The sequence below is a fragment of the Salinivibrio proteolyticus genome (assembly GCF_027286365.1).
Taxonomy (GTDB): Bacteria; Pseudomonadota; Gammaproteobacteria; order Enterobacterales; family Vibrionaceae; genus Salinivibrio; species Salinivibrio proteolyticus.
In genome coordinates this window covers 1420759-1478429 of the sequence record NZ_CP114584.1, presented here as the reverse complement: position 1 = coordinate 1478429, position 57671 = coordinate 1420759, and the positions used below count along the sequence as shown (strand labels likewise).

The 57671-nt window shown below is 48.9% G+C and carries 54 protein-coding genes (2 of these 54 only partly in view); 30 read left to right on the top strand and 24 right to left on the bottom strand.

All coding sequences use genetic code 11. The features are described 5' to 3' along the window. Together N7E60_RS07120 and N7E60_RS07115 are read right to left on the bottom strand one after the other, a co-directional pair. Positions 1-951: the start of an ATP-binding protein gene (locus N7E60_RS07120; protein ID WP_269598513.1), read on the bottom strand. The gene continues 1173 nt to the left of window position 1, outside the view; only the first 951 of its 2124 coding nucleotides appear in the window; it begins with the start codon at positions 949-951; its stop codon lies off the left edge, out of view. A 2-nt stretch (positions 952-953) separates the two neighbouring features. After that, entirely contained in the window at positions 954-2144 is a 1191-nt protein-coding gene (locus N7E60_RS07115) for an FIST signal transduction protein (RefSeq protein ID WP_269598512.1), read from the bottom strand. A gap of 147 nt (positions 2145-2291) precedes the next feature. On the opposite strand from N7E60_RS07115, the gene N7E60_RS07110 reads away from it, so the two are divergent. After that, positions 2292-2840: a hypothetical protein gene (locus N7E60_RS07110; RefSeq protein WP_269598511.1), complete on the top strand. Its 549-nt coding sequence runs from the start codon at positions 2292-2294 to the stop codon at positions 2838-2840. 84 nt (positions 2841-2924) lie between these two features. On the opposite strand, the gene N7E60_RS07105 is transcribed toward N7E60_RS07110, so the two are convergent. Next, entirely contained in the window at positions 2925-3347 is a 423-nt protein-coding gene (locus tag N7E60_RS07105; protein WP_269598510.1) for a hypothetical protein, read from the bottom strand. 278 nt (positions 3348-3625) lie between these two features. On the opposite strand from N7E60_RS07105, the gene ccoN reads away from it, so the two are divergent. The 11 genes from ccoN to ttcA all read left to right on the top strand — a co-directional run bounded on the left by ccoN (position 3626) and on the right by ttcA (position 13668). Then, complete coding sequence (gene ccoN, locus N7E60_RS07100) at positions 3626-5053, top strand: cytochrome-c oxidase, cbb3-type subunit I (RefSeq protein ID WP_077456158.1); 1428 nt, start codon at positions 3626-3628, stop codon at positions 5051-5053. 13 nt (positions 5054-5066) lie between these two features. Next, complete coding sequence (gene ccoO / locus N7E60_RS07095; protein ID WP_069587701.1) at positions 5067-5678, top strand: cytochrome-c oxidase, cbb3-type subunit II; 612 nt, start codon at positions 5067-5069, stop codon at positions 5676-5678. A gap of 13 nt (positions 5679-5691) precedes the next feature. Beyond that, positions 5692-5871, top strand: a complete 180-nt coding sequence (locus tag N7E60_RS07090; RefSeq protein ID WP_077456156.1) for a cbb3-type cytochrome oxidase subunit 3 — start codon at positions 5692-5694, stop codon at positions 5869-5871. Continuing rightward, the gene (gene ccoP / locus N7E60_RS07085) at positions 5868-6848 is read left to right on the top strand and encodes a cytochrome-c oxidase, cbb3-type subunit III (protein ID WP_269598509.1); all 981 of its coding nucleotides are present in this window, start codon (positions 5868-5870) and stop codon (positions 6846-6848) included. The genes N7E60_RS07090 and ccoP overlap by 4 nt, the downstream gene beginning before the upstream one ends. A 69-nt stretch (positions 6849-6917) precedes the next feature. Further along, on the top strand, positions 6918-7403 hold the full coding sequence (locus N7E60_RS07080; RefSeq protein ID WP_077456154.1) for a FixH family protein: 486 nt from the start codon (positions 6918-6920) through the stop codon (positions 7401-7403). Between the two features lie 2 nt (positions 7404-7405). Next, positions 7406-9778 (top strand): heavy metal translocating P-type ATPase, encoded by a 2373-nt coding sequence (locus N7E60_RS07075; RefSeq protein WP_269598508.1) that lies wholly within the window; start codon positions 7406-7408, stop codon positions 9776-9778. 9 nt (positions 9779-9787) lie between these two features. Next, positions 9788-9994: a cbb3-type cytochrome oxidase assembly protein CcoS gene (gene ccoS / locus N7E60_RS07070; protein ID WP_069587692.1), complete on the top strand. Its 207-nt coding sequence runs from the start codon at positions 9788-9790 to the stop codon at positions 9992-9994. Between the two features lie 11 nt (positions 9995-10005). Beyond that, on the top strand, positions 10006-10680 hold the full coding sequence (locus tag N7E60_RS07065; protein WP_096628368.1) for a sulfite exporter TauE/SafE family protein: 675 nt from the start codon (positions 10006-10008) through the stop codon (positions 10678-10680). Between the two features lie 81 nt (positions 10681-10761). Continuing rightward, entirely contained in the window at positions 10762-11505 is a 744-nt protein-coding gene (locus N7E60_RS07060; RefSeq protein WP_077640996.1) for an FNR family transcription factor, read from the top strand. 152 nt (positions 11506-11657) lie between these two features. Further along, positions 11658-12605 carry a universal stress protein UspE gene (gene uspE, locus N7E60_RS07055; protein WP_269598507.1) on the top strand — a complete coding sequence of 316 codons (948 nt, stop codon included), beginning with the start codon at positions 11658-11660 and terminating at the stop codon, positions 12603-12605. 133 nt (positions 12606-12738) lie between these two features. Then, positions 12739-13668 (top strand): tRNA 2-thiocytidine(32) synthetase TtcA, encoded by a 930-nt coding sequence (gene ttcA / locus N7E60_RS07050; protein ID WP_069587685.1) that lies wholly within the window; start codon positions 12739-12741, stop codon positions 13666-13668. A gap of 50 nt (positions 13669-13718) precedes the next feature. Here the strand turns inward: ttcA and N7E60_RS07045 are convergent, their stop codons facing one another. Both N7E60_RS07045 and N7E60_RS07040 read right to left on the bottom strand, forming a co-directional pair. After that, positions 13719-14375, bottom strand: coding sequence for a DUF2987 domain-containing protein (locus N7E60_RS07045; protein ID WP_269598506.1), 657 nt, complete (start codon positions 14373-14375; stop codon positions 13719-13721). 29 nt (positions 14376-14404) lie between these two features. Continuing rightward, positions 14405-15223 carry a DUF2189 domain-containing protein gene (locus N7E60_RS07040; RefSeq protein WP_069587681.1) on the bottom strand — a complete coding sequence of 273 codons (819 nt, stop codon included), beginning with the start codon at positions 15221-15223 and terminating at the stop codon, positions 14405-14407. A 275-nt stretch (positions 15224-15498) separates the two neighbouring features. On the opposite strand from N7E60_RS07040, the gene potA reads away from it, so the two are divergent. From potA to N7E60_RS07020, 4 genes are all read left to right on the top strand, one after another. After that, the gene (gene potA, locus N7E60_RS07035; protein WP_069587679.1) at positions 15499-16614 is read left to right on the top strand and encodes a spermidine/putrescine ABC transporter ATP-binding protein PotA; all 1116 of its coding nucleotides are present in this window, start codon (positions 15499-15501) and stop codon (positions 16612-16614) included. After that, the gene (potB, locus tag N7E60_RS07030; protein ID WP_077456146.1) at positions 16601-17455 is read left to right on the top strand and encodes a spermidine/putrescine ABC transporter permease PotB; all 855 of its coding nucleotides are present in this window, start codon (positions 16601-16603) and stop codon (positions 17453-17455) included. The genes potA and potB overlap by 14 nt, the downstream gene beginning before the upstream one ends. Then, positions 17452-18222 (top strand): spermidine/putrescine ABC transporter permease PotC, encoded by a 771-nt coding sequence (potC, locus tag N7E60_RS07025; protein WP_069587677.1) that lies wholly within the window; start codon positions 17452-17454, stop codon positions 18220-18222. Before potB ends, potC begins: the two co-directional genes overlap by 4 nt. Before the next feature lie 70 nt (positions 18223-18292). Then, on the top strand, positions 18293-19336 hold the full coding sequence (locus N7E60_RS07020) for an extracellular solute-binding protein (protein ID WP_269598505.1): 1044 nt from the start codon (positions 18293-18295) through the stop codon (positions 19334-19336). Positions 19337-19367: 31 nt separating this feature from the next. Here the strand turns inward: N7E60_RS07020 and cobB are convergent, their stop codons facing one another. Next, complete coding sequence (cobB, locus tag N7E60_RS07015; RefSeq protein ID WP_269598504.1) at positions 19368-20084, bottom strand: Sir2 family NAD+-dependent deacetylase; 717 nt, start codon at positions 20082-20084, stop codon at positions 19368-19370. A gap of 216 nt (positions 20085-20300) precedes the next feature. On the opposite strand from cobB, the gene N7E60_RS07010 reads away from it, so the two are divergent. Both N7E60_RS07010 and N7E60_RS07005 read left to right on the top strand, forming a co-directional pair. Then, positions 20301-21008, top strand: coding sequence for a DUF3581 family protein (locus N7E60_RS07010; protein ID WP_269598503.1), 708 nt, complete (start codon positions 20301-20303; stop codon positions 21006-21008). Positions 21009-21084: 76 nt separating this feature from the next. Next, positions 21085-21909, top strand: a complete 825-nt coding sequence (locus tag N7E60_RS07005; protein ID WP_077456142.1) for an HDOD domain-containing protein — start codon at positions 21085-21087, stop codon at positions 21907-21909. A gap of 120 nt (positions 21910-22029) precedes the next feature. Here N7E60_RS07005 and N7E60_RS07000 read toward each other — a convergent pair whose 3' ends face one another. Next, on the bottom strand, positions 22030-22932 hold the full coding sequence (locus tag N7E60_RS07000) for a LysR family transcriptional regulator (protein WP_269598502.1): 903 nt from the start codon (positions 22930-22932) through the stop codon (positions 22030-22032). A 195-nt stretch (positions 22933-23127) separates the two neighbouring features. On the opposite strand from N7E60_RS07000, the gene N7E60_RS06995 reads away from it, so the two are divergent. After that, on the top strand, positions 23128-24819 hold the full coding sequence (locus N7E60_RS06995) for an L-lactate permease (RefSeq protein WP_269598500.1): 1692 nt from the start codon (positions 23128-23130) through the stop codon (positions 24817-24819). Positions 24820-24928: 109 nt separating this feature from the next. Next, the gene (gene dld / locus N7E60_RS06990) at positions 24929-26719 is read left to right on the top strand and encodes a D-lactate dehydrogenase (RefSeq protein WP_269598499.1); all 1791 of its coding nucleotides are present in this window, start codon (positions 24929-24931) and stop codon (positions 26717-26719) included. A 39-nt stretch (positions 26720-26758) separates the two neighbouring features. Here the strand turns inward: dld and N7E60_RS06985 are convergent, their stop codons facing one another. The 3 genes from N7E60_RS06985 to hrpA form a co-directional block, all read right to left on the bottom strand. Then, positions 26759-27616: a DNA ligase gene (locus tag N7E60_RS06985; protein ID WP_077641006.1), complete on the bottom strand. Its 858-nt coding sequence runs from the start codon at positions 27614-27616 to the stop codon at positions 26759-26761. Positions 27617-27788: 172 nt separating this feature from the next. Continuing rightward, positions 27789-28424 carry a murein L,D-transpeptidase catalytic domain family protein gene (locus tag N7E60_RS06980; protein ID WP_269598498.1) on the bottom strand — a complete coding sequence of 212 codons (636 nt, stop codon included), beginning with the start codon at positions 28422-28424 and terminating at the stop codon, positions 27789-27791. A 183-nt stretch (positions 28425-28607) separates the two neighbouring features. After that, entirely contained in the window at positions 28608-32444 is a 3837-nt protein-coding gene (gene hrpA, locus N7E60_RS06975; protein ID WP_269598557.1) for an ATP-dependent RNA helicase HrpA, read from the bottom strand. A gap of 282 nt (positions 32445-32726) precedes the next feature. On the opposite strand from hrpA, the gene N7E60_RS06970 reads away from it, so the two are divergent. Beyond that, entirely contained in the window at positions 32727-33179 is a 453-nt protein-coding gene (locus tag N7E60_RS06970; RefSeq protein ID WP_069587658.1) for a tellurite resistance TerB family protein, read from the top strand. Here the strand turns inward: N7E60_RS06970 and btuD are convergent. From btuD to pheS, 6 genes are all read right to left on the bottom strand, one after another. After that, positions 33163-33951: a vitamin B12 ABC transporter ATP-binding protein BtuD gene (gene btuD, locus N7E60_RS06965; RefSeq protein WP_269598497.1), complete on the bottom strand. Its 789-nt coding sequence runs from the start codon at positions 33949-33951 to the stop codon at positions 33163-33165. The two genes, N7E60_RS06970 and btuD, sit on opposite strands and share 17 nt — an antisense overlap. Further along, entirely contained in the window at positions 33951-34934 is a 984-nt protein-coding gene (gene btuC, locus N7E60_RS06960) for a vitamin B12 ABC transporter permease BtuC (RefSeq protein ID WP_269598496.1), read from the bottom strand. The genes btuD and btuC overlap by 1 nt, the downstream gene beginning before the upstream one ends. A 62-nt stretch (positions 34935-34996) precedes the next feature. After that, a complete protein-coding gene (locus tag N7E60_RS06955) occupies positions 34997-36037 on the bottom strand; it encodes a succinylglutamate desuccinylase (protein WP_269598495.1) in 1041 nt (346 codons plus the stop codon). A gap of 174 nt (positions 36038-36211) precedes the next feature. Next, complete coding sequence (ihfA, locus tag N7E60_RS06950; protein ID WP_077456133.1) at positions 36212-36508, bottom strand: integration host factor subunit alpha; 297 nt, start codon at positions 36506-36508, stop codon at positions 36212-36214. Between the two features lie 407 nt (positions 36509-36915). Further along, on the bottom strand, positions 36916-39318 hold the full coding sequence (gene pheT, locus N7E60_RS06945; RefSeq protein ID WP_269598494.1) for a phenylalanine--tRNA ligase subunit beta: 2403 nt from the start codon (positions 39316-39318) through the stop codon (positions 36916-36918). 19 nt (positions 39319-39337) lie between these two features. Then, positions 39338-40321 (bottom strand): phenylalanine--tRNA ligase subunit alpha, encoded by a 984-nt coding sequence (pheS, locus tag N7E60_RS06940; protein WP_269598493.1) that lies wholly within the window; start codon positions 40319-40321, stop codon positions 39338-39340. A 373-nt stretch (positions 40322-40694) separates the two neighbouring features. Here pheS and N7E60_RS06935 point away from each other — a divergent pair, with 373 nt between their 5' ends. Continuing rightward, positions 40695-41723 carry a lipoate--protein ligase gene (locus N7E60_RS06935; protein ID WP_167314371.1) on the top strand — a complete coding sequence of 343 codons (1029 nt, stop codon included), beginning with the start codon at positions 40695-40697 and terminating at the stop codon, positions 41721-41723. Between the two features lie 354 nt (positions 41724-42077). Then, entirely contained in the window at positions 42078-43466 is a 1389-nt protein-coding gene (locus N7E60_RS06930; protein ID WP_069587649.1) for a peptide MFS transporter, read from the top strand. A gap of 111 nt (positions 43467-43577) precedes the next feature. Here the strand turns inward: N7E60_RS06930 and N7E60_RS06925 are convergent, their stop codons facing one another. The 8 genes from N7E60_RS06925 to thrS form a co-directional block, all read right to left on the bottom strand. Next, the gene (locus tag N7E60_RS06925; protein WP_408642343.1) at positions 43578-44381 is read right to left on the bottom strand and encodes a PhzF family phenazine biosynthesis protein; all 804 of its coding nucleotides are present in this window, start codon (positions 44379-44381) and stop codon (positions 43578-43580) included. Beyond that, the gene (locus N7E60_RS06920) at positions 44381-44668 is read right to left on the bottom strand and encodes a hypothetical protein (RefSeq protein WP_269598491.1); all 288 of its coding nucleotides are present in this window, start codon (positions 44666-44668) and stop codon (positions 44381-44383) included. The genes N7E60_RS06925 and N7E60_RS06920 overlap by 1 nt, the downstream gene beginning before the upstream one ends. Further along, positions 44665-45609 carry a phosphotransferase gene (locus N7E60_RS06915; protein ID WP_269598490.1) on the bottom strand — a complete coding sequence of 315 codons (945 nt, stop codon included), beginning with the start codon at positions 45607-45609 and terminating at the stop codon, positions 44665-44667. Before N7E60_RS06915 ends, N7E60_RS06920 begins: the two co-directional genes overlap by 4 nt. A 61-nt stretch (positions 45610-45670) precedes the next feature. Then, a complete protein-coding gene (locus N7E60_RS06910) occupies positions 45671-46081 on the bottom strand; it encodes a hypothetical protein (protein ID WP_269598489.1) in 411 nt (136 codons plus the stop codon). A 255-nt stretch (positions 46082-46336) separates the two neighbouring features. Continuing rightward, positions 46337-46690, bottom strand: coding sequence for a 50S ribosomal protein L20 (rplT, locus tag N7E60_RS06905; RefSeq protein ID WP_069587639.1), 354 nt, complete (start codon positions 46688-46690; stop codon positions 46337-46339). A 38-nt stretch (positions 46691-46728) separates the two neighbouring features. Beyond that, a complete protein-coding gene (rpmI, locus tag N7E60_RS06900) occupies positions 46729-46923 on the bottom strand; it encodes a 50S ribosomal protein L35 (RefSeq protein WP_069587638.1) in 195 nt (64 codons plus the stop codon). 95 nt (positions 46924-47018) lie between these two features. Next, on the bottom strand, positions 47019-47483 hold the full coding sequence (gene infC, locus N7E60_RS06895; RefSeq protein WP_456300287.1) for a translation initiation factor IF-3: 465 nt from the start codon (positions 47481-47483) through the stop codon (positions 47019-47021). Positions 47484-47567: 84 nt separating this feature from the next. After that, a complete protein-coding gene (gene thrS, locus N7E60_RS06890; RefSeq protein WP_069587636.1) occupies positions 47568-49496 on the bottom strand; it encodes a threonine--tRNA ligase in 1929 nt (642 codons plus the stop codon). Between the two features lie 252 nt (positions 49497-49748). Between thrS and hutC the strand changes: the two genes are divergently transcribed. The 7 genes from hutC to hxpB form a co-directional block, all read left to right on the top strand. Then, positions 49749-50453 carry a histidine utilization repressor gene (gene hutC, locus N7E60_RS06885; RefSeq protein WP_269598488.1) on the top strand — a complete coding sequence of 235 codons (705 nt, stop codon included), beginning with the start codon at positions 49749-49751 and terminating at the stop codon, positions 50451-50453. 104 nt (positions 50454-50557) lie between these two features. Then, positions 50558-51781: an imidazolonepropionase gene (hutI, locus tag N7E60_RS06880; protein WP_269598487.1), complete on the top strand. Its 1224-nt coding sequence runs from the start codon at positions 50558-50560 to the stop codon at positions 51779-51781. After that, the gene (gene hutG, locus N7E60_RS06875; protein ID WP_269598486.1) at positions 51778-52794 is read left to right on the top strand and encodes a formimidoylglutamase; all 1017 of its coding nucleotides are present in this window, start codon (positions 51778-51780) and stop codon (positions 52792-52794) included. The genes hutI and hutG overlap by 4 nt, the downstream gene beginning before the upstream one ends. A gap of 2 nt (positions 52795-52796) precedes the next feature. After that, a complete protein-coding gene (gene hutU / locus N7E60_RS06870) occupies positions 52797-54485 on the top strand; it encodes a urocanate hydratase (RefSeq protein WP_269598485.1) in 1689 nt (562 codons plus the stop codon). A gap of 10 nt (positions 54486-54495) precedes the next feature. Further along, positions 54496-56034 carry a histidine ammonia-lyase gene (gene hutH, locus N7E60_RS06865; protein WP_269598484.1) on the top strand — a complete coding sequence of 513 codons (1539 nt, stop codon included), beginning with the start codon at positions 54496-54498 and terminating at the stop codon, positions 56032-56034. Between the two features lie 199 nt (positions 56035-56233). After that, a complete protein-coding gene (locus N7E60_RS06860) occupies positions 56234-57103 on the top strand; it encodes a fructosamine kinase family protein (protein WP_077661907.1) in 870 nt (289 codons plus the stop codon). 35 nt (positions 57104-57138) lie between these two features. Beyond that, positions 57139-57671, top strand: the 5' portion of a protein-coding gene (gene hxpB, locus N7E60_RS06855; RefSeq protein ID WP_269598483.1) for a hexitol phosphatase HxpB. It continues 112 nt past the right edge of the window; only the first 533 of its 645 coding nucleotides appear in the window; its start codon is at positions 57139-57141; its stop codon lies beyond the right edge, outside the window.

The window sequence follows — 57671 nt, the reverse complement described above, 5'->3', positions numbered from 1 at the left end:
GGTGATAGTAATATCCTTGGCCGTGCCACGATACCCCACTAATTCTCCCCGTTTATTATAAAAGGGGCGGCCCGACAAACTTACCCAGTAATCATTTGTACCGGCGCGCATATGCCATTCAATATCACTGAACGCTTTCTCGTGGCGGATGAGTCGTTCTAAGCGTGCTTTCAGCGCCGTATCTGATTTAATTTTATTAAGTAGCGCTTCCGGATCGATATCCGCATCGGTTGACGGCGAAGAAAGGTAAGTAAGATGAAAGCTGTTGTCTAATTCCCAAAACCAATCACTGGCTGTTTGGGCAAAATCTTGAAAACGTTGACGACTTGCATTGAGCTCTTGGGTGCGGATCCCAACCAGCGTATGCAGGCGGTGACGATAATCGATATCCATAATCGTCCGTTGGATTAATGGACGAAATCTGTCTAACACTTGCTGGGCTTCGTCGTTGAATGAATCGCGTCGATGCGACAACAACACCAACATCACTTCACTGTCGTTAACAGTCAGTCCGCTGATCAGTGCTGTTCCATTGATATATCCAGCATACTGGTGCGTCAAACAGTGCAGTTCTTTGACCAATCCTGGCTTATAAATCGCGACTGTCTCACCGCGGACACAACGACGAAACACCTCCCCCGTTTGCCAAGTCACGGTTTCCAAAGAACTGTCTGTTGCTACGAGGCAGCGGAACGCGTCTTCAGTTTCTCGGTTTCGGCTCAAGGCTAAGGCGCTATCAAAGCTGACATAGCGACGGATCACACCTAATAGCGAGGCAAAGATATCCGTTTTAGTCGTCGCTTCTGTCATTGCTGAAATCGCAGATAAGATGGCATCGTTTTCTTCACGCAGACGCTTTTCTCTCGCCTCGACGCGACTGAGTTCGAACAATGTTTCTTGGAGCGATTCTGAGTCTGAGCGAGCAGACGCAGTGAGTCGTTGCGACGCCATGATTAATCCTTGTGAAATAGCACAGCTGAGATCATTAAATTACCGTGAGACAACTCGCCACCTTTGAACAAACCCTGCTCGCCAAAGGTAAACGGACAAACGAAAGGCGCATCGTATAACGCAATATTGATATTGTGAGCGACTTGCTCTAGCTTGTCTTTGACATGCAGCATGCATCCTGCACAGTAAATCGCTAATCCACCTAAGGGTTCAGGCTGTCGCAACGCATGATCATTGGCTGATTCCACTACTCGGCTAGCGCGCGCGACTAATCCTTCGCTGGTCCCAGACATCAAATACACCGATTGACCGACCTCGAGCTGAGAGAATAGCTCTAAATGGCCTTGCTCATTAAATGCCATTGGATGGGCCAATGTGTAATAAGGTAGACCATGAATGGTGCCAGTTTGGGTACCCAACGGATACAATGTGGATTGCGTAAACACTGGTTGTTGTGTATCGAAGGCAATACCGGTTTCCGCCTCGTACCATGCTTTGTAGACCTCTGCCGCGGGCTGGTGATCAAGACTAACCAATTGGCGCCCTCTTACATCCGTCACTGTTGCACTGCGCTGAGTAGCTGCGTAGCCGGAATGAAACGAGTAGCTGACTCTTGCAGACGGATAAAACACACTAATCGCAACCCCTGTATTTGCGGTGCGTTGGCTATCGAAGACACGCCATTGCCCTTGCACACTATCCGCGGCAGCTGAGCCACCGATCACCGGCACTGCAACCCCCAGTTCTTCTCGAATCGCGGCCAATGTATGTTCTTCTTCACCAGGGGTGCTATGAAGTGCAATGAGTTTTGGTAACTCACCACATCGGCCACTGTTTTCGATCGCTTGGTTCAAGGCAATACGCGCAGAGTCAGCGACTTGACGATGGGGTTCGTGCGGCACCAAAGCGGAACCATAGCACCCTTTCTCATCATTGCACGCCCAGACAGCAATGGACGGCCCTTCTATATAGCCACTTTGTGTCATCACACCACAACAGGTTGAGCAGCCGACCATTTGGGCTTCTGGAAACAGTTCAGATAATGTCTCTCTAAGCTGATCGGCATCATATTGCTCTGTAAAATACACCATTAAGAGCTGTGGTGTGGTTAATCGTGCTTTTAGCGAACGAGCAAGGGCGTGTGCCGCTTGGCTCGCATCGCTCAGTCGCGTATGTGCTGTCGCTATTTTCATACAACCCGTATGTTTTAATGACACATTAATGAGTAAGAATAGTCATGATACGCACATTAGGCGTCGAATTCATCGCTTTAGGTGGCTGAAATTGCACCTAATCTCGCGTATCCTTAGTGCAACCTTGTTACGGATAGACAAAAAAACATGGACTGTCGACCTATCGCGCTGCTGGGTGGAGCCTGCAAACTCGGTGCCGTTTTGTCTCATCAACTCGCCGGCAAAGGCTTCATTCCCATCTTGATCGATCACCGAATAACCAACGGCTTGGACATCGTCGCAGACGAGCCTCGTGCTCGCTTTCGTGAAGCGCAACCTTCGGCGAGTGAAACCCTTAGAGTATTGGAAGAATGCTGTCGGCAAATGGGACCTCTTCATGGCGCTGTCGTGCTCCTTGAGCAAGGTCAGACATATTTATCTGCCGTGGGTTGGCATGATTTGATGGCGGCCTGTATTCACGAGCCCGCCTTTGTCATGCTCCAATCACTTAATCCAAATGGCCCCGCACACAAACCCGATACAGAATGTGTGAAACGCTTTAACAGAGTCATTTTCAAGTCGGATCACACAATTAACACGAATGACGAGTCGTTACTAGAAGGTAAAAAGTGCGAAGTTTTGTCATCTCTGACCGGATTCCTAATAAGCGAAGATTCAAAATTCATTGATAATCAGTCATTTGAAATATCACTGTAAAAAAGGATTAGAGAAGTCTTTAGATAAATACCACTCTAGTAAATATACGACACCTATCCCTTAAAAAGTGAATTTACACGCATATCAATTGGGCTTTTTTAGGTAATTAAAGTTGAATTGATACTGATCAATGACAACCACAAACGTGTCTTGACCCTCGGGCCGAGTCTCTGATGTCCACTGCCAAACTCGTTGCACGCCTTCTGGGGTTTCTTCTGACGATGCTGCGACTTTCGGCGCCTGTGCGCCATCTTCCAACCAGTAGGCAGCATGTGGCTTTGTCTTTGATATTAAAGAGAATTTTAAATTACCCCCTTCTTCTCGCCATTGATAATTAAGCAATTTCGGGGAATGTGATGTGCCACAAACTCCTTGGCGACCATCGCAGTCTATACTCGAAAGTCCCGGCGTATAGATAAGGGTGCGCCAAATGAACGCGGAGATTAAAAGTGTAAGCATCACCAATATTTGCGTGAGTCGGCCTTTGGTAAGTTTTTCTGCTGCCATAGTTAGGTTTTTCCGTGTTACAGAGGTCAAAGTTTTATAAGAAAGAGGGGTAAGCCGTACTGAGTGTGTGGGTTAGCCCCTGTTTTTCACCCATTATCTACAGTATGATTCTGGCCGAAAATGCCATTTTTACAAAGAAATAGCAACGGAGCGAGCAAAGCGGTTAAAAACCGTACGCGACGGATGATGTGCTTTGGGATGGTATGTAACAAGACGAAGCGGAGGCTTCGTCCGTATCAAACGTGAGTGTAGTTAACCAAAAAGTGGAAGCATGCAATATGAGCCAAGTTAAGCAGCTTGAACAAGACTACAACTACCGCGTTGTCCGCTTATTTACCCTAACAACTATTTTGTGGGGTATTGTGGGCATGGCAGTAGGTGTACTTATTGCCGCTCAGTTGGTGTGGCCTGCGCTGAACTTTGATATTCCGTATTTGACCTACAGCCGTTTGCGCCCACTGCATACTAACGCAGTGATCTTCGCATTCGGTACCAGTGCGCTGTTTGCAACGTCTTACTACGTTGCGCAACGTACGTGTCAAACACGGTTATTCGGAGGGAAGTTAGCAGAGTTTACCTTCTGGGGCTGGCAAGCCATTATTATCGCCGCAGCAATCTCGCTGCCTATGGGATATACCACCTCGAAAGAGTACGCAGAGCTAGAGTGGCCAATTGACCTCGCTATTGCTGTTGTATGGGTGGCATACGCGATTGTGTTCTTTGGAACACTGATTAAGCGTAAGACCTCTCATATCTATGTTGCGAACTGGTTCTTCGGTGCCTTTATCCTGACCATTGCTGTACTGCATATTGTTAACAGCATGGCGATCCCCGTTTCACCGATGAAGTCCTACTCTATCTACGCCGGCGCCGTCGACGCCATGGTGCAGTGGTGGTATGGACACAACGCGGTAGGTTTCCTACTGACGGCTGGCTTCCTAGGTATGATGTACTACTTTGTGCCTAAGCAAGCAGGTCGTCCAGTGTACTCATATCGCCTGTCTATTGTTCACTTCTGGGCACTTATCTCACTGTATATCTGGGCGGGGCCTCACCACCTCCACTATACAGCACTGCCTGACTGGACCCAGTCGTTGGGTATGGTGATGTCGCTGATCCTGTTTGCTCCATCTTGGGGGGGTATGATCAACGGTATTATGACTCTGTCTGGTGCATGGCATAAACTGCGTTATGACCCAATCTTGCGCTTCTTGATCGTTTCTTTGTCGTTCTACGGCATGTCCACGTTCGAAGGCCCAATGATGTCAATTAAAACGGTCAACGCATTGTCGCACTACACCGATTGGACCATTGGACACGTGCATTCTGGTGCTTTGGGTTGGGTTGCGATGGTATCGATCGGTTCCATTTACCACCTTATTCCAAAACTGTTTGGCCAAGAACGTATGTACTCCGTATCACTGGTTAACGTCCATTTCTGGCTCGCTACCATTGGTACTGTGCTGTATATCGTGGCAATGTGGATTTCTGGTGTGATGCAAGGTCTGATGTGGCGTGCAGTGAACACTGACGGCACCCTCACCTACAGTTTTGTGGAATCACTAGAGGCCTCATATCCGTTCTATTTCGTCCGCTTTATCGGCGGTGCAATCTTCCTCTCAGGGATGTTCCTGATGGCTTATAACGCGTACAAAACGATTCGTGCGCCAGAAGCTAGCTTGAAGTCGCTTGAGCCTGCGGTATAAGGAGAACGAATAAATGAGTGCCAATCGCCACGAAATCGTTGAAAAAAATACCGGTCTGCTTGCGATTTTAATTATCGTTGCAATCAGTTTTGGTGCGCTGGTCGAGATCACTCCGCTGATCTATCAAAAGCAAACCACTGAACCGGTAGATAACCTTCGTCCGTACACAGCATTAGAGATGGAAGGACGCGACATTTATGTGCGCGAAGGCTGTACTGTTTGTCATAGCCAAATGGTGCGCCCTTTCCGCGCAGAAACAGAGCGTTACGGCCATTATGCAGTGGCTGGTGAAAGTGTTTGGGAACACCCGTTCTTATGGGGTTCGAAGCGTACAGGTCCTGACCTTGCACGTGTGGGTGGCCGCTATTCTGATGAATGGCATCGTGTTCACCTGATTAACCCGCGTGACGTGGTGCCTGAATCAAACATGCCAGGTTTCCCTTGGCTTGCTGAAAATAAGCTAGATGGGAAAACCACTGCTGCTAAGTTGAAGCTGTTCCGTGACCAATTCGGTGTGCCGTATACCGATGAGGACATCGCGAATGCGAAGGCATCAGTTGAAGGTAAAACAGAGATCGAAGCACTGATTGCATATCTTCAGTCACTCGGTCATGCAATGAAGTAAAAAAGGAGGGCCTATGGATATCGGCACCTTTCATAGTATTTGGACAGTAGTCCTATTTGTTAGCTTCATTGGGATCGTTATTTGGGCTTACAGCAAAGGTCGCAAAAAGCACTTTGATGATGCGGCCAATCTGGTGTTCGCCGATGAGGACCAGGATAAGTCCAAAGACAAGACAGGAGATAATCGCGAATGAGTACGTTTTGGAGTCTCTTTGTAACAATCATCGTACTCGGCACCATTGCAGGGTGTGCAGCCCTTATCATTTGGACGACCAAAGATAAGATGGGTGTTGCCGAAGGGGATGATATGGGTCACGACTACGACGGTATTCGTGAGCTGAATAACCCACTTCCCAAGTGGTGGTCTTACATGTTTTGGGCCACGTTAGTGTTTGGGATTGGGTATCTAATCTTGTATCCAGGTTTAGGTAACTTTGCCGGCGTTCTAGGTTGGAAAAGTTCTTATCAGGATATAAGAAGTGTCGAGGAGTCGCGTGAATTGATGGCGAAAGCGCAAGAAGCGCAGCACATCAACCAGTACGCGATGGAACTAGAAGCCGCAGACAAAGTGTTCGGTGAAGCCTTCCGTAAGCTTGCTTACCAAGAAGACGGGAAAACGCTTCGCCCTATTACGCAAATTGCGGATAACGAAGAAGCCTTAAAGGTTGGTCAACGTTTGTTTATTCAAAACTGTGCACAATGCCACGGTTCTGATGCGCGTGGCCAAGCGGGCTTCCCTAACCTGACCGACGACGCTTGGTTATACGGCGGTGAGCCTCAAACCATCAAGGCAACCTTGATGCACGGCCGCCAAGGTAATATGCCAGCGTGGTTAGACACCATGGGTGAAGACGGCGTAAAAGAAGTCGCTGCCTATACCTTGAGTCTTTCTGGTCGTAAGGTTGACGCGCAAATGGCCGCAAAAGGTAAGACGCGCTTTGTTGTCTGTGCTGCATGTCATGGTACAGATGGTAAAGGTAACCCTGCCTTCGGCGCACCAGACCTCACCGATAACGTCTGGCTATACGGTGGCTCTCGCCGTGCAGTTGAAGACACTATCCGCTACGGTCGCCAAGGTGTGATGCCTGCGTGGAAAGATATCCTCGGTGAAGAAAAAATTCAGTTGCTCTCTGCTTATGTATGGCGTTTGAGTAACCCTGAAGTAAAATAAGCACTTACGTGTGAACATGGCCCCTGTTCCGCAGGGGCTTTTTTTAACGCTCAAGCAAAGGTGTTCCCCATGATAAAGCCCTGGTACAAGCAGTTCTGGCCTTGGTTCCTTATCGCGCTTCCCGCTTCTGTTGTTGTCGCCAGTTTGCTCACAGTGACAGTGTTCTCATTGAACTCAGTGTCGCTTGTGGCTGAAGATTATTATAAAAAAGGAAAAGCGATTAACGTCGACCTTTCTAAACTTCGTGTGGCGGCTCAAAAAGGGGTTTCCGCGAGTCTATCGACGACGCCGGACGCATTACGCATTGCGCTCAATAAAGGCGAACTTGAACGTTTCCCAACCCTTCGGGTACATGTCCAACACCGCACGCTAGAGCGGAAAGACATCAATGCGATGGTGAATCCGAACCAAGCGGGCATTTATCATATTGATCTTGCCGAGCCAATTGAGGGGCCGTGGTTTGTTGAGATCTCGTCGTTTGACGATAGTTGGAAGGTAAACGGACGTGTAAATTTCCCTCTCTCAAGTGATTGGACACTAAGCGGTAAGCAGTAATCATGACCCACTCCTGTTATCACTGTGGTGAGCCAGTTTTGACTGGCGACACCTATCAAGTTGTGATCTTTGATCAACCTCGTCTAATGTGCTGTCCCGGTTGCCAAGCAGTGGCAACCACTATTGTAGACAGTGGTTTGAGTTCTTATTATCAATATCGAACCACCCAAGCAGACAAAGCCGACCTCGTGCCGGAAGAGCTCAAATCACTGTCGCTATATGACAATGAAGATGTTCAACGTGAATTTGTTCGCGACCTTGCCGAACAAAAAGAAGTGACGCTGTCACTAGACGGTGTGTCATGTGCGGCTTGTGCATGGCTGATTGAAAAGCAATTGCAGCGCGCCCAAGGCGTGACGCATATCCAAGTCAATACAACCACGAACCGTGCGACTGTGCGTTGGGATCAAACCCAAACATCACTCAGCACTATTCTTACACACATTCACCAACTCGGTTACAAAGCTGCGCCGTTTGAAGCGGATAAGCAAGAGCAGCAATACCACCGCAATATGAAGCAATATCTCTATCGTCTAGGGATTGCAGGCCTCGCTACCATGCAAGTGATGATGCTTGCCGTGGCAATGTACTTTGAAGTCTTTGGCGATATGGATGAAACCTTCCGAAACTATTTCCGTTGGATAAGCCTTATCTTTGCGACTCCCGTGCTGCTTTACTCCGCGCTTCCGTTTTACACCAATGCGTGGCGAAACTTAAAAGCACGTACACTGGGTATGGATGTGCCCGTTTCTATCGCCCTGCTCTTTGCCTATTTTTCAAGTTTGTACGCGACCGTTACCGGCAAAGGCGAAGTCTTCTTCGAATCGGTCGCGATGTTTACCTTCTTCTTACTGTTGGGGCGTTTTCTGGAAATGCGGGCAAGACGCACAGCGGCGGCCGCGAGTGCAAATTTGCTCAAGCTGGTACCGAAAATGGCACGTTATCTTGATGGTGAAGCAGTGCCTGCTAATAGCCTCTCGGTCGGAGAAAAAATACGCGTGTTGCCAGGTGAGCCTTTCCCTGCCGATGGTGTGGTACTAACCGGCACAACCTCAGTTGATGAAGCAATGCTCACCGGCGAGTCACTGCCGCAAATGAAACAACAGGGAGACGTTGTTTACGCGGGGACCATGAATGTTGAAGGTAACGTCGACCTTGAAGTGACAGCCAATCATAAAGAGTCATTAGTTGCTAACATTGTTCGCCTACAAGATGAAGCACAAATGGCGAAGCCAAAAGTCGCTGTCCTCGCAGACAAAATTGCCCGCTATTTTGTCGCCGCTATTTTACTTATCTCCGCCTCAACGTGGTTATATTGGCATTTTGAGCGACCTGACGATGCATTTTGGATCATGCTGTCAGTGTTGGTGGCGACCTGCCCTTGTGCGCTGTCTTTAGCAACACCGACCGCATTAACCTGCTCAACCTCAACCTTTGGTCAGCTCGGTATTATGTTACGCCGCAGTCATGTGCTGGAGACGTTAACGAAAGTCAATCGGTTGGTTGTCGACAAGACGGGTACCCTGACAGAAGGTAAGATTGAGATCAGTGATGTCGCGATCGTCAATCCTGAATATGATGAACAAAACGTACTGGACATTGCCGCCAGCTTAGAAGCGTTTGCCAACCACCCGATTGCCCACGCTTTTCAGTTGAGAGCCTTAACGTATTATGACGTCGTTGACGCAGATAACCACATTGGGCTAGGTATCAGTGGCACAATTAACGGACAACATTGGCGGATCGGCAAGCCGGATTTTGCGCTGACCACCACAGAGACAGCATTTAGCCATTACCCAGTCGTGCTCTCGTGTGATGGTATGCCCATTGCCGCCTTCTCGCTCAATGACCCAATTCGTGATAGCAGTGCATCCTTAATTGCTGCGTTCAAACACGCAGGCATTCAAACCACCATGCTCACCGGCGATCAATCTGCCAATGCCGACATGGTCGCAAACCAGCTTGGCATTGAAACTGTGATATCAGGCGTATCGCCACAAGGAAAACTGGCGTATCTTCAAGAGCTTTCAAGCGATACGATTACATTAATGGTCGGTGATGGTGTTAATGATGCCCCTGTACTTGCAGGCGCACACCTCTCGGTGGCGATGGGTGGCGGTACCGACATCGCTAAAGCCTCCGCCGATATGGTGTTACTGAGCGATGATCTAGAAAAACTGCTTACGGCGAGACAACTCGCGCGCCGCACACGCCGTATCATTGCCGAAAACCTCGCATGGGCTTTAGGGTACAATGTCACCATTCTTCCCCTTGCGGTAATGGGGTTTGTCGCGCCTTATGTTGCCGTGGTAGGCATGTCAGCAAGTTCCATTATTGTGGTATCGAATTCACTCCGTCTGCTCAACCGAAAATAAGGAAATCTTATGGCCAGCCTTTATATTTTGATCCCAATTGCCATCATGCTGGTCTGTGTGGCTGCTGTGGTGTTTATTTGGGCGGTGAAGTCCGATCAATTTGAAGATTTAGAACGCCAAGGCTCATCAATCCTATTTGATGAGGAAGAGCCAGAGAAAAATGCGCAGCGTAACGAAAACGAATCCGACAACCAGCACTCATCCAAACATCCCTAAACGAGCCTTGTATGACTAACGTTGATTTTATTGGCGCCTTCGTCATTGGTTTGGTCGGTGCCGGGCATTGTATTGGGATGTGTGGTGGTGTGGCGGCAGCAATGTCACTCGGTATCCCCAAACATAAAGCGAAATGGCCCTACCTACTTTTGTATAACCTTGGACGCATTACCTCCTACACCATTGCAGGTGCACTGATTGGCGGTGCAGTTGCCTCTATTCTTGCCATGAGTGATCTCACCCATCAGCTGGCGGTCCTACGCCTTTTTGCCGCGGTGATGATGCTGTTGCTTGCGGCTTATCTGGCACATATCTGGAACGGCTTAAGTTATATCGAGCGGGTTGGTGGCAAATTGTGGCAGCGCGTCTCCCCGCTTTCCTCGAAGTTATTGCCGCTTAAATCACCAACCTATGCACTTCCATTTGGCTTAGTCTGGGGCTGGTTGCCCTGTGGACTGGTTTACTCTGCACTCAGTTGGTCAGCGGTTGCAGGTAGCGCATCAGGAGGCGCCGTGATTATGTTTGGCTTTGGTCTCGGTACTTTGCCTGCGATGATCACAGTGGGTGCACTTGCGGAGCGGATCAAACCCATACTCAATAATCGCCTAATACGTTTGACATGTGCTACATTGATGGCATTGTATGGGGTTTACACAGCGTATGGTGCATTAAAGTTACTTTTGTAGATAGACCTTAAGGATAAGGTCGACCAAGCACGCCATGATGGTGTAATATTACTAACGACGTTTTTTATTTCAGGCAGGTGTATGGTGTCTAATAAGATCATCACTCGGCGGGTACAGTCTGGTGGCTGTGCAATTCATTGTCAGGATTGCAGTATCAGCCAATTATGTATCCCTTTTACGTTAAATGAGCAAGAGTTGGATCAACTGGATAGCATCATTGAGCGAAAAAAACCTATTCAGAAAGGCCAAGAGTTGTTCAAAGCGGGTGATCATCTTCGAGCACTTTACGCAATTCGGTCAGGAACCATCAAAAGCTACACCATCACCGAACAAGGTGATGAACAAATTACCGCGTTCCATTTAGCAGGCGATCTGGTTGGCTTTGACGCCATCAACGAGAGGGAGCACCCAAGTTTTGCGCAGGCGCTTGAAACCTCGATGATCTGTGAAATTCCTTACGAAACGCTAGACGATTTGTCAGGCTCTATGCCAAAGTTAAGACAACAAATCATGCGGTTGATGAGTAATGAGATCAAAGGAGACCAAGATATGATCTTGCTCCTATCGAAGAAAACCGCAGAAGAGCGTCTTGCTGCCTTCCTTTACAGTCTTTCCAAACGATTTGCTCAGCGTGGATTTTCGCCTCGTGAGTTCCGGTTGACGATGACCCGTGGCGATATTGGTAACTATCTCGGCCTTACTGTTGAAACAATTAGCCGGTTGCTAGGTCGCTTCCAAAAATCAGAAATTCTTGCCGTGAAAGGGAAATACATCACGATTCTCAATCTGGAAGAACTGGCGCGTTTAGCGGGTGAAGAGTGCTAAGCTACCCTTTCAACATGTAAACAAATTCCTAATAAATGGCGCATTATGCGCCATTTCTCTTTTTTACTTCCCTATCTCGATTTTATATCGCTCTCTTAGATGTTGTGCGTTACATTGAAACTACACGGTGCATCTGTGCTAAGGAGGCAGATATGTCCAGGTATACAAATCTTCTGGTTGTGATCGACCCCGCCCAAGACCAACAACCCGCACTGTCTCGCGCAGTCACATTAAGTGAGCGTTGCGATGCGGATGTAAAACTGACCCTATTTCTTGCTATTTATGATTTCTCTTATGAAATGACCTCGATGCTCTCATCCGACGAGCGTCAAGCAATGCGAAATGGCGTGATGCACCAACGTGAAGAATGGATGAATGACATCATTCAGTCACACAACGCGCAACATTGTGATATTGAAAAAGAGGTGGTTTGGCATAACCGCCCTTATGAAGCCATTGTTGAGCGAGTATTGAGCCATCAGCATGACTTAGTGGTTAAGGCCACGCACAAGCATGACACCTTAGGCTCTGTGATTTTCACTCCAACTGACTGGCATCTATTACGCAAATGTCCAAGTTCTGTGTTGTTGGTGAAAGAACATGGATGGCCAGACAAAGGCAAAATCATTGCGTCCGTGCATGTTGCCTCTGAGAGCGAAACACACGCCATATTGAATGATAAACTCGTGGATGAAGGCGAAGTGATGAGCGCCATGCTTGGTGCTGAGCTTCATTTAGCCAATGCCTACCCGGCAACACCGGTGAACATTACCATCGAGCTACCAGAGTTTGACCCCACCTCATATACCGATGCGGTTAGAGGACATCACCTCACTGCCATGAAAGCGCTCCGCCAGCGTCACCACATTGAAGAGGCGCGTACACATGTACATGAGGGATTGCCTGAAGATGTTATTCCCGAGATCGCACGTGAATTAGATGCAGAGCTGGTGATTCTTGGCACAACAGGACGAACCGGCCTTTCCGCGGTCTTTATTGGTAATACGGCAGAACATATGATTGACCAACTGGATTGTGACTTGCTCGCCATCAAACCGGATGGTTACATCAGTCCACTTGATCCTCGCGCGAGCGATTAACCCTTCAACCCTAGCAGGCAGTGCGATTCACTGCCTGCTGCTGGCATTTATAGTCAAAATCCGTATCATACCCGCCATTCATGCATTCACTGCAGCGCAACGTGGTTGCGCTGCCCATCACGCGAAAGTACTTATGAGCACGCAAGAGCTGACCAAAGCACAAAAATACGGGTTTAATAAACTGCAAAAGCGCATTCGCCGTAATACCGGCCAAGCCATTGCTGACTTCAATATGATTGAAGATGGCGATCGTATCATGGTGTGCTTATCTGGCGGAAAAGACAGTTACACGCTGCTAGATATGCTACAAAGCTTGCAAAAAAGCGCTCCCATTTCGTTTGAGCTTATCGCGGTCAACTTAGACCAAAAACAGCCCGGCTTTCCCGAGCATATCTTGCCAGAGTATCTTGAGAGTCTCGGTGTCGAGTATAAGATTGTTGAAGAAGACACCTACTCGATTGTGAAAGATAAAGTGCCGGAAGGCAAAACAACGTGCTCACTCTGCTCACGCTTACGTCGCGGTATTTTGTATCGTACGGCTAAAGAGTTGGGAGCCACTAAAATTGCCTTGGGCCACCATCGCGACGACATCCTTGAAACCTTATTCTTGAACATGTTTTATGGCGGCAAAATGAAAGGCATGCCACCCAAGCTTGTCTCAGATAACGGGGAACATGTGGTGATCCGTCCTCTGGCCTATTGTCGCGAAAAAGACATTGAACGTTACTCGGAGCAAAAAGCGTTTCCGATTATTCCATGCAATCTATGTGGCTCGCAGCCTAACCTGCAACGCCAAGTGATCAAGGATATGCTGCGTGATTGGGACAAGCGTTTTCCTGGACGTATTGAGACCATGTTTCGCGCGATGCAAAATGTGGTGCCTTCGCACATGGCTGACTTCAACTTGTTTGATTTCAAATCAGTGGCAGCAGGTATGGCCTATGAAGGTGATGGAGACACTGCCTTCGATAAAGAAACCTTTACCAATCCGACACCCGATAATGATGATGTGGTTGAGGTAGACCCGGCATTAACATTAGATGTGATGAACGTGAGCCACTAGCTAACCCGTTCGTTATCGTAAAAAAGCGCTCCAAGAGCGCTTTTTTTCTATCAAGAGGAAGGGTCTTTTGGTAGCCAAGGTGATATTTTAATTGGCGTGGCTGGAAGCGTTAAGCGTGACTCCGGTAGCAACGCACTGGCATCAATGGTCACTTTACGGTTCTCAATCACGTACGATTGGCCGGTTGTTGATACCACATTACCGCTAACATCTGGTCCAAAATGCACCACGACACCCTGCGTTTTCGGCATAAACCACGACGCGAACATACCGCCGAGATTATTCATCATCGCATCCATTTGAGGCAACCAGCCTTGAATTTGCTCCCCCGTCAATTGCTGATCAACCGGCGTATTCACTAGAACCTGAAAAGAGATGTCGCAGGTCATGCCCGCTGGAGTTTCCACAAACACATCTGGGTTCACTTTGCGTAACTGGTTATCTAGTGGCAGTGGCAATGCTTGCGATGGCGGGATATCAAAGGCTTCGTAATGTTCCTTTTTGCGCATCCACGCTCGAGATATGGGGCACACCTCGCCGGTGTCAGGCGAAACCATAAAATACGCGACACCAATATCTGGGTGCCCTTCTTCAACATTATGCTTGAGCTGAGTGAACAATTTGCTGTAGCTAAATCTCATGGTATCGGCATGGGCAGGCAAGCTCATACAAGCTGCCAGTACCAATGCACTGGTTAATTTTTTCATGGACACTCCGTGTACGGGCTAAACGCCAATCAGGCATCAAAAGTATCGTTGCCTGACGAATGGGATGTTTCAGGGGTGGCATTGTTATCGTTATTTTGTGACACCGTCACTTCGACGCCGACACCAAACATTTCTCGGTAAATCACACCCTTAACATTGAACAGAAAGGGTAATGCCCAAACCAATGCAAAGCCAGCGGTAACAAAAGAAATGAGAAATAGCACGCCGACCACCGCATAAATGGTGGCAAGGGCGAGCACTTTCTTGTTGACGGCACGGAAAGACACCGCCAGCGCCTTTAACGGCGTCAAACGCTTTTCACAAATCAGTAGCGGTGCCATTGAAAAGGCCATCGCGACATATAAGCTCAATAATGGAAAAATCATACTGGCGACGCTTTGTAACGTCGCAGACAAACAAATCACCACGGTGACAGGCAGTGCAAACGCCAACCCCTTAACTAGATGGCGAGGTTTGGACCTAAACCCAATTGCATGCGCCAACCCCATCAAGCTTGCACCTGCATACAAGGGGGCGATCAGCACCTCAGAGGTAAAGTTAGATAACCACACGGATGACACCATATCTGTGGTCATTTCGCGCTGCCCGACTAACCCCTCGAATAAATGAGAGGGATCGCCCAGAAGTAACGTCAACATCAACACTAGAATACCAACTTGAACGGCAAATAAGCATAAAGCCGCGGGCAGAAAGGACCAGAAGTGTTTAAATGTCAGCGAGAACGCTTCTTTAATAATCTCAAATGGCTCGAGGCGATATCGACCGTTGAGTGCGGTCTCTATCGACCCACCAATATGTAGCGCATTGTTGAAATCTTGTTGACTCATAATCGTTATTTGTCATGACTGTTGTTGACAGTATATCTGACTGTTGCCAATAGCCAAAAACCAATCTCACCAGAAAACAAGGAATCCGTGCTATTTTTACCCAACGTTAACATCAAGGATGTTTCATGATTTACCCATGATAGCGGCTGATTAGAGCACGGCGAAAATGTGTAAAAAATTGCTTTAACTTAGCAGGATGCACGTCTATCATGCGCCGTCTATTTTATGGGTAAATCCGCGAACAACAATTTGCCAGGTAGGGAGAGAACGAACCATTGAACCACGCGCATGTATCTCACAAACCGGTTGTTGAGCTTAAATCTCTGACCAAAAGCTTTGACGGCAAAGAAATCATTTCCCGTTTCAATCTCACCGTTAACGATGGTGAATTTCTGACTATCCTCGGCCCTTCTGGCTGCGGGAAAACAACCGTATTACGTCTTATCGCTGGCCTTGAAGATGCGGACAGCGGCCGTGTCATTATCGATGGAAAGGATGTCACAGATATCCCCGCCGAACAGCGCCACGTAAATACGGTATTCCAGAGCTACGCCCTTTTCCCGCACATGAGCGTATTCGAAAACGTTGCGTTCGGACTGCGGATGCAAGGTGTGGATCGTACGACGATCGAGCCTCGGGTGATGGAAGCACTGCGTATGGTGCAACTTGACCATTATGCGTCGCGTAAGCCACATCAGCTATCTGGTGGCCAGCAACAACGTGTTGCAATTGCTCGTGCCGTTGTCAATAAACCGAAAGTGTTGTTGTTAGATGAGTCTTTATCCGCGCTAGATTATAAGCTGCGTAAGCGCATGCAAATGGAGCTCAAACAGCTACAACGTAAACTGGGGATCACCTTTATCTTTGTCACACATGACCAAGAAGAAGCACTGTCGATGTCCGATCGGATATTAGTGATGCGTGATGGTGAAATCGAGCAAGACGGTAGCCCTCGTGAGATTTACGAAGAGCCGAAGAACCTGTTTGTGGCACGCTTTATTGGTGAAATCAATGTGTTCGATGCTACCGTGATTAAACGGATGGATGAGCAACGCATTTGGGCGCGTATTGAGTCACGTGAATGTGAGGTCTACTGCAAACTGGATGTAGGTGCCGGCGATCAAGTCAAAGTCTTGCTGCGCCCAGAAGACATTCGCATTGAAGAAATTAGTGATGATGCTAACCCCAATGGCCTAATTGGCTACGTGCGTGAGCGTAACTATAAAGGCATGACGCTAGACTCTGTGCTCGAGATGCCATCAGGGCAAACCGTGATGGTCAGCGAATTCTTTAACGAAGATGATCCGGATGTTGACCACTCACTCGACCAAAAAGTGGCAATCACTTGGGTTGAAAGCTGGGAGGTGGTATTGGCCGATGAAAAAGCTTAACCTGCAAACCGCCATCATTGGCTTGGTTGTCGGTTGGTTATTGGTTTTTGTCTTTATGCCCAACCTGATGATCATCATCACCAGTTTCTTAACCCGTGACGATGCCAACCTGATTGAGATGACCTTCACACTCAGTAACTATGCCAAGTTACTGGATCCTCTCTACGCCAAGGTGGTGTGGCATTCGTTCTATATGGCAGCCATCGCGACTCTGATTTGCTTGTTAATCGGTTACCCGTTCGCGTTTATCATCGCCAGAATGCCAAAACGGATGCGCCCGTTAATGCTCTTTTTGGTCATTGTGCCCTTCTGGACGAATTCACTGATCCGTACCTATGGCCTTAAGATTTTTCTCGGCACGCGCGGCTTATTGAACGAAAGCCTGATGTGGCTCGGCGTGATTGAGCGCCCCATTCGCATTATGTATACCGAATACGCGGTCATGATTGGTCTTGTCTACATCTTGCTACCGTTTATGATTTTGCCCTTGTATTCCAGCATTGAAAAGCTAGACAACGCGTACCTTGAAGCGGCACGCGATCTTGGGGCGAATACGGTTCAACGTTTTATTCGCGTGATCCTTCCCTTAACCACACCGGGGATTATTGCTGGCAGTTTGTTGGTATTACTGCCCGCCTTGGGTATGTTCTATGTCTCTGATTTATTGGGTGGGGCGAAAAACCTCCTGATTGGTAATGTGATTAAGAGCCAAATCCTCAATGTACGAGATTGGCCATTTGGTTCCGCAGCCAGTATTTCTCTGACCGTTCTCATGGGTCTGATGTTGTTCGCCTATTGGCGGGTTGGCAAATGGATGAACCGTAAGGAGACACTTGCATGAGCCGCATCTTACGCAGTGGATTCTTATCCTTAGTTTATGCCTTTTTGTATATTCCAATCATTATATTGATTGTGAATTCCTTTAATGCCAGCAAGTTTGGGATGAACTGGAAAGGCTTTACTTGGAAATGGTATGAGCAGCTTATCAACAATGACAGCTTGGTTCAGGCGGCAGGGAACTCGCTCACCATCGCGATTTTCTCTGCCTCTGCGGCGGCAATTATCGGTAGCCTCACGGCAGTCGCCTTGTTCCGCTATCGCTTTCGTGGCAAGCAATTCGTTAATGGTATGCTGTTCGTGGTGATGATGTCGCCTGATATCGTGATGGCCATTTCACTGTTGGCATTATTTGTCTTGATGGGCGCACAATTGGGCTTTCTTACTTTGCTGCTCTCGCACATCACCTTCTGTTTACCATTCGTGGTGGTCACCGTGTACAGCCGCTTAAATGGCTTTGATGTCAAAATGCTTGAGGCAGCTCGCGATTTAGGCGCCAGTGAGTGGGTCATTCTGACCAAAATCATTCTGCCCCTTGCCGCGCCTGCGGTGGGCGCGGGCTGGTTACTGAGTTTCACGCTCTCCTTGGATGATGTGATTGTTAGCTCTTTCGTGACGGGCCCAAGTTATGAAATTTTACCTTTGAAAATCTACTCAATGGTTAAAGTTGGCGTCTCACCCGAAGTTAATGCCTTAGCGACCATCATGCTAATGGTATCGCTCGTCTTAGTCATGTGCTCACAATGGCTGGCTAAAGATCGACTAAAATAAACCTTTCCTCGGGCTGCTGCCCCGCTAGCAGCCCGCTTCATGTTGTCTGTAATGTCTAGGAGTTTTCACCATGACCAAATGGTCTTCACTCTCTGCGTTGGCGCTGCTGGGTGCGTCACTGGTCCCATCAACGGCTTCAGCTGAAGATGATGTTCTCTACTTTTACAACTGGTCCGAATACATTCCAGCATCCGTGCTAGAAGAATTTACCGAAGAAACCGGTATTGAAGTCATGTATTCCACCTATGAGTCCAATGAGACCATGTATGCGAAATTAAAGACGCATCCTGAAGGCTATGATTTGGTTGTTCCCTCAACCTATTACGTCTCCAAAATGCGTCAGGAAGGCATGCTGCAGAAAGTGGATAAAACCAAGCTAAGCCACTTTGACGGCCTTGACCCAGATAACCTGAACAAACCCTTTGATCCCGATAACCAATACTCTATCCCTTATATCTGGGGAGCAACGGGCATTGGGGTCAACACTGATTTTATGGATAGCAGCGCTGTCTCTCGCTGGGCCGATCTGTGGGATCCGAAATGGCAGGGTCAATTGCTGATGATGGATGACTCGCGCGAGCTCTTCCACATCGCACTGCGTAAGCTGGGCTATTCAGCCAATACCACCAATCCGGATGAGATTAAAGCCGCCTACGAGGCGCTGCGTGAGCTAATGCCAAATGTATTGGTATTTAACTCCGATTTCCCTGCCAACCCCTACCTTGCCGGCGAAGTCACCTTGGGGATGCTTTGGAATGGCTCTGCGTATATGGCCCGTCAAGAAGGCGCTCCCATTGAGATTGTTTGGCCAGAAGAAGGCGCTATCTTTTGGATGGATAGCCTTGCCATTCCCGCCAACGCTAAACATGTCGACGCAGCGCACAAGATGATCGACTTCTTGCTGCGTCCAGAAAACGCTGCGAAGCTCGCACTCGAAATTGGCTACCCAACACCCGTTAAAGCGGCTTATCCGCTGTTACCGGCTTCCTTTAAAAATGATCCTAATATTTACCCACCGAAAGCGGTGATGCAGGCCGGTGAATGGCAAAACGCGGTCGGTGATGCCAACCGCTTATACGAAGATTATTTCCAGCGCTTAAAGGCGGGGATATAATAACGAGACGCTGGGGCCTGAGGGCCCCTTTTTACTGTTCAAGGGCGAGGATTTCATCCACCAGCGCCGGTACGAGCGTGCTGGCTTTGCCGTAACGGCGTTCACTGAACTCACTTTCAACCGCACTAGGCTCCAAGTTGATTTCAATGGTGTGAGCCCCATGCATCGCCGCTTCATGTACAAATCCCGCCGCGGGATAGACTGCACCAGACGTCCCAATAGAGACGAATAAATCAGCTTGGGTGAGTGCATCATGGATTTGTCCCATCCCCAGTGGCATCTCGCCAAACCAAACCACATGAGGACGAAGGGGCGCAGGCATTTGACAGCAATGACAGTGATCAGCCTCAGTAATATCCCCTACCCAATCAATGGTCTGTTGCGAGTGGCTGCAGCGTGCTTTGAGGAGCTCGCCATGCATATGAATGATGTGCTGCGTGCCGGCACGTTCATGAAGATCATCAATATTCTGCGTGACCACCAGCACAGTGGCATCACTCTCTTTTTCTAAACGGGCTAGCGCGTCGTGTGCCGCATTGGGCACTACACCGGATTGAAGCTGGCGACGGCGGTCATTATAAAACTGCTGAACCAATCGCGGATTACGCGCAAAGCCTTCTGGCGTCGCGACATCTTCAATATGGTGCTCTTCCCACAGGCCATCTTGGTCACGAAAGGTACGAATACCCGACTCTGCAGAAATGCCCGCGCCGGTAAGCACAACAATGTGTCGGTAGGGAAATGTCATAGCCCATCCTTGAATTTTTTATCTAACACCTTCATTTATAACACCCAAATTGAAACCTTTGAAGCATGGTGGCTTTAGACCTTGGTCGCGAAATGGTTTCCTTAGGAAAAAATGCTCGACAGCGATCACGAACCGCTAATGCAACGACTGGCTAGACCAATCAATCGGTCCGCTTGGGTTACAATACTCACTTGTTTATCGCTTTTGTTAACAATTATGCAACTTGAACGTTATTATAGTGAGCAGGACGGAAAACTGCTTTTTACTCGCCAGCAAGCCAGTGACTTTGCTAAACGTGTTGCCGGTGACTTTAACCCTATCCACGATACTGAGGCATCACGCTTTTGTGTACCCGGCGATCTTCTGCTCTCTATTTTGCTTGCAAAGATTGGGATCAGTGAGCATATTCAGATTCATTTTAATGGCATGATCAGTGCGAACACGCCATTAAAGATTGTCGAAACCGAGCATGAAGTCACTGTGGTCGATGAAAACCAAAAGCTCTATCTTACCCTGACCCGCCGCGGTGCTGTGCGACACGACCCTGCGCTTGCTAACGAAATTGCTCAGCACTATGTACAGTTTTCAGGTAAAAACTTTCCCCATATCATGGTGCCATTGATGCGTGAGCAGCAGATGATGATCAATACCGATCGTCCGCTGGTGATGTATGAGAACATGAGTCTGTCGTTTGATGATTTACAAATTAGCTCGGCAGAAGTTGCCCTTTCTAGCTCAACCATGAGTGTCAACGGTAAACGTGGTAAGGTCGATCTCTCGTTTGATTTTATGGTTGGAGATAGGCGTGTCGGTCATGGTTGCAAGACAATGGTCGCCAGCGGGTTACGCCCTTATTGTGAAGACGCGATTCAAGATTTGGTTGAGCGTTTTAATGCCCGCAAGCAAGCATACTGTACGACTTAGTTTTTTGCATTTTATCTGCACCCATGTTTCGCCCTGATCTATAGTTAGATGAGGGCGTTTTTATAGGAAAGTTATTATGCAATCCAGTAGCTTAGTTGAGCGTATCGATAAATTACCGAAGATCCCCAAAATTGTGCAAGAACTGATTGATTTGGTAAACAGTGACAGTGCCGATCTCAATCAAATTGCGGACAAAATTTCATACGATCAAGTGATTTCAGCCCGAGTACTCCGCTTATCAAATTCCGCCTATTTTGGACGAGCCCGGAACATTGGCTCTGTCAATGAGGCAGTCATTCGGCTTGGGCTTGGCCCCGTGCGCACCCTCGTCGTTTCAAGTGCATTAATGAGTGCGTTTGACGTCGATAGCGAATTGGATATCGACGCATTTTGGCAGCACACCTTTGAAGTAGCGACCATCAGCAAAGCGCTCGCGGGCTCATTAAAAATGGATCCGAATGAGGCGTTTACTGCGGGGATGCTTCATAACTTGGGCGAATTGCTGATCATGACCACCGCTTATGAACAGCTTGATAGGATCAATCTACATATAGAAGCGGGTAAACCCAAGCAAGAAGCGCAGGAACTCATTTTAGGTGTCACCAGCGCAGAGTTAGGCGGTGAGTTAGCACGTAGGTGGAATTTTCCTGATCGGCTTTGCGATGCGATTCGCTATCAATTTACGCCCGTCCATCAAGAACAATTCTCGCCACTGGCCGGTATCTTACGACTGGCGGGAAAAGTCGACGAATCATGGCAGGAGTTTGTCACCACCGACTCCAAGCTCGAGTGGCTTAATCAGCAGCTCGAATACAATATGCTCGGCTTTCCTAAAACCGTGGTCGCCGCCGTTGATGATGTGATCGGCAAAGGCCGTGAAATGGCGAAGATGCTGAAATAGTTAAATCTGACTATACATAGAATACAAGCGCCATCGCCATCCAGCATGGCGCTTTTTGGTTGTCACCGAACGTTGCCATTGCAGCCAAATAAACGCGGTATCTGTTTATACATCACCTTGCTAGAAACAATGGCGAATATCTAAATACTTTTGCCGAATGTGCTCAATGAGTAAGCGGATCTTCTTTGGTGGCTGACGGGTAAACGGGTACACGGCATAAATCCCCAATCGCTTGCCCACCTGATCGGGAAATAGATCAATCAAGTCGCCCCGAGTAATATCCTGATAAACCAAACAACGCGGGACATACGCAATACCGTGTCCCCCAAGCGCGCCTTTCCTCAATGCAATGGGGTTATCCGTCGAGATATTCCCCGACACTTTAATCATTTGGTTTTTGCCCTCACCTTTAAATTCCCAATCACTTGCCCCTGTGGTTTGATAGGCATATTGCAAACAGTTATGGGCTTTCAGATCATGAGGTTGCTGCGGACGACCATGACGTGCAATGTAGCCCGGTGCGGCACAAACCACCCATTGAGAGTCGAGAATATGCCGGGCAATCAAACTGGAGTCCTCGAGATAACCGGTACGGATTACCAAATCAAACCCTTCATCAATCAAATCAACAAAACGGTTTTCTAACGACATATCAATGGTAAGCCCCGGGTATTGGCTACAAAATTCCGCGACTGCCTCTGCTAACAGTAACTCACCAGAAATTGTTGGTACCGAGATTTTGATATGGCCACTGATCGCCTCACCAAAGCCCGAGACAGCATCAAAGGCTTCATCAGCGGCTTGCTTCACAGTTTTTGCGCCTTGATAGAGTGTCCGCCCCGCATCCGTCAGTGTCAGCTTTCGGGTTGTTCGATACAACAACTGAACGCCTAGAGTCTCCTCCAGCTTCTTAATCCGTTTACTAACGACTGAATTTGTAAGGGAATTTATTTCGGCAACTTTGCTGAAGGAACCATATTCAGCGACTTGAGCAAAAAGTACGAGATCGTCTGTTTTCGGCATATTATGTCAATTATGGAAGTAATCATTTTCATTATTTCCATATATCAAGAAAATGTAAACGAGTAATGTCACATCCAGTTAACATCACGTCATCACGATGTCAGCAAAAAAACAACAGATGCGACAGCATAAAAATACGATGGCGTGCCTTGCTTTTACGTGAACTAACGGAAGAGACGTCTAAAAGGACAGACTATGACTGATACCCTCTACGCCCTTGTTGCGTTTTCCCCCATCGTGGTTGCTGCCATTTTGCTGGTGGGATTAAATTGGCCCGCCAAAAAGGCGATGCCAGTGGCATTTATCATGACAGTGTTAATCGCACTATTCCAGTGGCAAATGAGCCTTACTCGTGTCTCAGCCTCGATTTTACAAGGACTAATCATTACAGCCGCTGTCCTCTGGATTGTCTTTGGCGCGATTTTGCTGCTCAATACATTGAAACACACCGGTGCGATTACCGTGATCCGTAATGGTTTCACCAATATTTCAGATGACCGGCGTATTCAAGCCATTATTATCGCTTGGTGTTTTGGCTCTTTCATTGAAGGCGCGTCAGGATTTGGGACCCCCGCGGCCATCGCTGCCCCTTTGTTGGTTGCGATAGGCTTTCCTGCGCTGGCCGCCGTTGTGATTGGTATGATGATCCAATCCACGCCCGTCTCTTTCGGAGCAGTGGGAACCCCTATCATTGTCGGCGTCAATAAAGGGCTTGATAGCCACACTATTGGGCAAACATTACTGGCTAACGGCAGTGACTGGGCCAACTATTTACAAGCTATCACCACCCAAGTCGCACTCATCCATGCCATGATTGGCACCCTAATGCCACTATTGATGGCCATGATGTTGACCCGCTTTTTCGGCAAAAACAAAAGCTGGCGCGAAGGATTGGCCGTGGCGCCATTCGCCATTTTTGCGGGGTTAGCCTTTACCATTCCTTATGCCTTGACCGGGTGGTTACTCGGTCCTGAATTCCCCTCGCTACTTGGTGGATTAGTGGGTATTGTCCTAGTCACCACTGCGGCACGGAAAAACTTTCTTGTTCCCAAAAAGCACTGGGACTTTGATGATGCCTCTACGTGGCCAAGTCAATGGTTAGGCTCGCTTAAAATGGATCTTAAGGTTCAGGAAAAGCCCATGAACATGGCCATGGCTTGGGCGCCTTATTTACTCTTGGCACTGTGTTTGGTGATCAGCCGCGTCAGTCCAACGGTAAAATCACTACTAACAGATGTGAGCTTAAGTTTTAACGCGCTATTGGGAGAAACCGGCATTAACGCGGCGATTCAACCTTTGTATCTTCCTGGTGGGATCCTCGCATTCGTCGCCTTAGTTGCCACCTTACTTCACAGCAAACGCCTCCAGCCTCTATTCAAAGCAGCGAATGAGTCTAGTAAAACACTCATCGGTGCAGGCTTTGTGTTGGTGTTTACCATTCCTATGGTGCGTATATTTATTAACTCAGGTGTGAATGCCGCCGATTTGGTCAGTATGCCAGTGATGACAGCGCGGTTTGCTGCGCAACTGGTGGGTGATGGTTTCCCTGCTCTTAGCGCCACCATTGGTGCATTAGGGGCCTTCATCGCCGGCTCAAATACCGTCTCGAATATGATGTTTAGTCAGTTTCAATTTGAAGTCGCACAAACACTGGGCGCATCAACCGTCACCGTGCTGGCACTTCAGGCCGTCGGTGCGGCAGCAGGTAATATGATTGCCATTCACAACGTCGTTGCCGCCTCCGCCACTGTGGGCTTATTAGGGCGCGAAGGCGCGACCTTACGTAAAACTGTGTTACCTACGATTTACTACCTGATTGCCGCTGGGGTAATTGGCATCATCGCGATACATGTGATTCAAGTTGCTGACATCCTGATGGCGGCGTAATCTGACGATGATAGGCCGAGCGCAGAACTCGGCCTGATTGACCTAACTCAAGCGGGCCAGCCAGGCTGACCCTCAGCCTTTTTGAATATATGGAAGGAAAGGAACGCTTATGAACACCCCATCACGTTTGTCCTCATCACAACAACAAGCATTGATACAAACGCTGACGGATATTGTCGGTCACAAGAACCTACTGACGGATGCAAGTCATACCCAGCACTATCGCACTGGGTTTCGCTCTGGAGGAGGCAGTGCGCTGGCGGTCATTTTCCCGACCTCATTAGTGATGCAATGGCGTGTCTTGCAAGCCTGTGTTGACGCCGATGTGGTGATCATCATGCAAGCCGCGAATACGGGCTTAACCGAAGGATCGACGCCGAAGGGCGATGACTATGACCGCGATGTGGTGATAATCAATACCACACGATTAGACGGCTTACAGCTGCTTGATCAGGGCAAGCAAGTGATCAGCTTTCCGGGGACCACACTTCATCACTTAGAGCAAACCTTACGCCCTCTTAACCGAGCCCCGCACTCTGTGATTGGCTCGTCGTGTATTGGCGCATCGATTGTCGGTGGTGTGGCCAATAATTCTGGTGGCGCGTTGGTTAAACGTGGCCCTGCCTATACAGAATATTCGCTCTTTGCGCAGTTAAACGAAGCCGGTGAGCTAGTCTTGGTCAATCATTTAGGGATTGCGCTTGGCGACGACCCGGAAACCATTCTCGCCCGTGTCGAACGCGGCGATTATCGTCCTGAAGACATTACCACGGATACGCGCAAAGCCTCCGCGCATGATTACGAGCAAATCCTCCGTGATGTCGACGCAGATAGCCCTGCACGGTATAACGCCGATAAACACCGTCTTCATGAAGTGAGTGGCTGTGCAGGAAAACTGGCAGTGTTTGCGGTCAGGCTAGATACCTATCCCATTCCAGAGCGTGAAAAGGTGTTCTATATCGGCACCAACAATCCTGATGTTTTGTACCAGTTACGTCGTCGTGTGCTCAGCGAGCTGTCACATCTTCCCGAAGTGGCAGAATACATGCATCGCGAGGCCTTTAATATTGCTGAACGATATGGCAAAGACGTGTTTTTAGCCATTGGCCGACTAGGGACGGACAGCATTCCTAAAATGTTTGCCTTAAAAGCCCAAATTACCGCGTGGCTGGATAAAGTGCCCTTGCTGCCCAATTCACTGCCGGATAAAGTCATGCAGTACGCTAGCCAGCTTTTTCCGCAGCATTTGCCTTCTCGTATGCTCGCGTTCCGTGACCGCTTTGAGCATCATTTGATTTTTAAAGCATCAGACGAAGGTATTGAGGAAAGCTCGCAATTCTTGACGCAATTTTTTGCCGACCATGATGACAGCGACTTTTTTGTCTGTACCGAAGAGGAAGCCAAAAAAGCCATGCTTCACCGCTTTGCTGCTGCCGGCGCAGCGATTCGCTATCACACCATGCACAGCAATGATGTGGAAGATATTCTCGCGCTTGATATTGCATTGAAGCGCAATGAAAAACATTGGGTCGAGCAACTGCCTGATACCATTGAGTCACAGTTGGTCACCAAGCTCTATTACGGACACTTTTTCTGTCACGTCTTTCACCAAGACTACATTGTGAAAAAAGGTGCCGATGTACATGCAATTAAGGCAAAAATGCTTGCCCAGCTCAACGAACGCGGCGCGAAATACCCTGCCGAGCATAACGTGGGGCATCTCTATGCCGCCGAGCCCGATTTAGCTCATTTCTACCATCAGCTTGACCCAACCAATAGTTTTAACCCGGGGATCGGAAAAACCAGTAAGAAAAAATACAGTGCAGACTGTCAGTGCCTTGATCACCAGCTTCGTCATCGAGCAAGTCAGGACACGTCACCCGCCACGCATGAGCACTAAACCGACCTGCAAACCCGCCAACCGTTAGGCGGGTTCTTTTTAAAGCATGGGTTTCTCGCGAATAAAACGCGCAAAGCGTGGGATGCCCTTTTCCGTCACACCATTGTGCCTAACCAAAATGGTACTGCCGATTTCAGGTGGTTCAGCCCGCTGTGCATCGCTAAAGCCTGATCCCACGCGAAATTCAGTACCATCCGCAAGACGTACCACTAAGGCCCCCATCAAGCCTTGTAACCGACCTTTTCCGGGCGTCATACCAACAACGATGGCATCTTTCTCTTGGTAGGTTTTTAGCTTGACCAAGCTCTCTACCCGATCTCCTAAGTACAGGCTATCGGGATGATGCAGCATCAACCCTTCTCCCCCCGATTCATTGATGGCAATAAGCTGTGCTTGGAGCGCGTCATTGTCAGTCACTGGCGTTTGCTTTACCAAGGCTAAGAACGGCGATGCGCTGTTGGCGACTATCTTTTTCAGTGCTGCATAGCGATCAGAAAACGGGCCAGGTTCATCCGGTAAATCAAACGCATAAAAACGAACGTTCTGCCACGCGTCAGGGTCTGGTTTATCGTCCAACACGGTACGCAACACGGTTTGAAACTCGCCTCTTCCGGCCCATAACTCACCATCTAAAGCCGTCGTTGGTAGCGTTCGTATCAATGCATCCGGTGCGTGAATGGGATTTCCTTGTCGGGTTAAGAATTGCGTGCCCGTCCAATAGGCGCGGATCCCATCCAGTTTTTCACTGGCCCAATAGCCACGATAGTCATGTTCGGCAATCTGCCCGTCAACACCATGCATCAACGCTGGCGCGGACGGTGCAGCATCCCCATCACTGCTAGGAAACAGGGTAAACGCGGAGAGTAAGCATAAAGTAACAGGATTTAGGCGTGCCATGCATTCCTCCTTAGTGGTTAAGGAGCATACGCTAGCGCGATAAAAGGCGTCTCGACATGCCTTTATTTTTTGTTGGTAGAGAATTTGCGTTCACGGTGAACAATGTGCAGGTGTTACATCGCCCACCGTGAAATGACTCGTGAAACCTCGTCCGCTGCGCAATCAAGAACCATCAAGCTTGGCTGGCAAACGCATAGATAAAGGTGCCATTTTTTATTGCATCAATCACGCGCGCGGATAAGTAGCTAGGTAACGCCGGGCAGCCCCAGCTTCTACCTAATTGGCCGCTTTGTTTAATCACCTTAGGATGAGCATAATCGGCACCGTGGATCACAATCGCTCTTGCGCGCGCATTATCGTTTAAGCCCTTCGAAAGCCCATCTAAACGCAGTGAGTAGCCATGTTTACCATGATAGGTTTCAGCCGCACGATAAACCCCTAATGATGTTTGCAAGGAATTAATCTGATTCGAGAAACGCTTTGCGTAAAGGGCGCCACTATTCTTGCCATGAGAGACATAAGAGCGAAATAGCACTTGGCGTTTTTTCACATTGATCACCCAAAACCGCTTTTCTGACGACGGTTTGCCGTAATCAATCAGCGTCATCACCGGCTTGCTACTTTGGTTGTGCTTAAAATGGCGATACGCATCAGAAAAGGCCTGATACGACACCTCACCGGCGAGGTTGAGAGACTGATATAAACCACTGACCTCATCTTTAAAACTGGCCCATACTGTGGTTGGCATGCTGAGCGCTAACACATAAAAAACTACCCGATACCAAGGGACCACACCTGCTTGTTTCATTTTTCTGCTCCTTACTTTGCCACTGCAACACGAACGACCGAGCCGTTTGTTGTCCGTATTGGCAAAAACAAAAACCGTGCCATTTGACACGGTTTTTATTAACTATTGATATTTATATAAATTAATTATCGTTCACGATTTATCCATTCACTGACGTCACACGGCGGCACGACCTTGCCGCGTTTAAATCGCCGCAATGGCGTTTTTAATCCGCTTGTCTGAAATCGGATAAGGCGTACCCAGTTGCTGCGCGAAGTAACTCACTCGAAGCTCTTCAATCATCCAGCGTATAGCTTTTACCTCATCAGGGAGAGTTTTACCTTTCGGTAACTTATTCAGCAACGCCTTATAGTCATTCATCACAGATTCAATCTTGAGCATATGACTGCGATCTCGCGCTGGATCAATCGGCAGCTTCTCTAACCGACGCTCTATCGCTTTCATATAGCGTAAAATATCGGGCAGCCGCTGCCAGCCTGATTCGGTAGCAAAGCCTTTGTAAATCAGCCCTTCTAGTTGAGCTTTGATATCCGACATCGCAAACGCCATCGAAAGATCCACTTTGCCTTTTAGCTTTTTATTGATGCTAAAGGCATGGGTTAAAATCTGTTCGACCTGTTGAGCAATATCCACCACGGTATCACCTAGCTCCGCACGCACCGTCTCTTTAAGGGCTTCGAATGCTTGCGCTTCCCAGGTTAACCCGCCGTGTTGCTCAATGAGCTTATCCACGCCACAGGCGATACAGTCATCAATCAAATCCAAAACACGGCCATAGGGGTTAAAATACAGACCGAGTTTCGACTTGTTGGGCAAATGGGTGTGCAGGTATTTTATCGGCGATGGCACATTGAGCAAGACCAGTCGACGCTGCCCCGCTTGCATGGCTTTATGTTGTTGATCTTCCGTTTCGAAAAGGCGGATCGCGACACTGTCTTTTTCATCGACTAAAGCCGGATACGCTTTGACTTCAAACCCGCTGCGCTTTTGCTGGTAGCGTTTCGGCAGTTCCCCAAATGTCCATTGGGTGAGTCCTTGCTGTTCAATGTCATCATCTGCCACATCCGATAACGTCGCTTGCACCTTATCTTTCAGTGACAGTTTCAGTGCATGAAGATCTTCGCTTTCAGCCAAGGTGCGATTTTTATCATCCACAACGCGGAATTGAATGCGCAGATGCTCTGGCAATTGCGCCACATTCCAGCTGTCGCGCGCAATGGTGACACCGGACATCTGCTTTAGGGCTTTTTCCATGCTATCGAGCAAAGGCGCTTCCATGGGCGTCACTCGTTGCAAGACCGCATCCGCATAGTTTGGTGCCGGAACAAAGTTACGTCGTAACGGCTTAGGCAAAGATTTAATCAGCGCGACAATTAGCTCGTGACGTAGCCCGGGGACGTGCCAATCAAAGCCTTCTTCTGACACCTGGTTAAGGATCGGCAGTGGGATATGCACCGTCACCCCATCGTGGTCTTGGCCCGGCTCGAATTGGTAGCTTAATTTGAGTTTTAGGTTGCCCTGATACCAAAAGTTAGGGTAATCCAGCTCCGTGACATGGCTAGCGTCGCCTTGCAATAGCATGGCTTTTTCAAAGTTAAGCAGGTCCGGATTGTCTTGACGTGCCTTTTTCCACCAGGTATCGAAGTGACGCCCACTGACCACGCTATGATCGAGGCGCTGATCGTAAAAGTCGAACAAGGTATCATCGTCTGCCAAAATATCGCGCCGGCGAGATTTGAGCTCGAGCTCCTCCACTTCCGCCAACAGCTTTTGGTTTTGGCGGAAAAAGGCATGTTTGGTCTGCCAATCTCCCTCAACCAATGCCGAACGAATAAACAGCTCACGGCTAAGCACCGGATCGATGGCGCCATAATTGACTTTACGGCTGGCGACAATCGGGATCCCGTATAGCGTGACCTTCTCGCTGGCCATGACAGCCGCTTGCTTGCGTGACCAATGTGGTTCACTGTAGCTGCGCTTAATCAAATGCTGCGCCAGTGGCTCCACCCATTCAGGTTGGATACGCGCAACAATTCGCCCCCAGAGTTTCGAGGTTTCAACCAGTTCGGCAACCATCACCCATTTAGGCTGCTTTTTGAAAAGCCCAGAACCCGGGAAAATATGGAACCGTGCATTCCGCGCGCCTTGGTATTCGTTCTTTTCTTGGTCTTTCAGGCCAATGTGGCTTAATAGCCCGGCGAGCAGGGCCATGTGAACGGCCTGATAACTGGCAGGCTCTTGGTTGAATTGTGCATTTTGCTCTTTCATTACTTGGGTGATTTGATAGTGAACGTCTTGCCACTCTCGCACCCGCAAGTAATTGAGATAGTCTTTTTTGCACTGTTTACGGAACTGGTTATTCGATAGCGCTTTTTGCTGCTCTTTGACGTAGTCCCAAAGGTTTACATAGGCCAAAAAGTCCGATTCTTTATCGGCAAAACGACGGTGCTTTTCATCCGCTTGTTGCTGCTTATCCGCTGGACGCTCACGCGGGTCTTGGATTGCTAAGGCCGCGGCAATCACCATCACCTCATTTAAGGCACCATGCTTGGGCGCCTCAATCACCATGCGTGCCAAACGCGGGTCAATCGGCAGTTTGGCCAAGGTTTTACCAATCGCGGTCAGCTTACGTTTATCAGTGGCTTGGCCGGGCTTGATCGCCCCCAGCTCTTCGAGCAAACGGACACCATCTTTGATGTGACGGCTATCAGGCGGCTGAACGAACGGAAAGGCTTGAATATCACCGAGCCCTAATGCCGTCATTTGTAAGATCACCGAAGCCAGATTAGTCCGCAGAATTTCTGGGTCGGTAAATTCAGGACGGCCTAAAAAGTCCTCTTCGCTATACAGGCGCACACAAATGCCTTCCGACACACGGCCACAGCGCCCTTTACGCTGGTTAGCACTGGCCTGTGAAATCGGCTCAATTGGCAATCGCTGCACCTTAGTTCGGTAACTATAGCGAGAAATACGCGCCGTACCGGGGTCAATCACATACTTAATGCCCGGAACGGTTAGCGAGGTCTCAGCGACGTTGGTGGCCAGTACAATCCGGCGCCCCGAGTGAGATTGAAATACACGATTTTGCTCGCCTGCAGAAAGCCGCGCGTATAAGGGTAAAATTTCGGTGTCGCGCAGTTGACGACGCTGAAGGTAATCGGCGGTGTCGCGGATCTCACGCTCACCGTTCATAAAAATCAGGATATCACCCGGCCCTTCAAGGCAAAGCTCATCGACCGCATCGCTGATCGCTTCCAGCTGGTCACGATCGCTATCGTCCTCTTCCACCAAGGGGCGGTAGCGCACTTCCACCGGATAAGTACGGCCAGACACCTCTATCATAGGCGCGTTATTGAAGTGCTTAGAAAAACGTTCAGGATCGATGGTTGCCGAGGTAATGATGACTTTGAGATCGGGGCGCTTGGGCAATAACTCGCGCAAATAGCCGAGAATAAAGTCGATATTTAGGCTGCGCTCGTGGGCTTCATCGATAATGATGCAGTCGTACTGATTCAGATACCGATCGTGCTGAATTTCGGCCAGTAAGATCCCGTCCGTCATCAGTTTGACTTGCGTCGCCTCTGAGACTTTGTCATTAAAGCGCACTTTATAGCCGACGCTGCTGCCTAACTCAACGTCAAGCTCTTCAGCAATCCGTGAAGCGACCGAGCGTGCAGCCAAGCGACGTGGCTGAGTGTGACCTATGGTACCGGCGACGCCTAGCCCAAGCTCCATACAGATTTTGGGCAGCTGAGTGGTTTTGCCTGAGCCCGTTTCACCCGCAATGATCACGACTTGGTTGTTCGCGATTGCCTCGGCAATGTCATCTTTCTTCTGACTGACTGGCAACTCTTCCGGGTAGCGAACGGTTGGCGTATTGGCTCGACGGGCGAGCAGGCGCTGCATACTCTGCGCCATTTCAGCGGCAATTTGATCGTACACCGCCTGTTTGGCGTCGTCTTTTTTGATTTTTTGTGCGCCATGGATGCGCTTTTTAAAACGAAAACGGTCTTGCAGCATACAATCGTTTAACGCTGCAAACAGTGTCTCTGACGTGTTGTGATGACGTGAACTCAAGGCGATTCCTGCTTACTGCTTAATCTTTTAAGGCGTTTATCAGTGTCACAGCCGATAAATAAGGTTGATTGGAGACGCATCCTATCACAAAGTAAAAAGAAACAAAGCCGCGCCATCGACGTGCAAACCGCCAATACGGTGTTGCTAAAGTAAACGTATTGCCCGTTCACTACGTACTCAGTGTGTAAATACGGCCAATAAACTCCGCAGTTTGGGAGAACAGCCATGCTAAAACAGCTTTTTAAAAAACTTGAATCCGCCCTCGCCGCTGATGCGGCGCAACACAGTGACGTTGGGCTATCGCTGCATCAAGCGATGGCAGGCTTACTGAGTGAGGTTGCAATGGCCGATCACGACATTGATGAGCGCGAGTTTGTGACTAAGCGCGATCGCATTTGCCAATTACTGAACCTCGAGCCATCGCAAGCGGATACACTGTTGGCCGAGGCACAAGCTCACAGTAAACAAGCGACGTCGCTATACGAATACACGGACAAGCTGCGTGATTTAGACCCACAAGCACGGATTGAACTGATTGAAGCCATGTGGTCGGTGGCGTATGCCGATGAAAATATCGACCCGCTCGAAGAAGCGGTGATCCGTAAAACCGCCGAGCTGCTTTATGTGGATCACGCGGAGTTTATCCGGGCCAAGCTGAACGTCATCGAAGCGGATTGAGATCGGCTTGCTCGCCAACCCGCACAATCACCGGGCCGTATGCAGTACTGACCTGCACTAAAGGAGTCGCAAATACGTCAGACAAGCGGGTGTCCGAGAGTACATCACGGGGTGCACCGCTCGCCACCATCCGGCCTTGGTTGAGTAAAACCACGTTATCTGCGTGCGTCAGGCTGCGGTTGAGATCATGGTTTGCCATGACGACGCACAGTCCCTGCTTGGCGGCGTGAGTAATTTCTGCGTAAATCGCTTCTTGCTGAGCAACATCCAGCCCCGTCGCCGGCTCATCCAGCAATAACACAGAAGCTTGTGGGTTTAATTGCCTGTCAACTTGCAATAATACCCCAGCCAGCCTAACCCGTTGCCATTCTCCTCCTGACAAACTGTCAACACGACGATGAAGCTTGTCATCAATCGACAGCGATTGGCATACACGTCTTACCACCGCATCACGCGCAGACACTTGGCCAAGCTGTAGACTGTCGATGACCAAATTGAGGTATTCATACACGGCCATCACGAAGGCAGGTTTTTGCTGTTGTATTAAGTAACCGCGAAGATGCGCGAGATCTTGGCGGCGTAGGCCGGCAATAGCGGTGTCTTGAATGCTCACCTGGCCGTGTTCAGGCATACCAAGCCCTGACAGCAAATGTAATAACGTGCTTTTGCCACTGCCGTTAGGGCCAATCAAATGCGTCACTTGCCCGGGCTGAAAGCGGATAGACAGTGGCAATAAACGCGGCGATAAGCTCAATTGATGTGCTGTTAACATTACACCGCCTTAATCAGCATCCAAATGAATAAAGGCGCACCAATCACACTGGTCACCACCCCAACGGGGAGCTCTGCCGCATCAAGCAGCAATCGACCCAGCGTATCGGCACTGACCAATAAAATCGCCCCAGCCAACGCCGACAAAGGCAGCAAGTAGCGATTCCGGCTACCAAACCACAAACGCAAATAGTGGGGCACCACAAGACCAATAAAGCCAATCACGCCAGCTGCAGCTACCGATAATCCGACCAAGATGCTGATCAGCACAATCAATTGCCAACGCAATCGATGGGTATCTAGCCCCAATTGTTGCGCTTGTACATCACCAAGCATGAGTTGATCCAATTGCTGGCCAAAATGACACAATATCGCGATACACGGCGCGGTCAGTGCCAACCACGCGATATGGCTTAAGCGCATACCGGACAATGAACCCATTAGCCAATACATCAATTGGCGAAGATTAAAATCAGAGCTGAAATAAAAGGCTAAGGTCACCACCGCCCCGGCAAGGATGCTCAAGGCGACGCCCACTAACAAGATGCGTGACGTGGCTAAGGCACGCCGAGCAAGCAACACCAATATCAGTGTAAAGAGGCTAGCACCAAGCATAGCCGCAACCGCCATCATGCCGCCGGATGCCCATGCTGGCGCGAAAAAAAGCAACAATACGACTGCGACACTGGCGCCGCCTGAGATCCCCAACACACCGGGCTCGGCAAGCGGGTTACCGAGTAACACCTGTAAACTCGCCCCTGCGATGGCAAGCGACGCGCCAATGAGTATGGCCGCCATCACCCGCGGCAAACGCAGTTGTACCAGCAGCTGCGACTCTAATACTGAGTGATTGCCAAACGGAGCGATCCAGATCTCCCCAACGCTCAGAGCAAACACGCCAACGACCAGTAAAACGCCACTAAATGCTAATAAAGCACGCCGCCATCTGGCTTGTTGGCGTGCAGTAAGTTCGGACACTCGCATGCGTCATCCATTATTTTGATTCTGTGACGCACTTTACAGACTGGCGTGAGGCTTGAAAAGCGCTACGCAGTGGCTTTTTGTGGTACATGCACATAGAGTGGCTGACTCGCATCGGCTTCAAACGGTGTGGCAAGCAACCCAGCGCGATGACCCACTTGGACATTCGCGTTTGGAAAGATCACCACTTCACCGTCGTGTTCAGCATAAATTTCTTGTTCCTTGTCGGTCGCCAATAACACGCCCTTTTCAAACGGTGTAAAGTTTTTGGCGGTGGAGGGAAACGTGAGTGCAAATTGCTCGCTGTGCTTGGTCAAGGTTCGAGTCACGCGGTAAAAGCGCATCGGCGCCAATTCAGTCGGTAACGTAGCGGCTTTTAACAAGCCTCGTAAGGTGCGATCAAGTGGCTCGTACTCACGCATATCATTTTCAAACAACGGCGCCACACGGCCCATTTCTAAGGTTGCAGCCAGCGCATCATGGTGATTGGCGCTATACCAACTAAAGGTTGGTGAGGGTGATTGAGACAGGACAGTGGCATCCATTTTCGCGTCATTGAGTAATGCGGCCAATGGGCGTACGTCTTTCTCGGTCGGCGTGGTTGGGATCACACCAAACATATAGTGGTAGGACTCACGAATCGCACTGTGTAAATCGAGATGCCAACGGGTCATGTTATCCGGTTGAGCTGCGAAGAAATCGCTCACCGCTTTTTGCAGCTGGTTGGCAAGGTAGTGCTCTTCGTTTTTTTCCTCATTCCAGCCTCCGAATAAGCGGTTGAGGTTATCTTCAATAAAACGAGTGTGCGCTTTAATCGCCTCAGCATGACCAATGATCAGTAACAGTGGTACATCAGGAGTAAATTGCCCTGCGAGCATATCCGCGAGCAGCTGATCAATCAGTTCAATCGGTGCAGTTTCGTCTCCATGGATCCCCGACGATAGCACCACACAACGGGAAACGTTGGCCGCATCGGGTTGGATTGAGATAATACCGGGCGCACTGTGATTGAAGGCCAGCGAGCCAACTCGCCATGAGTCTGGGGTAAAGGCGTGAGGTGCAGTCAATGCCGCATCAATAAAGGCACCAGGACGTGTTGTCAGCATAACGCTTCCTTTTATTACAACTAGACAACAAAACGTTACAGCGACTTAACCGATAAACCCAGCGTTTTCCCTTCACAGTGTGATCATGTATAGACAAATTAAAAAGCCGCCAACCTTTCGGTCCGCGGCTTTTTATGCGTGGCATCGTCACCACTGGCACGAGTAACGCTCTGTTTATTTCTCTACCTCGGCGTTCTCAACCCGTGCTTTTAATTTTTGGCCAGGTCGAAACGTCACAACGCGTCGCGCAGTGATTGGAATATCTTCCCCTGTTTTAGGGTTTCGACCGGGACGTTCATTCTTGTCTCGCAAGTCAAAATTACCAAAACCCGATAATTTCACCTGCTCGCCACTTTCGAGTGCTTTACGAACTTCTTCGAAAAACGCTTCGACTGTCTCCTTGGCGTCCCGTTTGCTAATCCCGATATTTTCAAACAGGTTCTCAGCCAAATCGGCTTTAGTGAGCGCCATAGGTTTTTCCCTCAAGAATTGTTGAACACATATGCAATACCGCAGTATCGACACCACCATTCTACACGTGGTCCACACGTCTTTAGCCCTTGTATTTTAGGGATATTTGAGGACCAACTCAAAACAAGTGTATGCCAACTGGCTGATTTGCGCCAACTTTTTTAAGTTGCAAAAGCAAGAACAGTGTCCAAAAATTTGACCTTTGTTACCAGCCACTTACCACGCGTATTTTAGTCACGCTATTTGCATATATCCATTAGTGACTGATTTTATGCAAATTTATCAATATCTGAGCGGATTTTATACAGATTTAGTGAATTTACTCAGCTTTTCAAACGGATAGATGTTAGATCAATTAGGCATAAAAAAAGCAGCGTTTCCGCTGCTTTTTTCTAATCAGAGTGGGATTAATCACGCAAAGTTACGCCCAGTTTCTCTGATAAATGGGCCACAACACCAGACACGGCATCGCTAATATCGGCTTCTTCCAGCGTGCGCTCATCAGACTGAAGCGTAAGGGCAATCGCTAAGCTTTTCTTGCCTTCTTCCACCCCTTTGCCAGTGTAGAGGTCAAACAGTTTCGCCCCTTTCACCAACGCATTACCACTTTCCAAGCACGCAGCTACTACGTCACCAGACGCGAGTGTTTGGTCGGCAATCACCGCAATATCACGGCGGTTTGCTGGGAATTTAGAAAGGCCAGCGGCTTCTGGAATAAAGCGGCTGTCAATGGCTTGCCACTCAATCTCAAACACCACGGTACGACCATTTAAGCCAAACTCACGCTCAAGCTCTGGGTGTAAGGTGCCCATATAGCCAACGACCTTGCCATCCAATTCAATCGCAGCAGTTTGACCCGGGTGCATCGCTGGATGCTTGGCGGCGACAAAACGGAAGTCAGACAACTTACCGCTCAATTCAAGCACAGCTTCAAGATCGCCTTTCAAATCAAAGAAATCCGCTGTCGCCGTTGCCATATCCCAGTGCTCCTCGCTACGAGGACCAGCAATCACACCCGCAAGCATACGCTCTTGACGAATATTTTCTTGGCGAACAGCACCCGTCATATCGCCTTCTGGAGTGAAACGTAAACCAAACTCAAACAAACGCACGCGCGGTTGTTGGCGTTTTTGGTTGTACGCCACCGTATTCAAAAGCCCCGGAAGCAGGCTCAAACGCATGGCTGACATGTCTGCAGAAATTGGGCTTGGTAGGATTAGCGGCTCAACATCTGGCACAATCAACGCTTGCTGTTTTGGCTCGACAAAGCTGTAGGTAATCGCCTCGTGGAAGCCACGGTCAACCAACAAATCGCGTACACGTTTTAGCGGCATCGCGGCTTCTTGATGCTCGCGCATAGTCAGTGCGGCTTTCGGTGCGCGCGTCGGAATGTTGTCGTATCCATAGATACGGCCCACTTCCTCAATCAAGTCTTGCTCAATAGCAATATCAAAACGCCAGCTTGGTGCTGTCGCTTGCCAACCTTCCTGCGTCTGTGTGACGCCACAGCCAAGACGGGTCAGAATGTCGGTAACGGTGGCATCGTCGATATGATGACCCAGTAGGCGATCAAGCTTCTCGCGGCGTAAAGTCACAGTGTCACGCTTAGGTAGATGCTCAGATGACTCACCCACCACAATTTCACCGGCTTCTCCGCCACAAATCGCGATCAATAGTTCAGTCGCACGCTCCATTGCCGCAGTTTGCAGTGCTGGATCAACGCCGCGCTCAAAGCGGTGTGACGAGTCAGTATGCAAACCATAGTTACGTGCACGACCACGAATGGCTTCAGGCGCAAAGAAGGCGGACTCTAGTAAGATGTCCTGAGTCTCCGTCGTCACACCTGAGTCTTGACCACCAAAAATCCCCGCCATCGCCAAGGCTTTTTGGTCATCGGCAATTACCAGTGTTTGCGCATTTAGCTTCGCTTCGTTGCCATCGAGTAAGGTCAGTGCTTCGCCCTCTTCAGCAAGACGCACGACAATGCCGCCTTCAATTTTGCTGAGGTCAAACGCGTGCATTGGCTGACCTTGTTCGAGCATCACATAGTTGGTGACATCAACAACAGGATCAATGGCACGAATGCCGCTGCGACGTAGTTTTTCTTGCATCCAAAGCGGTGTTTGTGCGTCAACATTGACATTGCGAACGACACGGCCGAGGTAACGTGGGCATGCCTGAGGCGCATCAATACGTACCGTGACTTTATCATCAATGCTAGGTGCCACTGGAGTAATGGTCGGCTCGGCTACATCGGCGCGATTAAGCACGCCCACTTCGCGAGCGAGGCCACGCAGGCTCAAGCAATCAGCACGGTTGGGGGTCAAATCAACATCAATCGCAGCATCATTGAGTGACAAGTATTCACGAATATCGGTGCCAATCGGTGCATCGGTCGGCAGCTCAATAATGCCATCAGATTCCACATCGATACCTAGCTCGGTAAAAGAGCACAGCATCCCGAACGATGGCTGGCCACGCAGCTTCGCTTTTTTGATCTTAAAGTTTCCAGGAAGGACCGCACCAACGGTCGCTACTGCAACTTTCAAGCCTTGGCGACAGTTTGGCGCACCACATACAATATCAAGTAGCTCATCACCGCCAACATTGATTTTGGTGACACGCAGTTTATCCGCATCTGGATGCTGACCACACTCAACCACTTCGCCAACCACTACGCCGGAAAAGTCGCCGGCCACTGACGCAATGTCGTCTACTTCTAAGCCGGCCATCGTGATTTGGTGGGCAAGCGCCTCGGTGTCGTTTGCTGGGCTAACCCACTCTCTCAGCCAAGATTCACTGAATTTCATTATTACCTTGCCCCACTGATTACTTAAATTGTTTCAAAAAGCGCAGATCGTTCTCGAAGAACGCACGAAGGTCATTCACGCCATAACGCAACATGGTCAAGCGCTCTACCCCGATACCGAAGGCAAAACCTTGGTACGTTTCTGGGTCAATGTTTACCGCACGTAGGACATTCGGGTGAACCATGCCACAGCCTAAAATCTCAAGCCACTTGCCACCTTTACGGCGCACATCCACTTCTGCTGACGGCTCAGTAAACGGGAAGTAAGACGGACGGAAACGCACTTCTAAGTCTTCTTCAAAGAAGTTACGCAAAAAGTCATTTAACACGCCTTTCAGGTCAGCGAAGTTAATGTCTTTATCAACCAATAAACCTTCCACTTGGTGGAACATGGGGGTATGGGTCTGGTCGTAATCATTTCGATAAACACGGCCCGGCGCAATAATGCGGAACGGTGGCTTACCCGCTTCCATGGTACGAATTTGTACACCCGAGGTATGGGTTCGCAACATCAGATCAGGGTTGAAGAAGAAAGTATCATGGTCTGTGCGTGCCGGATGGTCCGCAGCAATGTTCAACGCATCAAAGTTGTGGAAGCCGTCTTCGACTTCTGGGCCAGCGGCAACAGAAAAGCCTAACTCACCAAAAAACTGTTCGATACGCTCAATAGTACGCGTTACAGGGTGAATACTACCGTTTTCAATACGACGGCCCGGCAAGCTGACATCAATGGTTTCAGCCGCAAGCTTCGCTTCCAACTCGGCGCGCTCAAGTGCATTTTTACGCTCAGCAATCGCTTGTTGTACGGTTTGCTTCGCTTGGTTGATCGTTTGACCTGCTTCACGACGCTCTTCCGGAGGCAATTTACCTAAAGCTTGTAATTGCGCGGTTAATTCACCTTTCTTACCCAGGAATTTCACCCGGACCTCATCCAGTGCAGCAACGGATGCGGCACTGGCGATCGCCGCTGTTGCGCTAGCAAGAATTTCTTCTAATTGTTGCATTGTTTCCTCGTCGACCCGTGGGGCTGTCCAACCAGATTAAAGAAGTGGCATACCAGTTGGAAATCGTGGTTTACCAATTGTCTGAGCAAACTGACAGAGCGCCGATTTGCACTACCATGCCAATTAACTGAGAGAACGGGTAATAAAAATGACCTTACATACTAATTAATGCCACGGCTAATGCCAAACCCTAAACCGCTTTTGTTGGATTTTTCCACACTGATTTGCGGAGAAAAAGTAAATTTGTCTGCTCTTTAAGCAGAGTTGTCAGTCACAGCGACACTCGGAGATGATTTTTATTGCTATTTGTTCCCGCTCGCCTTAGTGAGTTTGTTATTCTACTGCCCAGCTTTTTGACTGATTGGAGCCTTGCATGAACCCTAACTCTCTGCCGCTGCGCGTTTTTGTATCTACGTCCACTCACCCTTGGTTCAATCTTGCCGTGGAAGACACCATATTTCGCACCATGTCGGCCCAACAAAATGTCCTGTTCTTGTGGCGCAATGACAATACGGTGGTCATTGGACGCGGTCAGAATCCTTGGCGCGAATGTAATACGCGAAAGATGGAAGAAGACAAGGTGGTCTTAGCGCGTCGTCAAAGTGGCGGTGGCGCAGTGTTTCATGATCTCGGCAATACCAATTTCACCTTCATGGCAGGCAAACCCGGCTATGATAAATCCATTTCTACGCAAATCGTCCTTGATGCGCTCAAGTCGCTTGGCGTGAATGCCTCCGCCAGTGGACGCAACGACCTGGTTATGGACACCCCTGAAGGACAACGTAAAATTTCTGGCTCGGCGTATAAAGAAGCCAAAGATCGTGGTTTTCATCATGGCACATTGTTGATTAACGCCGATCTATCTCGATTGGGTGATTACCTCAACCCCGACCCCAAAAAACTGCAAGCCAAAGGCATTACGTCAGTCCGCGCTCGCGTCGCTAACATTGCGGAGTTTGTGCCATCGGTGGATCACGAAAAGGTCTGTGACGCCATCAAACAAGCATTCTTCGCGCACTTTGGTCAGCACACTGAGATTGAATACATTTCTCCCCAAGCAAAACCTGACGTCGAAGGGTTTGATGCTATCTACGAGAAGCAATGCAGTTGGGAATGGAACTTTGGCCAAAGTCCGCAATTTATGCACACCTTTGACGAGCGATTTGATTGGGGTGGCGTTGAGCTACACTTGGACGTCAAACACGGTGAGATTGTGGACTGTAAACTGTTTACCGACAGCCTGACGCCCGGTCCGTTAGAATTACTGGCCAATCAAATGGTGGGGCAAGCGTATCACCACGAAAAGCTTTATCACTTTGTGATGAGCTGGGCTGATGCCGATCAGAGCCACCAAACTATGTACGAAGATATTGCGCTGTGGCTACGTAACGCTATTGTCTGATTTCTATCCAAACGCACTCTTCATAGTGACACACGTCACATAAACACCCTTCTTTTGATCCCACTCAAAGATTTAAGAGGCTGCTACACCAACTATGATGGTGGCAGCCTTTTTTGAAATCATCAGAACACAATATTTCAACTACCTGCTCGAAAGTTAATCAAATGACTCATAAAGAGATTGATTAATAGATTTTAATTTTGGTAAAAAACCATTACTCTAGATTTAAATATTTTGTTACAAATTACATTTAAGGAGCTCACCTAACCACAACCCTCCCTCTTGGCGACGTACTGCACGCCAAATGACGAAATGCAGACCCAACAAAAACTTTAAGTGAATAATTAGATAGTTATGGAAAACCAAAAGAATATACTCGGCCACCCTCGTGGGCTATTTTTGCTTTTTGGCACTGAGCTTTGGGAGCGCTTTTCGTACTACGCGATGCGCGCCATCCTCGTCCTTTATTTGACCGATCAGACCATTAACGGTGGTTTAGGCTGGTCAACCAAAGATGCACTTGAGCTTTATGGCTACTACACAGGCTTGGTCTACATCACACCATTAATTGGTGGGTGGTTTGCCGACAACTATATTGGTCAGCGACGTGCGGTGGTGTTCGGTGGTGCCTTAATGGCCATCGGTCAGTTCACCCTTGCATTTCCCGCTCACCAATATGGCTTGGATATCGTGCATACCTTATATGCTGGTCTTGCCTTACTGATCACTGGTTGTGGCCTGTTAAAGCCCAATATTTCAACCATGGTTGGCGACCTGTATAACGAAGGCGATCACCGCCGAGATGGTGCCTTTACCATCTTCTACATGGGGATCAATATTGGTTCACTGCTCGCCGGTTTTGTCTCTGGTACAGTGACGAGTGCTTACGGTTGGCAATACGGTTTCTTCGCGGCAGGCGTTGGTATGCTAATCAGTTTGGCAATCCAGCTTACCATGGCGAACTCATGGCTGGGCGAAATCGGTAAAGTACCCGCCGCACAGCAAGCGCGAGACGCCAATAAGTCGACCACCAATGCCCCATTGACGAAAAAAGAAATCGATCGCCTCAAAGTGATTTTATTGATGGGCTTGTTCGTGATCATTTTCTGGGCTGGCTTCGAGCAAGCAGGCGGACTGATGAATATTTATACCCAACAATACACAGATCGTATGGTGGGGAGTTTTGAGATCCCTGCGGCTTGGTTCCAATCGCTTAATCCATTCTTCATCATTGTGTTTGCCCCAATTGTCGCATCACTATGGGTTCGCTTGGGCAGTAAAGAGCCAAGTTCACCCGTGAAGTTTGCGATGGCGCTATTTATGCTCGCGTTAGGATTTGTGTTCATGATTGGTGCCGTTTTAGAACAAGGTGGCGACACGGCGGTTAAAACCTCTATGTTCTGGCTAGTGGGCGCGTTCTTCTTCCATACCATGGGCGAGCTTTGTCTCTCTCCAATCGGCTTATCGCTAGTCACCAAGCTTGCACCACTACGTTTGGCCTCGCTAATGATGGGTGCATGGTTTGGCTTTAATGCAGTCGCTAACTATGTAGCAGGTATTATTGGCTCACATGTGGGCGATTACGGTGCCATGGCCATCTTCGGTGGTATTGCAGCAACAGCCGCGATTTCCGGTGTGATCTTATTGGCGCTATCTGGCACGCTAATTCGTTGGATGCACGGTGCTGAATCTGGTGCCACACCAAGTGAAGAAATCGAACAACAACAAGTACAAGTGGCGTAATACACCCACTTCACCACTGAAAAAGAGGCCATTTGGCCTCTTTTTTGTGGCTATTAACCGCGGAGGAATTTATTCTGCGCCTTGAAAATATACCGCGGGGAAAATAAATGACTACTTCTTGCTTAAATCCAGCTTTCCGCTGAATACAGTCACTGTTTGGCCTTGTAGCAACACATGGTCTTCGCTAAGCGTCATCTTGATCTGCCCACCGCGCGTGGACGCTTGATAACCGATAAGCTGCTTTTTACTCAACGCTTGTGACCAATACACTGCCAGCGCGCAATGCGCCGAACCTGTCACGGGATCTTCATTCACTCCCACCCAAGGGGCGAAGTAGCGAGAGACAATATCGACCGTATTATCAGAGCTTGCCGCAGTCACCACCACGCCACGTCCAGGCTGCGTATTTAGCGCCGCAAAATCCGGAGACAGCGCTTTTACATCGTCTTCAGAATCAACCACCAATAGCTCTTTTTCACCAAAGCAATAACTCGCGCGGATAACAGAGCCATGTAGACCTAAAGCTTCTAGTCGCGATGGGTTTGGCGTTACTTCTGCAAGCTCAGGAACAGGAAATGCCATCGCTATCCCCTCGCGTTTTACCGTCACCTCAAGAGGCCCAGACTGCGTATTAAAAGTGACGCTGTCACCCATTTTGACCTCACCACGCTCAGCCAAAACATGTGCTGTGGCGAGTGTGCCATGCCCGCAGAGAGCGACTTCAACTTTCGGTGTAAACCAGCGTAAAGACATGGTATCCAAGGCAAGAAATGCCGTTTCAGAGACCGCCATTTCCTCAGCAATGGCCAACATAGTTGCTTCATCCAACATGGACGCCGAGATACACACCCCTGCCGGATTTCCCTGAAACAATGACGCACTAAAGGCATCAACTTGATAGATATCGACAATCATCATTTAGCTCCAAGCCGGCGACGCAGCGAATGATACATTTCCATGATAAAGGTCGTAAAGCCAACGATAGGATCGTGTTGAATGTAATCCTCGATTGCATTGAGATTAATCTGGCGGAATTTTTCAATCGCAGTCTCCGCACAATCAGCAACAATCACATCTCCTTCGATGATCAATCCCTGCTCTAACAATGCTTCTTTTTCAGCAAGATAGCTGGGGGATTCCTTGATCAAGTAAGTAAACTGGTCACAGTTGTTAGGCTGACAAAAAAAGACGTATTGGTTCATCGTATATCCTTATCGTTTTTGAGGTGGTGAGCGACACGACACCACTGCTGAGAAAAAGGCAGAAATTCCTGATGAGGAATAAAGCGCTTTGCAGCAACATTATTGTGTAAGTACACCTGCTCTAGCGGCCAAATATGATGATCCGCATATATACCCCAAGCTCTGGCTCCATCTATCAGCTCCTCGCCAGTCAATGGTAATTGCGACATATAGCCACCAATAAAGGCACTTGATAGCAGAGGATCCATTTGAAACATATATGCACATGCGCGAATCACATCATAGGCACGTGGCATATTCTGCAATAAATCCCAATCAATCAGCCCTGACACTGCACTATACCTATCGAAAAAGAGATTAGCCTGATGGTAGTCGCCGTGAATTAGCTGACGCTGAGTGGCTATTTTGTATTGGTGCACACCGTTGTTATTCGCTAAGTACTCTTGCTGTTTTTCAGCACGGCGCATTGCCCAGTAGTTGTCAACACTGGTAGGTGCCTGACGAATTCGTTTGATGATCGCTTCCAGTTTGAGTAGCCACGCCTCTTTTTCCCAACTAAGGGTAATAGACGGAAAGGCGCTACCATCATGCTGAACAAGCGCACTATGCACGAGTGCGAGCGCAAAACCTGCCGATTTAGCCTGAACTGACGAGAGTTTACTCACAGAGTTCCCATGAGCAGCAGGGTACAGCGCGTAAGATGCACCATTAAATTTGATTAACGTTAACGCTTTGTCCGTGAAGCAAGGAGTAATCACAAACGGCAGCTGGACCGCTAACGAGCGCTGAATCTGATGAGACTGTAAGATTTGCTCGTCAGTTAAGGTTAGATAACAACGTAAAAAGTAAGTATGCCTAGCATGAATCTTGTACGTAACATTCACTGCCCCGCATTCGACTTCTTCAATAGACGAGCACTGACCGATGTAAGGCCAATGCATTAACAGTCTATGTAAATCTTTAGCATTGATGAGTAGCCCTCCTAGCTCCGAAAGTCTGTCATTAACGGCGCGCTTTCACTGCTTCTGCATACAACGCTTTTACTCCATCTCCTAGAACTTCGATTTGAACATCCTCAAACATCGCCGCATCAAGATATTGCTGTGTTCCTTTCGGCGTGAGCTTTATCGCACCAGCAGGCTTGTTACCGTACATTTTGATATAACGATACATGAGTCCAATCTGCTGGAATAAACTCATGCTGTATTGGGTCATACTCATCACAATCAGCCGGCCACCGGGTTTTAATACTCGCTTTGATTCAAGTAGTGCTGCTACCTCAAGTACTACCCCGAGATTGTCTAACTCAGCAAGTCTCGATTTCACTGTGTCTATAATGGCCTGCCCAACAGCGTAGGTATTTCTCTGCTTGAAGCTATCAGAAAATGCTTCCCACTTATTTACAGTTATCATGCTATTACCCTTCTAACTAAGGCCGGAGGCCGATGAAGATTTAATAGCTCAACAAAGCGTCAGTGAAACTTTGCCTACTTAAAGTGCGAAGGCATTATGCAACTTATTATCTAAGCAATATACCACGGTATTTTAGTGAGATGGTGTACCCATCACTCATTTTAATATGCACGAAGTGCAATTATCTAGACACATATCAATAACAAAAAAGGAGAGCCGAAGCTCTCCTTTCTCAGCAATTCTTTACTGTAAAAATTACAGTGAAGCTTTCGCTTTTTCTACCAGCACAGAGAATGCTGCTTTGTCATATACCGCGATATCGGCAAGGATCTTACGATCGATTTCGATAGATGCCTTTTTAAGACCGTTAATCAGACGGCTGTATGACATACCGTTTTGGCGAGCCGCAGCGTTGATACGTGCGATCCACAGTTGACGGAATTGGCGTTTCTTCTGGCGACGGTCACGGTAAGCATATTGACCAGCTTTCGTTACCGCCTGAAAAGCTACGCGGTATACGCGTGAACGCGCACCATAGTAGCCTTTCGCTTGCTTCATTACACTCTTGTGACGTGCACGAGCTTGTACACCACGTTTTACGCGAGCCATTGTGTCTCTCCTAAACTAAATAAACTAAAACTAAAAACTTATGCGTATGGCAGCATGCGAGCTACTTGCGCGGTTTCGCACGCTGGTAGGATCGCGTTTGGACGCAGCTGACGCTTGTTCTTAGTAGTACGCTTAGTCAGGATGTGACGTTTGGTTGCGCGCTTGTACTTGAAGCCACCAGCAGTTTTCTTGAAACGCTTAGCAGCACCTTTGTTGGATTTCATCTTAGACATGATGAATAACTCCGCATTGTGTTAATAACATAGCAATTTGGCGAACAAAACGGCCGCACCTTTCGGCGCAGCCGATCGTTACTTGGAAGCCAAAATTACTTCTTCTTAGGGGCAAGAACCATGATCATTTGACGGCCTTCGATGCGTGAAGGGAAGCTTTCTACTGAAGCGATTTCAGCAGTGTCTTCTTTCAAGCGGTTCAGCACGTCAACACCGATGCTTTGGTGCGCCATTTCGCGACCACGGAATCGGATTGTAACCTTGACCTTGTTACCCTCTTCAATGAAGCGAACCAGGTTGCGTAGTTTTACCTGATAGTCGCCTACATCTGTACCAGGACGGAATTTAACTTCCTTAACCTGAATAGTCTTTTGTTTTTTCTTCTGCTCTTTCGCAGCTTTACTCTTCTCGTAAAGGAATTTGCCGTAATCCATAATACGACAAACCGGCGGCTCAGCGTTCGGACTGATCTCGACCAAATCTAAGCTTTCAGCTTCCGCTTTCGCAAGCGCTTCATCAAAGGGTACGATACCGAGTTGTTCGCCGCTGTCATCAGACAATCGAACTTCTTTGACACCACGAATTTCGTTGTTTAGACGATGAGCGTTCTTCTTTGCCGGGGCTTTTCTTGCGCCTTTAATACCTTATTCCTCCACAATATTGAGTGTTCGATCTTGCACTTCTTGCTTCAATTGAGCTAAGAAATCATCAATCTTGAATTTACCCAAATCTTTACCTTTACGGGTCCGTACTGCGATTTCACCAGCTTCCATTTCTTGGTCACCACAAACGAGCATATACGGAACACGCTTCAGAGTGTGTTCGCGGATTTTAAAGCCAATCTTCTCGTTTCTCAAGTCCGCAGATGCTCTAAATCCAGCTTTTTGCAGTTTTTTCGCAATCTCTTGCACATAATCAGCTTGGTTATCCGTGATATTCATCACAACCGCTTGCTGTGGTGCGAGCCATGCAGGGAAGTGTCCTGCGTATTCTTCAATAAGAATACCGATGAAACGTTCCAATGAGCCCAAGATAGCGCGGTGGATCATCACTGGCGTATGGCGTTCGTTATCTTCGCCGACATAAGTGGCGCTCAAACGCTCTGGTAGGGCAAAATCGAGTTGCACCGTACCACACTGCCAAGCGCGATCGAGGCAGTCATGCAAAGTAAACTCAATTTTCGGACCATAGAACGCGCCCTCACCTTCTTGAACTTCAAATGGAATATCCATTGAGGTCAGTGCTTGGTTTAACGCCTCTTCGGCACGATCCCACATTTCTTCTGAGCCAACACGCATTTCAGGACGTGTAGACAGTTTGACTTCAATGTTCTCAAAGCCAAATGTTTTGTAGGTATCGTAAACCATTTCGATACACGCACTTACCTCTTGCTGAACCTGCTCAGGCGTACAGAAGATGTGGGCATCGTCTTGGGTAAAGCCACGCACACGCATGAGACCGTGCAGTGCACCTGAGGGCTCATTTCGGTGGCAGCTACCAAATTCCGCCATACGCAATGGCAGATCGCGATATGACTTCAAGCCTTGGTTAAAGATCTGCACGTGACCAGGGCAGTTCATTGGCTTGAGTGCATATTCACGGTTTTCAGAGTTAGTGGTAAACATGTAGTCAGCGTACTTGTCCCAGTGACCAGAACGTTCCCACAAGATACGGTCCATGATTAATGGGCCTTTAACTTCCTGATAATCGTACTCAGTCAGTTTGTCGCGAATAAATTGCTCAAGCTCACGGAAGATCGTCCAGCCATTGTGATGCCAGAATACCATCCCGGGCGCTTCTTGCTGCATATGGTACAGGTCAAGTTGCTTACCCAGTTTACGGTGATCGCGCTTCGCGGCCTCTTCGAGACGCACAAGGTGTGCTTTAAGTTGCTTTTTATCCGCAAATGCTGTGCCGTAAATACGCTGCAGCATTTTGTTGTCGCTGTTACCACGCCAGTACGCGCCAGCTACGTTCAAAATTTTGAAGTTCTGACAAAAGCTCATATTTGGCACGTGTGGGCCACGACACATATCAATGTATTCTTCGTGGTGATACAAGCCCGGACGGTCGTCGCGTGATACATTCTCATCCAAGATTTCCATCTTGTATGACTCACCGCGCGCTTCAAACGTATCGCGAGCTTCTTGCCAGCTGACGTTTTTCTTAACGACTTGGTATTTAGTTTTCGCCAGCTCTTTCATGCGTTTTTCAATCGCATCGAGATCGTCTTGAGTCAACGACCGCTCAAGATCGATATCGTAATAAAAACCATTGTCGATGGTTGGACCAATCGCCATTTTGGTTTCTGGGAAAAGCTGCTTAATCGCGTGACCTAACAAGTGGGCACACGAGTGACGGATGATTTCTAAACCGTCTTCATCTTTCGCAGTAATGATTTCTAGCTGTGCGTCAGTTTCAATAAGGTCGCAAGCGTCAACACGCACGCCATCTACACGACCGGCAATACACGCTTTGGCAAGGCCTGGGCCAATATCACTGGCAACATCAAAAGTAGAAACGGGGTGGTCAAAAGCACGCTGACTGCCGTCAGGGAGGGTAATTACAGGCATTGATAACAATCCTTCTCAGTGGTGCCACACACCAAGTGGCACATGAATGTATTTCACGGTTTGAGAATAACCGCGCAGAATAAGTAAGCGTCGATTATGAAGATACCGCTTTTGTGATGCAAGTCATCCCCTCAATTAATTCCCTTTTCTTTTCGTCCTTATCAACCCATTTGCACCTGCCAGTCACTTGATTTTGTTATAAACTTCATCAATGCTCATTTGTATACACAATAAACAATGAAAGGATCACGCATGGCCAAAGCGCCCCGCTTTCAGCAAATCAAAGACTACATCGTAAATAAGATTGAGCAGCAAGTGTGGCCTGTGGGCGCGCGTATTCCTACTGAGCATGAGCTCTGCGCGCAGTTTAATGTAAGTCGCATGACAGTGAATAAAGCGGTACGCGATTTGGTAAACGAAGGCCGGCTAGAGCGTACACCGCGACTAGGCACATTTGTTACGCAACCCAAAGCAGAATCGCCGCTAATGGATATCCGCAACATTGCTGATGAAGTAACGGCGCGAGGCCAAACCTATCGTAGTGATATTCGCACCCTAAAACGGATATCGGCCTCTGCAGATGTCGCGATGCGCCTAGGTGTCATGCTTGGCACTGACGTCTTTTTTAGTGAGATAGTGCACTACGCCGATAATGTCCCTCTGCAGCTAGAGCAACGGTGGGTTAATCCTGCATTGGCCCCCGATTATCTGCATCAAGACTTTAGTCAACACACGCCCAACGAGTACCTGTCGCAGGTATGTCCAGTAAATACCATTGAACACACGGTAGAAGCGATCATTGCCTCGGATTCGGTCCGTCAGGCGCTAGCGATGAAAGCCGACGAGCCGTGCTTGTTGCTGCATAGGAGAACATGGAGCCAACAAACATTGGTCAGTGCGGCACTACTCTACCATCCCGGCGCTCGTTACAAGCTGACTTCACGCACCGATCGATAATTAGATCGAATCGATCACAAAACCTTTACATCCCCTCTTGTGCCCAACCACTTATTTGTCTATACATTTGTATAGACATTTAAAGAGGTAGTAAGGCATCACCGATGAGAAAGGTATATACCCACGCCAAATTAGTGACTATGGCCACCGATGTTTATGCATCTGACGGTTACAGCTGCCAAGACAACCAATCTATCGCGGTTGAAGACGGCAAGATTGTCGCCCTTGGACACGACGCTGAAGTGCTGGATTGGCCCTCCCAATCACTGAATGGCAAGTTAGTGACGCCAGGGTTCATCGATAGCCATACCCATTTAGTTTTTGCAGGTAACCGCGCTGGCGAGTTTGAACAGCGCTTAAACGGTGTGCCATATCAAACTATTGCAGCTCAAGGTGGTGGCATTCTGTCGACAGTAAAAGCGACACGAGCAGCCAGTGAGGCAACCTTATTGGAACTGGCTGTACCGCGCGCCAATGCGTTGATACGTGACGGCGTCACAACAATTGAAATCAAATCCGGTTATGGGCTCACGCTGGAAGACGAGCTCAAAATGCTACGTGTCGCGAAATCAATAGACCAACACTTACCGGTCAATGTATCAACGACGCTATTGGCCGCACATGCACTGCCACCTGAATACCGTAATGATGCAGATAGCTACATTGATTTTGTCTGCCACACCATGATTCCGGCTGCGGCAGAACAACAACTGGCAGATGCTGTTGATGTATTCTGCGAGAATATCGCGTTCAGTGTCGAGCAAGCAGAGCGTGTTTTCGCGGCCGCCAACGCTCATGGTTTAAAAATAAAAGCACATACCGAACAACTTAGCGATCTGGGTGGCAGTGTCGCTGCAGCCAAAGCCGGCGCTTTATCCGTGGATCATATTGAGTATTTGTCAGAGGCCGATGTGCAAGTCCTCGCTGAATACGATACCGTCGCGACGCTGCTACCCGGTGCGTTTTACTTTTTGCGTGAAACACAGCAGCCTCCTATTGCCGCTCTTCGTGAAAGCCGGGTCCCTATGGCACTTGCCACCGACTTTAATCCCGGCACCTCACCGTTTGCGTCACTCACGTTGATGATGAATATGGCATCAACCTTATTTGGTTTAACCCCCAAGGAAAACTTATACGGCGTCACACGCCATGCCGCGCAAGCATTGGGATTATCACACAAAGGACAAATCGCTGTCGGGTTCGATGCCGACTTAGCCGTATGGGACTGTGAAACGCCAGCCGAGCTCAGCTACATGGTCGCTACCGCCCCACTACTTGGCCGTATCGTCAATGGTGATTGGTATGATGAGCAAGGAGTCCGAGGATGAAACATATACCTGCCGATATGTCGCTCTGGCAAGGACGTACCGATCCTGAAGATGGCGAGCGCGGCCTGCGTTTGCATCAACATATTCAAGCACTGAGTGACGAGAGTCCGAGAGCCGGGACTGTCTTATTTGGCTTTGCGTGTGATGAAGGTGTCGCGCGCAATAAAGGCCGCCAAGGCGCGGCGCTTGCACCCGATGCGATCCGTCAAGCACTCGCGAACTTCGCTTGGCATCAATGCCCACCATTATTTGATGGTGGCACTATCGCCTGTGACGACGGTGACCTTGTCTTAGCACAGCAAAGCCTAAGCGCACAGATTGCGAATGCCCTTCCCCACCACAATGTACTGACATTGGGTGGCGGGCATGAAACGGCGTGGGCAAGCTTTCAAGGCTTATCCAGTTATTTATCGCGCCACTTGTCTGAAAACAGCCAACGCGCTCCTAAAATTGGCATTATCAATTTTGATGCGCACTTTGACTTGCGTACGCCCCAGGGGCTAAGTCAGGAAGGTAGCTCAGGGACGCCCTTTGCACAAATTGCGCAGTTTTGCCAACAACGAGACTGGCCATTCCATTATGCTTGCTTAGGCGTCAGCCGTACCAGCAATACCCAAGCCTTATTTGATAAAGCAGAGCAGCTTAATTGTTGGGTCGAAGAAGACACCCAGATGCACACTGACGCACTGCCGGCACTTAAAACCAAGCTCACCCAATTTATCCAAGGGTGTGACTATCTCTATCTCACTCTCGACATGGATGTTTTCCCAGCCGCAAGTGCACCCGGCGTTAGTGCGCCTGCCGCTTATGGTGTGCCCGTTCATGTCATCGAGCCTTTGCTCCAACACATCTTTACCGATGCCCACCAGCAGGCCATTCGTATTCCTGTGTGTGACATCACCGAAGTGAACCCAAACTATGACCGCGACCAACAAACCAGCCGCCTTGCCGCACGCATGGCATGGTCAATGTTGCATGCATCGCCAACCCGTATCGACAATCAAGGAGAGTAACCATGACGGATCCACGTTTTGACTCACGGACCATCCAAGCACCAACAGGTACAAAACTAAACGCTAAAAGTTGGCTAACCGAAGCGCCTTTACGCATGTTGATGAATAACTTACATCCAGATGTCGCCGAACATCCGCATGGACTGGTGGTTTACGGAGGTATTGGTCGAGCCGCACGCAACTGGCAATGCTATGACAAGATTGTCGAGGTGCTAAAACGCCTTGAAGATAACCAAACTTTACTAGTGCAATCCGGTAAACCCGTTGGAGTCTTTACCACTCATAAAGATGCACCTCGTGTTCTGATTGCCAACTCAAACTTGGTACCTCATTGGGCAAATTGGGAACACTTTAACGAGCTCGATAAGCAAGGCTTGATGATGTACGGCCAAATGACTGCAGGAAGCTGGATCTACATTGGCTCGCAGGGCATTGTGCAAGGCACTTACGAAACCTTTGTTGCGGTTGCTAAAAAGCACTTTGGCGGCGACGCCAAGGGACGTTGGATCTTAACGGGTGGTCTGGGTGGCATGGGTGGCGCTCAGCCACTTGCTGCAACCATGGCGGGCTTCTCGATGATTGCGGTTGAGTGTGACGAAAGCCGTATTGATTATCGCCTGCGCACTGGCTACGTCGATCGCAAAGCAACGTCACTCGATGAAGCGCTTGGAATGATTGAAGACGCCAAACAGTCCGGTAAGCCCGTCTCTGTCGGTCTATTAGCCAATGCTGCCGATATCTTCCCAGAACTAGTGGCACGAAACATCATCCCTGATGTAGTTACCGATCAAACGTCAGCGCACGACCCACTGAACGGCTACTTGCCACAAGGCTGGACGATGGAGCAAGCCGTCGCACAACGAAAAGAAAACGAATCTGAGGTCGTCAAAGCGGCAAAAGCATCGATGGCAGTACAAGTTAAAGCCATGCTTGAACTCCAATCTCGCGGTGCGGCAACTCTAGATTACGGCAACAATATTCGCCAAATGGCATTAGAAGTGGGCGTTGAAAATGCGTTTGATTTTCCGGGCTTTGTCCCTGCGTATATTCGTCCTCTGTTCTGTGAAGGTATTGGGCCATTCCGCTGGGCAGCATTATCCGGCGATCCCGAAGATATCTATAAAACTGACCAAAAAGTAAAAGAGCTGATCCCCGATGATCCGCACCTACACAACTGGCTCGATATGGCAAAAGAGCGTATTCAATTCCAAGGGTTACCTGCGCGCATTTGTTGGGTTGGCCTTAAAGATCGGGCGCGCTTGGCGTTAGCTTTCAATGAGATGGTAAAAAATGGCGAACTCAAAGCGCCGATCGTGATTGGTCGCGACCATCTGGATTCTGGCTCGGTTGCCAGCCCTAACCGTGAAACCGAGGGCATGATGGATGGCTCTGATGCTGTCTCTGATTGGCCTTTACTCAACGCTCTTCTTAATACCGCATCAGGCGCGACCTGGGTGTCACTTCACCACGGTGGTGGCGTCGGTATGGGCTTCTCGCAACATTCAGGCGTCGTGATTGTCTGTGATGGTACAGATGACGCCCATGCACGTATTGGTCGTGTACTCCATAACGACCCTGCAACCGGAGTGATGCGCCACGCTGACGCGGGGTATGACATCGCGATTAATTGTGCCAAAGAACAGAACCTAGATTTACCGCTGCTGGATATTCCTAACCAGCCGCTGCGCTAAGGAGAGCAAAATGACCACATTGACGTTACAACCGGGCGAGCTCACGCTTGCCCAGCTACGCCAAGTGAGCCGTGAACCGATAAAGATTGCATTTGCAGATGGCATTGAAGCCACCATGAAAGCAAGCACAGACACAGTTGCAGAGGTCCTTGATCAAGGACGTGTGGTTTATGGCATCAACACTGGGTTTGGCTTGCTTGCCAACACCCGTATCGAACTTGATGATTTGGAAACACTGCAGCGCTCCATCGTATTATCTCACGCAGCTGGCATTGGCGAGTTTATGGATGATGCCACAGTACGATTGATGATCGTGCTCAAAATTGCCAGCCTTGCGCGCGGCTATTCGGGTATTCGCTTTAGCGTCGTCGAAGCCTTGGCAGCACTGATTAATCACGAAGTGTACCCTTGTATTCCCAAGAAAGGCTCTGTTGGCGCTTCAGGCGACCTCGCGCCTTTGGCGCATATGAGTACTGTTTTATTGGGTGAAGGCCAAGCACGCTACAAAGGCGAAGTGATCTCAGGTGAAGCAGCGCTCAAAATTGCCGGACTGTCCCCGATCACGCTTGGGCCTAAAGAGGGCCTTGCACTACTTAACGGTACGCAAGCATCCACGGCATTTGCACTAGAAGGCTTGTTTGAAGCCGAAGATTTGTATGCTGCCGCCACTGTGTGTGGTGCCCTATCTGTCGAAGCGGCATTGGGAAGTCGCCGGCCGTTTGATCCTCGCATCCATGCTGTGCGTGGACATCAGACGCAAATGGATGCCGCCGCTGCCTATCGTCATCTACTGGGTGGAACCAGTGAAATTGGCGATAGCCACCAAAACTGTGAAAAAGTACAAGACCCATACTCGCTGCGCTGTCAGCCGCAAGTGATGGGCGCGTGTTTACAGCAAATTCGCCACGCTGCCGACGTATTGACCACCGAAGCCAATGCAGTATCTGATAATCCTTTGGTTTTCCCAGAAGATGGTGACATCCTCTCTGGGGGCAATTTCCATGCTGAGCCGGTGGCGATGGCAGCGGATAACCTCGCGTTAGCCATTGCCGAGATTGGCAGCTTATCTGAACGTCGTATGGCCCTGCTTATCGATAGCAACCTCAGCAAGCTGCCTGCATTTTTGGTTAACAATGGTGGCGTTAACTCGGGCTTTATGATCGCGCAAGTCACCGCAGCCGCGCTCGCAAGCGAAAACAAAACCTTAGCGCACCCAGCCTCGATTGACAGCTTGCCCACATCGGCCAACCAAGAAGATCATGTATCTATGGCTACCTTTGCCGCCCGTCGCCTCAAAGACATGAGCAGTAATACACGTGGGATCCTCGCCGTTGAGTTGCTTTCTGCTTGCCAAGGTATCGACTTCCGAGCACCGCTGAAAAGCTCAGAGAAATTGGAGCAGGCGAAGGCGGAGCTACGTGGCGTCGTGCCTTTTTATGACAAGGACCGTTACTTTGCCCCTGATATTGAAAAAGCAAATGCACTCCTCCAAACAGGCACCTACAATCGTCTGATGCCTGCTGGCGCGTTGCCAAGTTTGCATCAATGATTTGCGCGTTATCTACATAATCTAACCATGAGTGAAACGGCCCTGTCCTAACGAATCGTGTTAACACACGCATAACTAAGGATTTGGGTCGTTTTTTATATAAAGTGTCGCCATCTCCACAGATATTGGGCGAAATCATAGGCTAATATATAACCAATCGCTGTTACTTCCCCCTGACCTCGATGTAACGGAGTCGCTTATGTGGCATGCACTGTCGGTTCACCTTTCAGATCAACTCAATATTGATTTTGAAATCACAGAGAAAACGCCGGTTTCTGGCGGTGATATTCACGACGCTTATTGTGTCAGTGACGATAAAGCACAGCGGTTCTTCGTTAAAATTAATGAACGCGAATGCCTACCCGTTTTTGAGGCCGAAGCAGAAGCACTGCGACAACTGGCTATCAGTGAACAAATACAAGTGCCACAGGTCCATTATGTTGGCCCAGTGAAAGATCAAGCGGCATTAGTATTAAGTTATCTCCCGATTAAACCTCTCGATGACACCCAAGCCTATCTACTGGGCCAACACCTCGCTCGCCATCACCGTTGGGGCGAACAGGTTGAATATGGGTTTGATGATGATAACTACATCGGCATGACGGAGCAGCGTAACTGCTGGCACCGCAAATGGTGTCAGTTTTTTGCTGAGCAACGGATTGGCTGGCAGTTGCAACTTGCTGCCGAAAAAGGCCTCCATTTCGGCGACATCGAAGCCATCATTCAAGGCGTAAAACTCGCTTTAGCGGGTCACTCTCCCAAGCCATCTCTGCTACACGGTGATTTGTGGCATGGTAATGCCGGATTATCGGTGAACGGCCCAGTCGTGTTCGACCCTGCCAGTTACTGGGGCGACCGTGAAACCGATATCGCACTGACTGAGCTGTTCGGCGGCTTCCCTGAAAGTTTCTACAATGGCTATCACGCTGAATGGCCGTTAGATGAGGGCTACCAGCAGCGTAAAGACATTTATAACCTTTATCATGTACTCAACCACGTAAACCTATTCGGCGGCCCTTATTTAACGAAAACAGAGCAGTTGCTGACAAAACTGGGACTGACGGTGTAGCATGCGCTATCCATGCATACAGATAGAGGTTGGCAATGTTATCTGCCGCAATTTTCGATATGGACGGCCTTTTGGTCGACTCAGAACCCTTCTGGCAACGCGCTCAAATCGATGTACTGAGCGAGCTAGGAGTTTCCATTAGTTTGCAAGACACCCGTGACACCACTGGTGTTCGAATCGATGAAATTGTAAAACACTATGCACGTACGCAACCTTGGCAAGGCCCTTCAAATGCCGAGGTTAGAGAGCGTATCGTCGCGCGTGTGGTCGAATTGGTTCAGCAAGAAAAACCCATGATGCCGGGCGTGAAAGAGGCATTGGCCATTTGCCGCCAAGCCGGCCTTAAAATCGGACTTGCGTCTTCGTCTCCCCTGTCGCTCATTCACCCAACGCTAGATGCATTAGGGTTAAGTGATCAGTTTTCTATTATTGAATCCGCCGGTGATTTAAAGCACGGAAAGCCCCACCCAGAAGTCTACCTAAATGCTGCGCAAGCACTAGACGTTGAGCCTGAGCAATGTATTGCCTTCGAGGACTCATTCACTGGTCTACTCGCCGCCAAAGCGGC

Bases quoted from the DNA above. Each gene is read 5' to 3' on its own strand.
- N7E60_RS07115 (WP_269598512.1), bottom strand. From the start codon at position 2,144: ATGAAAATAGCGACAGCACATACGCGACTGAGCGATGCGAGCCAAGCG.
- N7E60_RS07110 (WP_269598511.1), top strand. From the start codon at position 2,292: ATGGACTGTCGACCTATCGCGCTGCTGGGTGGAGCCTGCAAACTCGGT.
- N7E60_RS07105 (WP_269598510.1), bottom strand. From the start codon at position 3,347: ATGGCAGCAGAAAAACTTACCAAAGGCCGACTCACGCAAATATTGGTG.
- ccoN (WP_077456158.1), top strand. From the start codon at position 3,626: ATGAGCCAAGTTAAGCAGCTTGAACAAGACTACAACTACCGCGTTGTC.
- ccoO (WP_069587701.1), top strand. From the start codon at position 5,067: ATGAGTGCCAATCGCCACGAAATCGTTGAAAAAAATACCGGTCTGCTT.
- N7E60_RS07090 (WP_077456156.1), top strand. From the start codon at position 5,692: ATGGATATCGGCACCTTTCATAGTATTTGGACAGTAGTCCTATTTGTT.
- ccoP (WP_269598509.1), top strand. From the start codon at position 5,868: ATGAGTACGTTTTGGAGTCTCTTTGTAACAATCATCGTACTCGGCACC.
- N7E60_RS07080 (WP_077456154.1), top strand. From the start codon at position 6,918: ATGATAAAGCCCTGGTACAAGCAGTTCTGGCCTTGGTTCCTTATCGCG.
- N7E60_RS07075 (WP_269598508.1), top strand. From the start codon at position 7,406: ATGACCCACTCCTGTTATCACTGTGGTGAGCCAGTTTTGACTGGCGAC.
- ccoS (WP_069587692.1), top strand. From the start codon at position 9,788: ATGGCCAGCCTTTATATTTTGATCCCAATTGCCATCATGCTGGTCTGT.
- N7E60_RS07065 (WP_096628368.1), top strand. From the start codon at position 10,006: ATGACTAACGTTGATTTTATTGGCGCCTTCGTCATTGGTTTGGTCGGT.
- N7E60_RS07060 (WP_077640996.1), top strand. From the start codon at position 10,762: ATGGTGTCTAATAAGATCATCACTCGGCGGGTACAGTCTGGTGGCTGT.
- uspE (WP_269598507.1), top strand. From the start codon at position 11,658: ATGTCCAGGTATACAAATCTTCTGGTTGTGATCGACCCCGCCCAAGAC.
- ttcA (WP_069587685.1), top strand. From the start codon at position 12,739: ATGAGCACGCAAGAGCTGACCAAAGCACAAAAATACGGGTTTAATAAA.
- N7E60_RS07045 (WP_269598506.1), bottom strand. From the start codon at position 14,375: ATGAAAAAATTAACCAGTGCATTGGTACTGGCAGCTTGTATGAGCTTG.
- N7E60_RS07040 (WP_069587681.1), bottom strand. From the start codon at position 15,223: ATGAGTCAACAAGATTTCAACAATGCGCTACATATTGGTGGGTCGATA.
- potB (WP_077456146.1), top strand. From the start codon at position 16,601: ATGAAAAAGCTTAACCTGCAAACCGCCATCATTGGCTTGGTTGTCGGT.
- potC (WP_069587677.1), top strand. From the start codon at position 17,452: ATGAGCCGCATCTTACGCAGTGGATTCTTATCCTTAGTTTATGCCTTT.
- N7E60_RS07020 (WP_269598505.1), top strand. From the start codon at position 18,293: ATGACCAAATGGTCTTCACTCTCTGCGTTGGCGCTGCTGGGTGCGTCA.
- cobB (WP_269598504.1), bottom strand. From the start codon at position 20,084: ATGACATTTCCCTACCGACACATTGTTGTGCTTACCGGCGCGGGCATT.
- N7E60_RS07010 (WP_269598503.1), top strand. From the start codon at position 20,301: ATGCAACTTGAACGTTATTATAGTGAGCAGGACGGAAAACTGCTTTTT.
- N7E60_RS07005 (WP_077456142.1), top strand. From the start codon at position 21,085: ATGCAATCCAGTAGCTTAGTTGAGCGTATCGATAAATTACCGAAGATC.
- N7E60_RS07000 (WP_269598502.1), bottom strand. From the start codon at position 22,932: ATGCCGAAAACAGACGATCTCGTACTTTTTGCTCAAGTCGCTGAATAT.
- N7E60_RS06995 (WP_269598500.1), top strand. From the start codon at position 23,128: ATGACTGATACCCTCTACGCCCTTGTTGCGTTTTCCCCCATCGTGGTT.
- dld (WP_269598499.1), top strand. From the start codon at position 24,929: ATGAACACCCCATCACGTTTGTCCTCATCACAACAACAAGCATTGATA.
- N7E60_RS06985 (WP_077641006.1), bottom strand. From the start codon at position 27,616: ATGGCACGCCTAAATCCTGTTACTTTATGCTTACTCTCCGCGTTTACC.
- N7E60_RS06980 (WP_269598498.1), bottom strand. From the start codon at position 28,424: ATGAAACAAGCAGGTGTGGTCCCTTGGTATCGGGTAGTTTTTTATGTG.
- hrpA (WP_269598557.1), bottom strand. From the start codon at position 32,444: ATGCTGCAAGACCGTTTTCGTTTTAAAAAGCGCATCCATGGCGCACAA.
- N7E60_RS06970 (WP_069587658.1), top strand. From the start codon at position 32,727: ATGCTAAAACAGCTTTTTAAAAAACTTGAATCCGCCCTCGCCGCTGAT.
- btuD (WP_269598497.1), bottom strand. From the start codon at position 33,951: ATGTTAACAGCACATCAATTGAGCTTATCGCCGCGTTTATTGCCACTG.
- btuC (WP_269598496.1), bottom strand. From the start codon at position 34,934: ATGCGAGTGTCCGAACTTACTGCACGCCAACAAGCCAGATGGCGGCGT.
- N7E60_RS06955 (WP_269598495.1), bottom strand. From the start codon at position 36,037: ATGCTGACAACACGTCCTGGTGCCTTTATTGATGCGGCATTGACTGCA.
- ihfA (WP_077456133.1), bottom strand. From the start codon at position 36,508: ATGGCGCTCACTAAAGCCGATTTGGCTGAGAACCTGTTTGAAAATATC.
- pheT (WP_269598494.1), bottom strand. From the start codon at position 39,318: ATGAAATTCAGTGAATCTTGGCTGAGAGAGTGGGTTAGCCCAGCAAAC.
- pheS (WP_269598493.1), bottom strand. From the start codon at position 40,321: ATGCAACAATTAGAAGAAATTCTTGCTAGCGCAACAGCGGCGATCGCC.
- N7E60_RS06935 (WP_167314371.1), top strand. From the start codon at position 40,695: ATGAACCCTAACTCTCTGCCGCTGCGCGTTTTTGTATCTACGTCCACT.
- N7E60_RS06930 (WP_069587649.1), top strand. From the start codon at position 42,078: ATGGAAAACCAAAAGAATATACTCGGCCACCCTCGTGGGCTATTTTTG.
- N7E60_RS06925 (WP_408642343.1), bottom strand. From the start codon at position 44,381: ATGATTGTCGATATCTATCAAGTTGATGCCTTTAGTGCGTCATTGTTT.
- N7E60_RS06920 (WP_269598491.1), bottom strand. From the start codon at position 44,668: ATGAACCAATACGTCTTTTTTTGTCAGCCTAACAACTGTGACCAGTTT.
- N7E60_RS06915 (WP_269598490.1), bottom strand. From the start codon at position 45,609: ATGCATTGGCCTTACATCGGTCAGTGCTCGTCTATTGAAGAAGTCGAA.
- N7E60_RS06910 (WP_269598489.1), bottom strand. From the start codon at position 46,081: ATGATAACTGTAAATAAGTGGGAAGCATTTTCTGATAGCTTCAAGCAG.
- rplT (WP_069587639.1), bottom strand. From the start codon at position 46,690: ATGGCTCGCGTAAAACGTGGTGTACAAGCTCGTGCACGTCACAAGAGT.
- rpmI (WP_069587638.1), bottom strand. From the start codon at position 46,923: ATGTCTAAGATGAAATCCAACAAAGGTGCTGCTAAGCGTTTCAAGAAA.
- thrS (WP_069587636.1), bottom strand. From the start codon at position 49,496: ATGCCTGTAATTACCCTCCCTGACGGCAGTCAGCGTGCTTTTGACCAC.
- hutC (WP_269598488.1), top strand. From the start codon at position 49,749: ATGGCCAAAGCGCCCCGCTTTCAGCAAATCAAAGACTACATCGTAAAT.
- hutI (WP_269598487.1), top strand. From the start codon at position 50,558: ATGAGAAAGGTATATACCCACGCCAAATTAGTGACTATGGCCACCGAT.
- hutG (WP_269598486.1), top strand. From the start codon at position 51,778: ATGAAACATATACCTGCCGATATGTCGCTCTGGCAAGGACGTACCGAT.
- hutU (WP_269598485.1), top strand. From the start codon at position 52,797: ATGACGGATCCACGTTTTGACTCACGGACCATCCAAGCACCAACAGGT.
- hutH (WP_269598484.1), top strand. From the start codon at position 54,496: ATGACCACATTGACGTTACAACCGGGCGAGCTCACGCTTGCCCAGCTA.
- N7E60_RS06860 (WP_077661907.1), top strand. From the start codon at position 56,234: ATGTGGCATGCACTGTCGGTTCACCTTTCAGATCAACTCAATATTGAT.